This is a genomic window from Pseudomonas sp. NFX15 (assembly GCF_049132105.1).
Taxonomy (GTDB): Bacteria; Pseudomonadota; Gammaproteobacteria; order Pseudomonadales; family Pseudomonadaceae; genus Aquipseudomonas.
In genome coordinates, this window is the sequence record NZ_JAFMPV010000018.1 from 56,627 (window position 1) to 112,235 (window position 55,609).

Genomic DNA, 55,609 nt, shown 5'->3' on the forward strand with positions numbered 1-55,609 from the left:
GTTTTTGCAGACCTCGCAAATCGGGCAGAAATCAGCGCCTGCTGCTTTGGTCGCCGCCATCAGCGCGGCCTGGGTGGGGGCGATGACGGGTTGTTCGGTCAGTGCCTGCGCTTGCAGGGCCTGCAGCGGCGCCAGGCCCATCAGGGGTGCACCGCCCGTTTCGATGGGCACGCTGCTGAAGATCCCGGCCTGGTTCAGCACGATGTGGTGCGCACCGACCTTGATCGTGAAGCTCATGTCAGCTTCGAGCACCACATGGGTGGCCCTGAGATGGGCGTGATTGCCGGCTTTCATGACCCAGGCATTGCCCACGGTGGTGCTGCTGGTGTCGCTGATCGACACCAGGTCGTTACCGCCGATCAGCGTGTCGCGCTGGCCTTCAGTGGTGTGTGATTCGGTGCCCTTGATCAGGCTGCTGCTGTTGTTGGCGACGTGTTCGTAACGGTCGTTGTCGATGGTGGTGTGGCTGTCATTGCGGATCAGTTGTTCGAGGTCGCGCTCGGCCCGCAGGTAGATTTTTTCCTGGCCGGCCCGGTCTTCGAGCATCAGTTCATTGAAGCCACCCGTACGCGGTGTGCTTTGGCTGCGCAGAACGGTTTTGGTCTTGTGCGCCGGCAACGGGTAGGGCCCAGGCAGGCGGGTGTTGGGCACGCACCCGGTGATCATCGGCAGGTCCGGGTTGCCTTCGTAGTAGCTGACGATGACTTCCATGCCGACTCGAGGAACGGTGACGGCGCCAAAATGATCACCCGCCCAACTGCTGGGAACCCTTAGCCAGCAACTGCTCTGTTCGCTGTTGAGCCCGGCCCGGTCCCACATCAGCTCGACCTTCACCCGGCCCAGTTCATCGACGTAGATGTCCTCGCCGGGTGGACCCGTGACGCGGCCGTGTTGATTGACCACGATGCGGGTATACCCTACCAGCGGTGGGCGGTAGGGCACCTCCCAGGGAATCGCCTTGAAAGTGTTGGAATAGCCTTGGGTGAGTCCGTCCTTCGAGTGATGGTGGTTGCCTGTTTCTTCCAGGCTTTGCGGCTGTTGACCGGTGTGGGTCACGCTCACCAGCAGCCACGGATCGTTGCATCGCGCCCGTGGATGTCCTGTCAGTGTGAAGCGATGACCGCTGCGAAATGCCGGTTGATCGCTGCTGCCGGCGACCTGCTCGTAGTCACCGCGGTGACGCTCCAGGGCCTGTTCGGACAGCACCCGGCCGTGACGATCGGCATCGTTCATCAGCATCGGGTAGCGGTAGTCCTCAAGGACGCGGACGAGTTTGACTTCGGCGTGGTTTTGCCGCAGGTGGCTGGGGTGCTTGAGGTTGTAGCAGCGCCCGCTGACTTTGCTCGTGCGGGTGTTGAAACGCTGACTGAACCGGGTGACCACCGGCTGCTCCGCGAGCAGACCGCTGTCTTCGACAAAAGGCGTTTCGCCGAGCAATGGGAAGTGGATCGGGTCGTCGCTGAAGACCAGCCGATGACCGTCCGGCGAATGCTGATGGTGCCAGGCGATGCCGTCCTCGGAACTCAGGCGCTGAATGAAATCGAAATCGCTTTCGCCGTACTGCGTGCAGTATTCGCGCACCTCGCTGCGGCGCAGGCAGAAGTGGTAGGTGTCGCTCGGGATGCCGTGGCCCTTGAGCACCTGGGCGATGATTTCCGGCACGGTCTTGCCCTGGAAAATCCGTCGGTTGTGGCTGAACTGCAGGTAGTGCAATGCCGGCACCAAGGTGAGCCCGTAGTGGGTCAGGCGGTTTTCATGCTGCCCGACGCAGGCGTTTTCGATAAAGCCATGCAGCCCAGCGCCGTCCGCTGCGAACTGCAGGAAAGCGGGCTGGCCCAGCAGGGTTTCCACGGGGAAATCGGGGTATTCGCTGACCAATTCGATATTGATCGCGTAAAGACAGCTGATGGCTTCTTTGCCTTTGAAGCCCAGGACTTTGAAATCGTTGTCGGTGGAGGGGATTTGCAGTTCGAAACGGGCAATGTTTTTAGGCGCAACCATGCACTCATCCTTAAGCAGAAAAGACGACGAGAAAGTGCCGGGACGCACGGTGTTTGTGATCGGGGTGGCCGGCGGGAGAGGACTCTGAAAAAGCCTAGCAACTCAACGCCGGGGGAAATGTAGGACCGTTCCGAAACGGTTGCCGTGGGCGGTATTTCCGAGCTTGCCTTCGGAAATTTCGCTCCTACAGGGGATTCGTGAACGACTCAGGTCAACCGCAGGAGCTGGCTCGCCAGCGAAGGGGCCGGACCCGTCAACCCGTCACCCCCGATACCGCATCGCTTCCAGCAACAACGCAAACGCCGGCGACGCCTGACGACGGCTCGGGTAATACAAATGAAACCCGGCAAACACCGGGCACCAGTCCTCCAGCACCCGCACCAACCGTCCGGCGGCGAGGTGCGGGGCCACCAGGTCTTCGGGCAGGTAACTCAGGCCGACCCCGTCCAGTGCAGCCGTGAGCAAGGGATAAACGCCATTGAACGTCACCTGCCCGGACACTCGCACCTTCAGGTTGTCATCGCCCTTTTTGAACTCCCAGGCATACAGCCCACCGTGCGTCGGCAAGCGCAGGTTGTTGCACGCATGGTCGGTCAGGTCGCGGGGTGTCAGCGGCGCGTTGCGCACGGCAAAGTAAGTGGGGGAGCCGACCACCGCCATGCGCATGTCCGGCCCGATGCGCGTGGCGATCATGCCTTGGGCCACGTCTTCGCCCAGGCGCACGCCGGCATCGAAGCCCTGCGCGGCAATGTCGACAAACCCGTAGTCGCAACACACCTCCACAGAGATGTCCGGGTACTTTGCCAGGAAGGGTTTGAGCACCGGCCACAGGAGAAACGCCAGCGCATGGTCCGTCGCGTTGATACGAATGCTCCCGGCCCGGGTATCGCGCAGATTGCTCAGGGCGGCCAGGCTGATTTCGATTTCTTCAAAATGCGGGCCGATGCTTTCCAGCAGGTGCTGCCCGGCTTCGGTGGGCGATACGCTGCGGGTGGTGCGCGTCAGCAGGCGCAGGCCCAGGCGCGCTTCCAGCCCTCGGATGGTATGGCTCAGCGCGGATTGGGAAACCCCCAGTTTGCCGGCCGCCTTGGTAAAGCTGCGCTCGCGGGCCACGGCGAGGAAAGCAAGCAGGTCGTTGGCGTTTTCACGCAGCATTGATGAACCTTCCTCATGGGTTTGCCCTGATTCTAGCGGCTGAGGGATTAAGAGCTAGTGGATTAGATCATCGGCGGTAACCGGTCGAGCAGTTTGTCAAGGGTGATCGGGTAGTCGCGCACACGAATCCCGGTCGCGTTGTAGACGGCATTGGCAATCGCTGCACTGACCCCGCACAAGCCCAGTTCGCCGACGCCCTTGGCTTTCATCGGCGAGGACACGGGGTCGGTTTCATCGAGGAAAATCACCTCCTGATGGGGAATGTCCGCGTTCACCGGTACTTCATAACCGGCCAGGTCGTGATTGACGAAAAAGCCCTGGCGCTTGTCGACTGCGAGTGCTTCCATCAGCGCCGCACCGACGCCCATGGTCATCGCACCGATCACCTGGCTGCGGGCCGAGACCGGGTTGAGGATGCGCCCGGCGGCGCACACCGCGAGCATGCGCCGCACGCGGGTTTCGCCGGTGGCGCTGTCGACGGCGACTTCGACGAAGTGCGCACCGAAGGTCGATTGTTGGTATTGCTTGCTCAGCCCGGCAAACTCGATGGAATCTTCGGCGACCAGCTCCCCGGCCTTGGCGGCTTCACGCAATGGCGTGCTTTTGTTGCCCACGCGTACCTGTCCATCGACGAACACCGCGTCCACGACCGGCATTTCCAGGCGCTGCGCCACCGCTTCACGCAGCTTGACGCAAGCCGCATAGACCCCCGCTGTCGAACAATTGCCACCGAACTGGCCACCGGAGCCGGACGACACCGGAAAACTCGAATCCCCCAAACGCACCACCACCTCGTCCAGCGTGACGCCGAGCATTTCCGCGGCGGTCTGGGCAATGATGGTGTAGCTGCCGGTGCCGATATCGGTCATGTCGGTTTCGACGGTGACGATGCCCTGGTCGTTGAGCCGCACCCGCGCCCCGGATTTGACCGTCAGGTTGTTGCGAAACGCCACGCCCAGGCCCATGCCGATCAGCCAGCGACCGTCGCGCCGGTTGCCCGGTTGCGGATCGCGCTGGCTCCAGCCGAAATGCTCGCCACCGGTGCGCAGGCACTTGATCAACTGGCGTTGGGAGAAGGGCCGTTGCGGGTTCACCGGATCGACCTGGGTGTCGTTGAGAATGCGAAACTCGACCGGGTCGAGATTGAGTTTGTGCGCCATTTCATCCATGGCGATTTCCAGTGCCATCATCCCCGGCGCTTCACCTGGCGCACGCATGGCGTTGCCTTCGGGCAAGTCGAGGGTCGCCAGGCGCATGGTCACCCGGCGGTTTTCCCCGGCGTACAACAGTTTGCTCGGTTGCGCCGCCAGTTCCAGCTTGCCGCCGGGCAAGTCGCCGGACCAACCTTCGTGGGCGATGGCGGTAATCTTGCCCTCGCGGGTAGTGCCGATGCGAATCCGCTGAATGGTGGCCGGGCGGTGCGTGGTGTTGTTGAAAATCATCGGCCGCGCGAGCGCGACTTTCACCGGCCTGCCGGCCTTGCGCGCACCGAGGGCAGCGAGCAGCGCATCGGTGCGCAGGAACAGTTTGCCGCCAAAACCGCCGCCGATGTACGGCGAGATCAACCGCACGTTTTGCTTGGGCACACCCAGCGTGGTCGCCAGGTCAGTCACGGACCAGTCGATCATCTGGTTTGACGTCCACAGCGTCAGGTGGTCGCCGTTCCACGACGCCATCGAGGCGAACGGCTCCATCATTGCGTGGGCCTGGTCCGGTGTGGTGTAGGTCGCGTCCAGTTGCACCGGCGCGGCGGCGAAGGCGCCTTCGAAATCGCCGTGCACGGTGTCGGGCATCTGCTCTTCGGACTCCACGCCCGATTCATGGACACTCGCCAGGTCAAATGCGCCTTCGGCGTGGGTGTACTGGATGTCGAGCCGTTGCGCAGCGGCGGTTGCCTGCTCGAACGTCTCGGCCACCACCAGCGCGACGGCCTGGTGGTAATGCTGGATGTCCGGCCCGGCGAGCAATTTGGCGGTGTTGTATTTGCCTTTGCCGAGCTTGCCGGCGTTCGCCGCGGTGACGATGGCGAGCACGCCCGGCGCGGCTTTGGCGGCCTTCAGGTCCATCGAGGCGATGCGCCCCTTGGCGATGGCTGAGCCGATCACCACGCCATAGGCCGGGTTCGTCACGGCGTCGTGGCGTTCATAGGCGTAGGGCGCCTGCCCGGTGGTTTTCAGCGGCCCTTCGATGCGCGTCGTGGCTTTGCCGACCACCTTCAGCTGGTCGATGGGATTTTGCCCGGCCGGTGTGTCGAATTTCATGCCTGCGCCCTCGCTTGTGCGATCACCGCCGCGAGCGTGCGCTCGACCAAGGTCACCTTGAATGCGTTTTCATGGGTCGGCGTGGCGCCGGCGAGCAACTGTTCGGTCAGCGCCCTGGCCCCTTGAGGCAGGGCGGACTCGGCGCTTTCGAGCCGCCATGGCTTGGGGGCGACGCCGCCCAGAGCGATATGACCACTGCCGTCCTTCTGCAGGACGGCGGCAACCGACACCAAGGCAAAGGCATAGGAGGAGCGATCGCGGACCTTCTGGTAGAGGTGCGTGCCACCCAATGGCGCCGGCAAAGTCACGGCGGTGATCATTTCGTTGGCCATCAGTGTGGTTTCCAAGTGCGGCGTGGTCCCGGGCAGGCGATGCAGGTCGGCGATGGCGATGCTGCGGGTGGAACCATCGGGCTTGATCGTTTCGATGCGGGCATCGAGGGCGCGCATCGCCACGGCCATGTCGCTAGGGTGGGTGGCGATGCAGGCGTCACTGACGCCGATGATCCCCAATTGCCGGCTGACGCCGCCGATGGCCGCGCAGCCGCTTCCGGGCTGGCGCTTGTTGCAGGCCTGGTTGGGGTCGTAGAAATACGGGCAGCGTGTGCGTTGCAGCAGGTTGCCGGCAGTGCTGGCCATGTTGCGCAATTGGCCGGACGCACCGGCGAGCAGGGCTCGAGCGAGCAAACCGTAGTGTTTGCGGATGCGTGGGTTGGCGGCCAGGTCGGTGTTTCGCACCAGGGCGCCGATGCGCAGGCCGCCCTCCTGTGACGCTTCGATCCGGTCCAGTCCGGTGTCGTTGACGTCGATCAGGTAGGCCGGTGTTTCGATTTCCAGCTTCATCAAATCGAGCAGGTTGGTGCCGCCGGCAATGAACCGCGAACCACTGACTTGCGCCGCCAGCGTGGCAGCCTCGGCGGGGGATTGGGCACGCAGGTAGGTAAACGGTCTCATGCCTTGGCTCCCGCGACTTCGTTGATCGCCTCGATGATGTTGGAGTACGCCCCGCAGCGGCAGAGGTTGCCGCTCATGCGTTCCCGTAGTTCCTGGGCGTTCAGTTGCGGGGCGTCACTGAGGCTGGGGCTGACATGGCTGGGGATGCCTTGGCGGATTTCCCCGAGCACGGCGACGGCGGAGCAAATCTGCCCCGGCGTGCAGTAGCCGCATTGATAGCCGTCGTGCTTGATGAACGCGGCCTGCATCGGGTGGAGATTGTCCGGGGTGCCCAGGCCTTCGATCGTGGTGATTTTCGAGCCCTGGTGCATCACCGCCAGCGTCAGGCAGGCATTGATGCGCTGGCCATTGGCAATCACTGTGCAGGCACCGCACTGACCGTGGTCGCAACCTTTCTTGGTGCCGGTCAGGTGCAGATGTTCGCGCAGCACATCGAGCAGGGTGGTGCGGGTGTCGAGGTCCAGATCGTGTTGCTGGTCGTTCACCCAGATCGACACTTTGGACTGGACTGGCCGCGCCGCCAGGTTGGCCGCCGAGGCCTCGGCGCAGATGAAGGGCGGCAGGATGGCCGTGGCGGCACTCACTACGCCCACAATCAGCACGCTGCGGCGGGACATGCTCATCAGATTGGGTTCGCCCATTGGTTCGATTCCTGTGGAGAGTGAGTGATGTGCCTTGCCTGGCAGCGCTGTTCAGGCCCTTATCAGTGAATGACCTGCAAGGGCGGAGGAATGTTTTTGCGTTTTTTGGCTATAGAGTTATGCATGTGGCTCATGAATAACGGATGGCGGAACATCAGCCTTCGGACCGTCGCTGCCAGGCGCGGTATGATGGCCGGCCCTCGCCCCCGGAGCCTGTCACTGCAATGCCCCTGATCAGCCACTTCAAGACCCCGTGCCCCGAGCACATCAATAGCCAGATCCTGCAGATGGTGGTCGACAACCTGACCGACATCAGTATGGTCGCGATTCCTCAGAGCAACCTGCTGTACAACCTTTATCAGTACGCCATCGGCTTCGAGGTGCACCTGTATCTGCAGGCGCTGGATGGTGAAAAGGGCGTTGCCGTGGAGCTGATCGTCGCCACCGACGAAGACGACCCGCAAAAGGTACTGGGTTTTGTGCTGTATCTGCCGGTGCAGGACGACCCAGAGGCGTGCGGGGTGGCCTACATGGCGGTGCAGGCCGAACACCGGCGCCAGGGGGTGGCCCGGCGGATGCTGCGCGAAGTGGTCGGCCGCTATCCCCATGCCGAGCTGACCTGCGCGGTGGCCAAGGTGCCGTATTTCGAGGCGATGGGCTTTCAAGTGATCGGCGTGCGCGCGACCCAGGTGTTGATGAACACGCGCGATCACGCCACCGATGGCTTGATGGCGTTGCTGGATGTAGCGTCGATCTACAGCTCGCTGGAAGTGCGGCAGATTCATACCTATCTGCTGCAAAAGCATGGCAAACGGGCCATGACCGACGCGGAAAAACAGCGCGACCGGCATCTGGACCAGTTGACGCGCAAGGCCAATGACTTTGTGCGGGGGCGGTTGGGTGACGAAGCCGTTCCGGCGAGTGGCCCTCGGTTGCGCCTGGTCTGACCGCACGCTCCCAAACACCAAAAAACCCCTGTAGGCGCTGGCTTGCCAGCGAAGGCGTCGTATCAGTCGCCATGATTGTTGGCCGACACACCGCGTTCGCTGGCAAGCCAGCTCCTACAGGGTTGAGTTGCCCGCGAGAGCTCGCTCAGCGTTTAGGCCAGCTTCACATTCATGGTAATCCGCGCCGTGAACACCTTCTTGCCCTCGGCATCGTGAATCTCCACCGGCACAATCTTGTCGCCTCCGGTGGTCCAGTCCACTGCATCACCCTTGGCTACCGCCGTCACGTCGCTCTTGGCCTTGGCCAGGTATTCGACGGTCATGCCTTTGGGTATCCAGCGCGCGCCGGCGGGAATGGAAACGTCGGTCATCATCCCGGCGGCCAGCTCGGCGGCGTTGCACATGGCAATCGCATGCACAGTCCCCAAATGATTGGTGATTTCCCGGGCGAACGGCACGTGCACGGTGGCGCAGCCTTTGCGCAAATCCTGGACCAACGGATTGATGGTGGAGAAGTAGGGTGCCACCTGGCAAGCCATTTTGCTGAACGCTTGCGGGCCTGCGCTGTTGAACATGCTGAGGAACTGACTCATTTTGATGCCTCTTGAGGATGACGGTTTGCGGAATAATATTCCGTAACGGAATAATGTTCTGTTGCGGAACAGTATTCTGTCTGTTGGAAATCTGTCAACCTAGCGCCACTTGTTCGTTGGCAATCGCCAGCCTCCACCGATGACTTTTGCGGACTGTTTTTACGCATGGAAACCACCGACCTGCTCGAACGCTGCTACCCCGGACGCCGCGCCGAACTCAAGCGCGACATCTTCAGAAAGGCCCTCGGCCTGTTCAACGAACAGGGGATCGAGGCCACCACCATCGAAATGATCCGCGCCGAATGCGATACCAGTGTCGGCGCGATCTATCACCATTTCGGCAACAAGGAAGGCCTGGTGGCGGCGCTGTTTTTTACCGCCCTTGATGATCAGGCGCGCTTGCGTGCCAGCTACCTGGCTGAGGCAAAAACCACTCAAGCAGGCGTGCATGCGCTGGTGCACAGCTATGTGGATTGGGTCGATAGCCAGCCGGAGTGGGCACGGTTTCAGTACCATGCGCGGTTTGCCGTCACCAAGGGGCCGTTCAAGGACGAACTTGCCACCCGCAACAAGGCGCGCAACAAGCAGTTGCTGGCATGGCTGGGTGCACACGGCGATGAATTGGGTAGTTTTCCAGCGGAGTTGATCCCGTCACTGATCGTCGGCCAGGCAGACAGTTACTGCCGCGCCTGGTTGTCGGGCCGGGTCAAGGGCAGCCCGAAGGCGTACCGGGACATGCTGGCGCAGGCGGCATGGCGGTCGCTGTGCACCGGCGACCCCCAATGAAAATCCTTCCCCTGTAGGAGAGCGAGCCTGCTCGCGATGGCGGCGTCACATTCAACATCAATGCTGGCTGACACACCGCCATCGCGAGCAGGCTCGCTCCTACAGTGAAATGTGTGGTTTTCGAGGTAAAAAAAGAGCCTCAAAGCTCTTGATGGGGAGGAAGTGGAGCCGTGAGGCTCAAGATGCGCATGAAGCAAGCGGTGAGCTTGGTAGGGGTTCAGATCACTCACCACCTGCGCAGCGGCTTGAGCAAACAAGCGACTGCGCAAGTCCATCGTAGAAAGACCGAGTGTTTCACTCAAGTACCACTAGTCGCGTCCCCCGGCCAGCCGGCGCGACGCAATGCCGTGAGTAACGTTTGGCTATCCAGCCCCGGCACCGCATGCCCATTGCCTTCGGCCGTTTCGGCGGCGAGCAGGGCGTTGATGATGGCTTCTTCCACCGCTTCGGTGGCGGCCAGGAACAGTTCGCTGATGTGGTCGTTGTTAACCATGCGCAAATGATCGGTGGTCGTTGCTTTCTTGCTTTCATAGGCCGCCGGCGGCACGTGATCGTTGCCGGTGGCGAAGGCGATGAAGATGTCGCCGCTGTGGTCTTCATTGCCGCCGCCGGTGCGGGCAAGGCCCAGGCTGGCGCGTTGAGCCAGGCGGGTGCACTGGTGCGGTAGCAACGGCGCATCGGTGGCCAGGCAAACCACGATCGAACCCATGCCGGGATGGGGCAGCGAAGCCTTGAGGAACGGCGAATCGACCTGCTCCATGTAGCGCCCGACCGGGTAGCCGTCCACGCGCAGTTCATGACGAATACCATGGTTGGCCTGGACAATCGCGCCCACTGTCCAGCCGCCCTGGGCGCTGTTCAAACGTCGCGATGCAGTGCCGATCCCGCCCTTGAATTCGTGGCAGATCATGCCGCTGCCACCACCGACATTGCCCTCGGTCACCGGGCCGCCCACCGCCGAGCGCACGGCCTGGGCCACGTGTTCCGGCTTCACGTGAAAGCCATTGATGTCGTTGAGCAGGCCGTCGAAGGTTTCCAGTACCACCGGCATGTTCCAGTAGAGGCGCCCATCATCTGGTTGCTGCTCGCGGTCGATCACGATCAGCGCATCGCGCACCACGCCCAGGCTGTGGGTGTTGGTGAAAGCGATGGGGCTGGTCAGCAGGCCTGCCTCGCGAATCCACTCCAGCCCCGTGGCATCGCCGTTGCCGTTGAGCACATGCACGCCGGCGAAACAGGGTTGCTGGCTGGTGGAACCGGCACGCGGTTCGATGACGGTCACACCGGTAAGGATGTCGCGGCCGTTGGCCGTGCGCCCTCGTACATCGCAGTGGCCTACGCGCACGCCGGGGACGTCGGTGATGGCATTGAGCGGGCCGGGTTGCAGTTGGCCGAACGGAATGTTCAGGTCGCGGGCACGTGGTTTCATGGGGGTTCTCATCTTCATAACGTGGCAGGAAAAGGGGTTGCTACCTGTAGGCGCGAGCCTGCTCGCGATAGCAGTGGGTCAGGCGCCATCAATGTTGAACGTGACGGCCCCATCGCGAGCAGGCTCACTCCTACAGGGGTTTGTGGTGTTGGTTATTGACCGTTTTTGACCTTGCTCCAGACCCGCGTGCGCACGCGCTCGGTCGCCGGTGGTAGGGGCTGGAGGGTGAACAGGGTGGCCATGGCCTGCGCCGAGGGATACACCGCCGGGTTGCTGCGGGTCGCTTCGGCCACCAGCGGCGTGGCGCTGCGGTTGCCGTTGGGGTAGTTGAGGTGGTCGCTGACCGGTGCGATCACTTCAGCGCGCATCAGGTAGTCGATGAAGGCCATGCCTTGTTCCGGGTGCGGGGCGTCCTTGAGCAGCACCAGGGTGTCGAACCACACCGGCGCGCCTTCCTTGGGCAAGCTGTAGGCGATCTTCACGCCGTTGCCGGCCTGCTCGGCGGTACTCTTGGCTTCGAGCATTGCTCCGGACCAGCCGACCGCCACGCAAATGTTGCCGTTGGACAGGTCGCTGATGAACTTCGACGAGTTGAAGTAGGCAATGTGCGGACGCAACTTGAGCAGCAACGCTTCGGCTTTCTTGTAGTCCTCGGGGTCGGTGCTGTTGGGCGGCAGGCCGAGGTAGTGCAGGGCGACCGGCAGCATCTCCGATGGCGAGTCGAGCATGGCCACGCCGCATTCGCCGAGCTTGGCCAGGTTCTCTTCCTTGAACACCAGGTCCCAGGAATCCACCGGCGCCTTGTCGCCCAATACTGCACGTACTTTGTCGACGTTGTAGCCGATGCCGTTGGTGCCCCAAAGGTAGGGCACGGCGTACTGGTTGCCCGGGTCGTTGTTGGCCAGTTTCACCAGCAGATCGCTGTCCATGTTCTTGAAGTCCGGCATCTGCGCCCGGGGCAGCGGTGCCAGCGCGCCGGCCTTGATCAACGTCGGCAGGCTGTAGTTGCTTGCCACCACCACGTCGTAGCCGCTGCGGCTGGTGAGCAATTTGCCTTCGAGCACTTCGGCGCTGTCGAAGGTGTCGTAGACCGGGGCGATCCCGGTATCACGCTTGAAATCTTGCAGCGTGGTCGGGCCGATGTAGTCGTACCAGTTGTACACGTGCACCGTCGGGGTTTCGACCGCAAGCGCCGACAACGACACCCCCAGGCAGGCGCCCAACCCCAGATTGAAATACAAGCGGTGACGACTCATGATGCGGCACTCCTGGCCTGTGGCGGCCGGTGGTATTCAGGAGTTTGCAGCGTATCGAGCGGGGTGGCCGTCACCCATTCCCATCATGGGTTACTCAAAAGGGGTAGTGCGTGGACGCGTTGTTCAAAGAGTTGCCGATGCACCAGGGGTTGGCGCGGATGTTCACCACGGTGGGGCGGGATAATTTCTGGCGTGCGCTGGTTGATACTCTGCGCTTGCTGGTGCCGCTGGACAACGCTCTGGTCGCGCAGATGAAGCCGGGCCATGTGCCGCGCCTGCTGATTGATTTCGATGCCAAGGGCAACAGTGACGAGCAGGAAGAACTGGCGGACTACCGCGCCGGGATGTACCTGCTCGACCCGTTCTACCAAGCGGCTTGCGCGGGCATCGCCGACGGTTTGCACAGCCTCGATTCCGTGGCCCCCGACCAGTTCCAGCACAGCGAGTACTACCTGAGTTACTTCAGTACCGTGGTCGGTGGCGATGAGCTGCAGTTCATGATCAACTTCGACGGCGCCGTGCTCGGACTGTCCCTCGGGCGCTCGCAGCGTTTCAGTCTCCAGGAGCAGGGCCGCCTGCTGTGCGTGCGTGACTGGGTGCTGGCCGCGATGCGCCGCCACTTGGAGTTACTGCCGCCGGAGGGACCGGTCGCCGAATCGCCGGCCGGTGACCTCGCGACCTTGCTCGATCGCTTCGACGCCCGCCTGACACTGCGCGAAATCGAAACTGCACGCCTGATTCTTCAGGGCTTTTCCAGCAAGGCCATCGCCCAGCAAATGGGCATTTCGCCTGAGACGGTGAAAGTGCATCGGCGCAACCTCTATCACAAGCTCAACGTCAACGGGCATGGCGAATTGTTTGCGTTGGTGTTGAGTCCGCGCTGAGTCTTTTTGTGGGAGGGTGTTCAGTCTTGTAGTTTGAACACCAACGCCTTCAACCCACACTCAACGTCCGCATCCGGGAACTCCGGTGGATTGTCCAACCGCTGCTCAAACCGCAAGCTAGGTGCCTCACGAGTCACGCCATCAATCAGGAAGTCGGCGCCAAAGGCCGGGTCGTTCATGCATGCCAGCACCGTGCCGTGTTCAGTAAGCAACTCCGGCAGTCGGCGCAGCACGCGCTGGTAATCCTTGGTCAGCAGGAAGCTGCCTTTCTGGAACGACGGCGGGTCGATGATCACCAGGTCGTAGGGCCCTTTGCCGATCACCTTGCCCCAGGACTTGAACAGGTCGTGGCCAAGGAACGTGACCTGACTCAGGTCATGGCCGTTGAGCCGGTGGTTGTCGCGGCCACGGCTCAGGGCCGGGCTCGACATGTCGAGGTTGACTACATGCGTCGCGCCGCCTTCGATGGCCGCCACCGAGAAGCCGCAGGTGTAGGCGAACAGGTTCAACACCCGCTTGTCCTCGGCATTGGCGCGGACCCAGTCGCGGCCGTAGCGCATGTCGAGGAACAGCCCGGTGTTCTGCTTGCGGCCCAGGTCCACGCGGTATTTCAGGCCACCTTCGGTGATGGTCATTTCCTCGATGACCTCGCCGAGCAGCCATTCGGTGGTGCTTTGCAGCAGGTAGCGGTGTTGCAGCAACAGCGTATGGGCGCCGGATTTTGCCCACTGCTGCGACTCGGTGATCGCCATCAGCACCTGTTTCAGGTCTTCCAGTTGCGCCGCTTCCGGCTCCTTGAACAGCGCCACCAGCACCACGCCTTGTAACCAGTCCACGGTCACTTGCTCCAGCCCCGGCCAGCAACGGCCACGACCGTGAAACAGGCGGCGGGTTTCGACGGGGGCGGCCGCCAGGGCGGTCAACAGGTGTTGGTTGAGGGTGGCGAGGGCTTCGGGGTTCATCGGGTCGGGTCGGTGGTTTGTGGGGGGCGGCATTTAACCATAATTGCGTATCTTGCGGTCCACACAAAACCTGTAGGAGCGAGCCTGCTCGCGATGGTGTGTCAGACGACACAACGGTGCCTGATACACCTTCGCGAGCAGGCTCGCTCCTACAGGGGGTGGATTGGCAGTGATCGGCGAGTTATCACGTTTTATTTAACTTTACGTGAGGATTTGGCGATCTTCCCGCTCCCATACTCGGCTCCAACGAACAACAACAAACCGGAGCCGGACATGTCGCAGTCAACGGCCACACCCAAGGCCAGCCACCCACGCTGGCTACGCCTGACCCACTGGCTCAACGCCCTGGCGGTGTTGGTGATGGTCACCAGCGGCTGGCGCATCTACAACGCCTCGCCGATTTTTGACGTCAGTTTTCCCAAGTCGATCACCCTTGGCGGCTGGCTGGGCGGCGCGCTGCAATGGCATTTCGCAGCGATGTGGTTCCTGGCGATCAACGGCCTCGTCTACCTACTGATCAACCTGTTCAGTGGCCGTCTCAAACGCCGGTTCTTCCCGGTTTCGCCTAACGGTGTGCTGCGCGACCTGTGGGCCGCCCTGCGCGGAAAACTCGGCCACGCCGACCTCAGCCATTACAACCAGGTGCAACGGGTCGCTTACCTGTTCGTGATGGTCGACATCACGCTGCTGGTGCTCTCCGGGCTGGTGTTGTGGAAGTCGGTGCAGTTCCCGTTGTTGCGTGAATTGTTGTTCGGCTACGAAGGCGCACGGCGTGTGCACTTCTTCGCCATGGCGCTGTTGGTGGCCTTCGTCGCAGTGCACCTGCTGATGGTGGCGCTGGTTCCGAAAACACTGGTCGCCATGATCGTTGGCCGCAAGGAGCAAGCATGAAAAAGCGCATTCAGATTCCGGGGCTGGACGAGGCGTCGATCCTCACCGACGCCCGCAAGATCCTCGCCCCGCAAATCGAAGACCGCTCACGCCGTTCGTTCCTGCTGCGCGGCCTGACCCTCGGCGGCGTGGCGATGTTGTCCGGTTGCAACATCACCGACAACGAAAGCGTCGACACCGCACTGTCGTCGATGTCGCGCCTCAACGACCGGGTGCAGGGTTGGCTGTTCAACCCCAACGCGATGGCGCCGACTTACCCTGAGTCGATGATCACCCGGCCGTTTCCGTTCAATGCCTTTTACGGCATCGACGAAGCGCCGACGGTCGAGGAGCAGGGCTATCGCCTGGAGGTCACCGGCCTGGTCGCCGATAAACGCAGCTGGCGCCTCGAAGAGTTGCGTGCCATGGCCCAGACCGAGCAGATCACCCGGCACATTTGCGTCGAAGGCTGGAGTGCGATTGGCCGCTGGGGCGGCGTGCGCTTCAGCGATTTCCTCAAGCGCATCGGCGCTGACACCGATGCCAAATACGTCGGTTTCAAATGCGCCGACGATTACTACACCAGCATCGACATGGCCACCGCGCTGCATGCGCAAACCCTGTTGACGCTGACCTACGACGGCGCGGTGCTGCCACGCGAGTACGGCTTCCCGATGAAGCTGCGCATGCCCACCAAGCTGGGCTACAAGAACCCCAAACACATCCAGGCGATTTTCGTCAGCAACACCTACACCGGCGGCTACTGGGAAGACCAGGGCTACAACTGGTTCGGTGGCAGCTGATGAACGCCCGAGACTTTCACCGTCCGCAAACCCACGCTCCAAGGAGTTTCATCATGAAAAAGTTGACCACCGTTGTTCTGTCCATGTGCCTGGCCGTTGGTGCTGCTTGCGTGTTCGCTGCTGACACGATGAGCAACGACAGCATGAGCAAGGATTCGATGTCCAAGGACGCCATGAAGAAAACTGACTCGATGTCCAAGGACACGATGAAGAAAGGCGATTCGATGTCCAAGGACACCATGAAGAAAGGCGACTCGATGTCCAAGGACACCATGAAGAAAGGCGACTCCATGTCCAAGGACGCCATGAGCAAAGATGCGATGAAAAAGAGCGAAATGTCGCAATAAGCCCTGTAGAAACGTGCCCTGTGGCGAGGGGGCTTGCCCCCGTTGGGTCGCGAAGCGGCCCCGGTATTTCCAGCCTTTAACTGGATGTACCGGGTTTACGACTGCTTCGCAGCCGAACGGGGGCAAGCCCCCTCGCCACACATGCCAGCTCCCACAGGTTTTTTATCGCGTTTTAAAAGGGTATGACCTGAAGTCATGCCCCCATGACTTTTAATGGTTACAGCCCCGCCAACCCCCGGTGTTAAAAAATCGCAAACCAGCTCATCAACAACAAAAAAGAGCGTTTGCAACCATGACCCATCTTCACTGCCGCGTCCTCGCAAGCATCCCGCTGCGCTCTTCGAACCCCGACTTCTGCCACGCCAGGTGCATTGCCTGCGTGCGCTGCTGACTGTCCAAAACCTCCCTCTGCGTCCTGACAAGAGTAACGACCATGAAAGAACTCGACCTGTACATCGGTGAAGGCTTCGAAGGCCCGGGCGTGAACGCCGCGCACATCAACATCCTGATCGGCCCGCGCAATGGCCCGGCAGGCCAGGCGTTCGCCAACAGTCTGGCGTCGCCCAGCCAGGGCCATTGCCCGTTCATGGTGATTGCCCAGCCGAACATTCCGGTCAAGCCGATGACCCTGTACGTGAACAAGGCCGCCATCAGCAGCGACCTGCACGGCAACGCCACCTGGGGCGCGTCCCAGGCCGGTATCGCCAAGGCCGTCCTGGAAGCGCTGCTCGACGGCACGTTGCCGCCGGAAGCCGAGGACGAGTGGGCCATCGTCACTGCCAACTGGGTCAACCCGTCCTGCGACGACCTCGACGCCGTGTACCTGAACAACTACAACGCCTGCCGCACCGCCATCCGCGCCGCCCTGACCGGCAAGCCGCAAACCGCGCAGCTCAAAGATGTGGTCAATCACATCAGCAACCCTTTCTACACTCCTAAAGCCTGAGGTTCGCGCCATGCAATACATTCGTTTGGGCAACTCCGGCCTCGAAGTCTCCCGCCTGTGCCTGGGCACCATGAACATGGGCACCCCGGACTGGAAACCGTGGATCTTCGATGAGAAGAAAAGCGAGCCGATCGTCAAGCACGCGCTGGACAACGGCGTGAACTTCATCGACCTGGCGGACTTCTATTCCGCAGGCGTTGGTGAGGAAGTGGTGGGGCGCATCGTCAAGCGTCTGGCCCGTCGTGAAGACCTGGTGATCACGACCAAGGTTGGCTACGGCACCCGCACCGGCGTCAACGCGAGTGGCCATTCGCGCAAGCACATCATGGACAGCATCGACGCCTCGCTGAAGCGCCTGGACATGGATTACGTCGACGTCTTCATGCTGCACTACTTCGACGTCAACACCCCGGTCGAAGAGACCATGAGCGCGATGAACGACATCGTGCGCTCCGGCAAGGCCCGCTACATCGGCGTGTCAACCATGCTCACCGGGCAACTGGCGAAAATCCTCATGGCCTGCGAACGCAACGGTTGGGTCAAGCCGATCAACATGCAGTTGCAACTGAACTGCGCCTATCGCGAAGAAGAGCGCGAGATGATCCCGTTCTGCCGCGACCAGGGCCTCGGTGTCTCGGTGTTCAGCCCATTGGCACGTGGCCTGTTGACCGGCGATGCGAAGTCGACCCGTAACCAGACCGACTTCTTCACCCAGCAGATGTACAGCGACGAGGCCTCGTTCGAAATCGCCCATTCAGTGCAACGCGTGGCCCGTGCCCGTGGCGTGTCCAACGCGCAGATTGCCCAGGCGTGGGTGGCCAACCATCCGGGCGTGGATTGCATGCTGGTTGGCGCCGACACCACCGAGCAGTTCGACAGCGCGTTGGCCGCCCTGGAGACCAGGCTCGATGCCGAAGAGCTGCACGAACTGGAACGCAACTACACGCCGTGCGACGTGATCAACGATTACACCGCCGGCAAGCGCATCCTGCGCTCGGCCCGTCCGGGTTCGAATCGCTTCAACCTGACTGAGGCCGTGGCATGAGCGCGTTGATCCGTCACGGCCACTTCATCGACGGCCAATGGTCCAGCGGCGGTGCCACGTACCCGGTGCTGAACCCGGCCAATGGTGAGTTGATTGCCGAGGTGCAAAAGGCCGGCGCTGAAGAAACCAACCGGGCCATCGACGCCGCCGACCGTGCCTTGCCGGCGTGGCGCAAACTCACCGCCAAGGAACGCAGCCAGCGCCTCAAGCGCTGGAGCGACTTGATGCTGAGCAACCAGAAGGACCTGGCGACGCTGCTCAGTCGCGAGCAGGGCAAGCCATTGGCTGAAGCCATGGGTGAAGTGGTCTACGCGGCGAGCTTCCTCGAGTGGTTCGCCGAGGAAGCCAAGCGCGCCTACGGCGATGTGATTCCGAGCCACAAGGCCGATGCACGGATCATCGTGGTCAAGGAAGCCATCGGCGTGGTCGCGGCGATCACCCCGTGGAACTTCCCGCTGGCCATGGTCACCCGCAAGGTCGGCCCGGCACTGGCGGCCGGTTGCACGATGATCCTCAAACCTTCGGAAGAAACCCCGCTGTCGGCCTTTGCGTTGGCGGTGCTGGCGGAACAGGCCGGGATTCCAGCCGGCGTGTTCAACGTGGTGTCCGGTGATGCCGTGGCCATCGGTGGCGCGTTGCAAGCGTCCAGCGTGGTGCGCAAGTTGTCGTTCACGGGCTCGACCCGCACCGGCAAACTGCTGATGCGCCAGGCCGCCGACACCCTGAAAAAGGTCTCGTTGGAGCTGGGCGGCAACGCGCCGTTCATTGTGTTCGACGACGCCGATCTGGATGCGGCCGTCAAAGGCGCGATGGCCTCGAAATTCCGCAACACCGGGCAGACGTGCGTGTGCGTCAACCGCTTCTTCATTCAGGACGGCGTGTACGAAGCCTTCACCGGCAAGCTCGCCGAAGCCGTGGCCGCGATGCGCGTTGGCAGTGCCCTGGAAGGCGAAACCGAGCAAGGGCCGTTGATCAATAGCGCGGCGCTGGCCAAGGTCGAGCTGCATGTGAGTGACGCCGTGGAGAAGGGCGCCAAGGTGCTTTGCGGCGGGCGTCGTCATGCCCTGGGCGGCACCTTCTACGAGCCGACGATTCTGGCCGAAGCCAGCAGCGAGATGCTGATTGCCCAGGATGAAACCTTCGGCCCGGTGGCGGCCTGCTTGCGCTTCAAGGACGAAGCCGAGGTGTTGCAGAAGGCCAACGACACGCCATTCGGCTTGTCGGCCTACTTCTACAGCCGCGACATCGGCCGCGTCTGGCGCATGGCCGAAGGCTTGGAAGCCGGCATGGTCGGGATCAACGAAGGGATCATTTCCACGGAAGTGGCGCCGTTCGGCGGTGTCAAGGAATCGGGCCTGGGTCGCGAGGGTTCGAAGTACGGTCTGGATGACTACCTGGAAATCAAATACCTGTTGATGGGTGGTTTGTAAGCCCACAACAGGCGCTTGTGGGAACTGACCCTGTGGCGAGGGGGCTTGCCCCCTCGCCACAAAAGGCTCGCGCCTACAGAAAAAAACGATCGGTTTCATTTCTCCGTCAATAACAACAATTGGAGATTTACATGTCCGTACAACCGGTAAAAATCGATGACCTGCCCATCGGCCGCTTTCACATCAAAATCGCCGGCCTGACCTTCGGCGCACACTTCACCGACGGCTATATCCTCGGCCTGATTGGTATCGCGTTCACCCTGCTGAGCCCGCAGATGCACCTCGATGCATTCTGGCAAGGCTTGATCGGCGCTTCGGCCCTGATTGGCCTGTTCCTCGGCAGCCTGTTCTTCGGCTGGATCTCCGACAAGGTCGGCCGGCAGAAAATCTTCCTGGTCAGCTTTGTGCTGATCACCCTCGCTTCGGTGATGCAGTTCTACGTTGAGTCGGCGATGGCGCTGTTCCTCTGCCGAGTGCTGATCGGCATTGGCCTGGGCGGTGATTTCAGCGTCGGCCACGCCATGCTCGCCGAGTTCGCCCCGAGAAAGCATCGCGGCGTGTTGCTCGGCTCATTCAGCGTGATCTGGACCTTCGGCTACGTCGCCGCGACCTTCGTTGGCACCGCCATGCTCAGCCTCGGCGACGACGCCTGGCGCTGGATGCTCGCTTCGTCGGCGATCCCCGCGGCACTGATTCTGATCGCCCGTATCGGTACCCCGGAATCGCCGCGCTGGCTGGTCAATCAGGGTCGCATCGCCGAGGCGCGGGCTATCGTCAAGAAGCATCTCGGCGAGCACGTCGAACTCGACGAAACCCGTTCCACCGAAACCCGTTCCGGCTACGCGGTGTTGTTTAGCCGTGAATACCGCAAGCGTACGGCGTTCAACTGCCTGTTCTTTGTGTGCATCGTCATGCCGTACTTCGCCATCTACACCTTCCTGCCGTCGATCCTGCAGAAGATGGGCCTGGCCGAAGGCTTCGGCACCGAACTGATGTTGAACATGCTGCTGATCCTCGGCGCATTGATCGGCATCTGGTGCACCATCAAGTTCACCCGACGCGGGTTCCTGATCAACTCGTTCATCATCCTCGCCGTGGCGTTGTTTTTGCTGGCGGTGTTGCCGGGCAGTGCGGCGTGGCTGATGGTGCTGGTGTTCGGCCTGTTCACCCTGGTGCTGTCGGCGGTGAGTAACCTGGTGGGTGTGTTCCCGGCCGAGAGCTTCCCGACCGAAGTGCGCGCCAGCGGGATTGGCTTGGCAACGGCGGTGAGTCGCCTGGGTTCGGCGATCAGTACCTTCCTGTTGCCGGTCAGCGTAGCGGGGATTGGCCTGAGCCCGACCATGGGCATTCTCGCGACGATCCTGGCGATTGGCGCGCTGCTGTCGTGGGCCTGGGCACCGGAGACCAAGTCGCTGACCTTGAGCCAGGCGTGCAAGGCGCAGAGTCCGGGGGAGGGTGGCACTGTGTCGGCGAAAGTCGCGGCTCCGGTCTGACCGACAACCACCGATCCAATTGTAGGAGCTGGCTTGCCAGCGAAGGCGTCAGCACATTCAACATCTGTGTTGACTGACACGCTGTCTTCGCTGGCAAGCCAGCTCCTACAAGGGGATGTGGGTGGGTCAGGGGTTGCTGACCAGGCTCAGCCACTCGGTAAACAGGCGCACCTTCGACAAGCCTTGCTTGTCGTTCGCTACATCCAGCCAATAGCCATACGGCCCGAGCACTTCCACCGGGGTAATCGGCAACAGGCTGCCATTGGCCAATTCCTTTTCGATCATCTGCCGGTCGATTACCGCCAGCCCGCCGCCCGCCAGTGCGGTGTGGATCACTTGGTCCAGGGTGCTGAATTCCAGCCCTTGCCCGGCGTCGACATCGTCCCGGCCCATGGCCGCCAGCCAGTTCTCCCAGACCTTCAGGCGCTTGCCATCGTGCAGGATGTGCAGCAATGGAAATTGACGCAGGTCCGGTGGCTCGCCGTCGCTGAACAGTTCCGGGCTGGCCACGGCGATGTGCCGTTCCATCACCAGCAAGCGGCTGTTGCAATGGCTGGCGGCTTCGAGGCCGAAGCGGATGTGGCAGTCGATTTCTGCGAGGCTTTCGTGGCCCAGCGAGTTGGTCACGCTCAGGCTGATGTCGGGATAGCGTTGCACGAACGCGCGCAGGTGCGCCGACAGCCAACGCGTGGCCCAGGTCGGTGGCGCCACGATGCGCAAGCGCTGGCGCAGATTGGGCACGCGCACCGCTTGCAGAGCGCGTTCAATGTGGTCGAAGGCCTCGGCCAGGTGCGGCGAGAGGGCGGCGCCGCTTTCGGTCAGTGACAGGCCCTGGGGCGTGCGAATGAACAGCGCCACGCCCAGATAATCTTCAAGTTGTTTGATCTGCCGGCTGACGGCGCCCTGGGTCACGTTCAACCCCAGGGCGGCCTGGCTGAAACTGCGATGCCGCGCGACTTCTTCGAAAACGCGCAGCATGTTGAGCGAGGGCAGTTGACGCATGAAAGAAGGGCTCCGCACCGGCCGCCGGTGGTGCGCGGGGCAAGGTGTATGGACGAGATTTGCGAAGGCCCTATCTGACTATTAGTGATGAATCGATGCAAGTGTTGTTTGGGCGGACGTCTTCGCGGGCAAGCCCGCTCCTACAGGTTGACGGAGCGCCACTGATTCCCGATCGTTCATCTGGCTGTATCAAAAATGAATTTCCGCCGAGTCCGCTGCTCATACCTGTAGGTAGCGGATTAGAGACCGCGAAATCATTGAGGAATCAGGGAGTGGCACGGTCATGAGTCATATACCGACGGCGGGCGGATATCTTCCTGGTGGATTGATTCTGGTGGTAGAGGACGATCCGCTGATCCTGGAGTTTCTCTGCGAAATTCTCCAGGAAGAAGGTTTTGTGGTCGAGCCGCAAATCAGTGCCGATGCGGCCGTGATCTATCTGGAACAGCATGCGCCGCAGGTCGGCATGCTGCTGACGGACATCACCATGCCCGGCACGCTTAATGGCGCAGACCTGGCCAATCAGTTCGGCGACCGCTGGCCGGACAAGCCGATCATGATCATGTCCGGTTTCGAAACCCCGGCCAGTTCCGGCGTACGCCACGCCGTTTCATTCATCAAGAAACCCTGGGCCATTGGCTCATTGCTTGATTGCGTCGATGGCGCCTTCAAGTCCAAGCGACTCAACTGACTCGCCCGCAGGACCATCATCCCCAGGTAGCCCACCTTCGCCGCCGAACGTCCATACATCGATGCGGTCGGTGTTGGCCGGCAAAAAACCGCTCAGCAAGCCGATCACCCCGAAGATCGGGAGCACCCAACGATTGGCCCGGTCCTCACGCTCGCCCGAGTTCAAGTTGACTTCGGTAAACAGCGAAGCGACCGCCATGACCAATGTCGCAAGCGCCACGACCACCAGCGCACCATGGCTGAAGTAAGCCGCAAAACCACCCAGCCCCCAGATCGCCAGCGCGAGGTAGGCGAGGGTGGAGACAACCGCAAAAAACGCCAGTGTGGGTGAGATGTTCATAGCGACTCCTCAGAATTAGTAGCCTCGACATTCATTGTAGGAGCTGGCTTGCCAGCGAAAGCGTTTCTCAGTTCGTAAGCGCCACTTATTCGCGGGTGAAACCAGGTGAACTAAACTTGCAAGAGAGGACCGTTCACCGCGGGGCTCGTCGACCTGTTTGGCGAGCCGGCGGCGCGTAACAGGAACTGCCATGCTTCACATCAGAACGCCTTTGATCCTGTATCCCGGCCTGTCGACGCCGACCCGGCGCATCTGGCTGAAACTGGAAAACCTGCAACCCAGTGGCTCGTTCAAGCTGCGTGGCATGGGCTTGCTGTGCAGTCGCGCCAAGGAGCAAGGCAAGCGCAAAGTGGTCTGTCCATCAGGCGGGAACGCGGGACTGGCCACCGCCATGGCCGCCGCCCAACTGGGGCTGCAAGCTTGCATCGTGGTGCCGAACACCACCCCGCAAAGCACCCGGGCCCGGATCGCCAGCGCCGGTGCCGAGGTGATCGTCCAGGGCAAAGTCTGGGACGAAGCCAATCAACGGGCCAAGGCGCTTGCCGACAATGCCGACAGCGAATTCGTGCCGGCTTTCGACCACCCGGTGTTGTGGGAGGGGCACTCGACCCTGATCGACGAAATCCTTGAAGACTGCCCACAAGTCGATGCAGTGGTGACGTCAGTGGGCGGCGGTGGATTGCTGGCGGGGTTGCTCACCGGACTAATCCGGCATGGGCGCACTGATTGCCGCATCGTTGCCTGCGAGACCGAGGGCGCGGCGTCGTTTGCCGCCGCCATCGTGGCTGGGCATCCGGTCAAGTTGCCGAAAATCGATACCGTCGCCACCTCCCTGGGTGCCGCGCAAGTGGCGGCCTGGCCCGTCGCGCATATTATTGAATTCCCCCACGACTGCGTGGTGCTCAGTGATGACGATGCCATTCTGGGTGTGGTGCACTATGCCAATGATTTGCGCCAACTGGTCGAACCGGCATGCGGGGTCTCACTGGCGATTGCCTACCTCGACCACCCGGCAATTGCCGAGGCGCACGATGTGGTGATCGTGGTGTGCGGTGGGGTTAGCATCAACGCACAACGGGTGGCCGGGTGGGCCCGACTGTCCACCGGCACGCACGCCAGGCAGGGCTGGAAACGCACTCCAGGTGTCACAAGCCCCACCGTTGGCGCGGGTGATCATCACTGATCGGCGGCCACACCCTCCTGCACGAGGATGGCGCGAGCCAGGTCTTCGTCGCTTGCGTTGTTGAGGGCGGGGTTGTCCTGGCGGAGCTTTTTCAGCACCGACTCCAGGTAGGCACCACGGATCGCACCGCCGCTGGCGACGAAGCTGGAGGCGTCATCCCGGGCGGGAATCATCATTTTGTGATCTTTGAACGTCGAATACAGCGAGGCGGAAACCCCGGCGGACGTGGCGACATCGCCGGCATCCACTTTGGCCAGGGCGGAACCTGCGGGCAAACAAAGGAGCAGGGAAGAGATGATAAATAGACGGCGCATGACGGTGTCCTCCGACAGCTTGAAGCATAAGGGAAGTACCACATCATTTAGGATGCGCGGCGATCGCCGAGAGTTCCCTGGTGCCCGTGGTTCGATGTGAGAATCGCAGGCGGTTGGCCCGCAGACGACCGATGATCAGCGTTGGCGATGCCCGGCGGCCATCGGGTCTATGCTAGGGAGTGCGCTTACCGCCATCGGAGAACTCTGATGATCACCGTACGCACGGCCTGCCTGCTGGCCGATTACAAGCGCTGGGCCAACCAGCGTCTTTTTGACAGCCTCGCGGCATTGCCGCCCGGGGAAGTCAGTAAGGATCGGGTGTCGGTATTCAACAACATGCTCGGTACCCTCAATCACGTCTACGTCGTGGACTGCATCTGGAAGGCCCACCTCGAAGGTCACGGCCATGGCTTCAAGACCTCTCATGACCTGCTGTGTGCCGACCTGGATGATTTGCGCAGGGCACAAAAAGACCTTGATCACTGGTACTGCGACTGGAGCGCCCGGCAAACCGATGCGTCGCTGGACAAGCCCGTGGAGTTCACCTTCGTCTCGGGCGAAAGCGGCACCATGAGCGCCGGCGCGATGCTGATGCACGTGGTCAACCACGCCAGCTATCACCGTGGCTGGGTGGTGCAGATGTACTTCGAGATTCCGGCGATGCCACCGGTGACCGACATGCCGGTGTATCTGCGCGAGTCTGAGCCGATGCGTTTGCGGTCGGTCGATGTGGCGATCGTGGAACCATCCAGTGCCGTGCAATATTCCAGTGCCACCAGCATTTTGCCTGATCGCTATCGCTGACCCGCTTTGTTGTGCCCCCACAAATCCGGAGCTGGCTTGCCAGCGAACGCGGCATGTTGGAAGGTATCCTTTTCGGATGTGCCGGCCCCTTCGCTGGCAAGCCAGCTCCTACAGGATTTTGAGTCGACCCACCGTTCATGCTGCCAGGGACGCCGGCGTGCGTTATTTCGATACCGCGCCATTCTATGGCTCGGGTCTGTCGGAAATTCGCCTTGGCGCCGCGCTGTCGCGCTATAACCGTGGCGACTACGTGCTCGGCAGCAAGTCGGCCGGGTGATCCTCGATGAAGTCGAAGACACCGGCGCCCGGGACCTTAAAAAGCGGCGTGTTCGAACACGGTCGCCCAAACAGGATCATCAATGATTACAGCGCCGACGCTGGGGCCTGGGCGTGAACAAGGTCGAGCCCTGCGAATTGACCCTTGATCTGAGCGAAGCACCACCGGACGGCTTTCTGTTGGCGGGCCGCTACACTCTTCTCGACCATGACCGCGCCTTGCAACGTTTGATGGACGCGGCCCTGGCACAGAACGTCGATATCGTGGTCGGTGGGCTTGGCAGGCAATGCGTGAGGCGAAGCTGGTTTCCGAGCGCGCACCTTTACCCATTATTGGAGCTTGAGCATGAAGATTGATTTGAGCGGAAAATTGGCCATCGTCAGCGGCAGCACCGCCGGCATTGGCCTGGGTATCAGCAAGGCACTGGCCGAGGCGGGCGCCACGGTGGTGGTGATAGGCCGCGACACGGCCAAGGTCGAGCAGGCGCTGGCGAGCATTCGCCAACAGTTGCCCGATGCGCAATTGCGCGGCGTGACCGCTGACCTCGGCACCGCCGAAGGCGCGGAAAAACTGTTCGCCGCCGAACCACAAGCGGACATCCTGGTGAACAACCTCGGAATCTTCAATACCGTGGATTTCTATGACGCCCCGGACAGTGAGTGGACGCGCTTCTATGAGGTCAACGTGATCTCTGGTGTGCGCCTGTCTCGGCACTACACGCCGCAGATGGTCGAGCAGGGTTGGGGGCGGGTGATCTTCCTGTCCTCGGAATCCGGCGTGGCGACACCGGCGGACATGATCAACTACGGCGTAACCAAAAGTGCCAACCTCGCGGTGTCCCATGGTTTGGCCAAGCGCCTGGCCGGGACTGGCGTGACCGTGAATGCGATCCTGCCCGGGCCGACGTTTACCGATGGCCTGGAAGACATGCTCAAGGACGCCACCGCCGAATCCGGACGCAGTGCCCGCGACGAAGCCGATGCGTTTGTGCGCAAGGCCCGGCCGACCTCGATCATCCAGCGTGTGGCGGATGTCGCGGAAGTCGCCAACCTGGTGGCCTACATTGCTTCGCCGCTGTCCTCGGCCACCACCGGCGCCGCCTTGCGGGTTGACGGCGGTGTCGTTGACAGCCTGGCTATTTGAATCCTTTTGACGAGAGCGCATTCATGGCAACTGCATCAGCCTTCATCGACATCCCGGCTTCGGCCGAACAGGTCTGGCAATTGATTGGTGGTTTCAATTCGCTGCCGGACTGGCTGCCGTTCATTCCCAAGAGTGAACTCAGCGACGGCGGCCGCGTGCGCAGCCTGCAAACGGCGGATGGCGCGGTCGTGATCGAACGGCTGCAGGCGTTCGACAACGCGGGGCAAACCTACAGCTATTCGATCGTGGAGGCACCGTTTCCAGCGACGGATTACCTGGCCACGATCAAGGTTCAAGCCCAAGGGCAGGGTGCGCGAGTGACCTGGTCTGGGCGGTTCGAACCGGTGGGTGTGAGCAACGAAGAAGTGGAAGCGTTATTTACCGGCATCTATCAGGGCGGGCTTCAAGCATTGCGGGCCAACTACCCAGCCTGACCGTCAAAACACCCATCCTCTGTGGGAGCGAGCCTGCTCGCGAAGGCGGCGTGTCAGCCAACGTGTTTGTTGAATGAGCAGTCGCCTTCGCTGGCAAGCCAGCTCCTACAGTGGATTTGTGCCGTACCGCCATCTGTGGTCACCCAAAACCCTGTAGGAGCTGGCTTGCCAGCGAAGGGGTCATCAGCTCCAACACTGTTCAAGCCTGTGGAATCAAACTCTCTCGACAATCGAGCACCAATCGCGCGCCACCCAGTTCGCTGCTGCCAACCTCCAGCGTAAACCCGTGCAGGCTGACGATCGCCGCGACGATGGACAGCCCCAGCCCAAAGCCGCTTTTCTGGTTGCCCGCCTCGGCGCGATAGAAACGCTGGAACACCGCTTCACGTTCCACCTCGGGAATGCCTGGCCCGGAGTCGAGGACTTCGATCCGCGTGTGCCCGCCATCATTGACCCCACGCAAAATCACCGCGCCACCGGACGGTGTGAACTTGATCGAGTTGCTTAACAGGTTCGCCACCGCTTCGAACAGCAGCGCCCGGTCGCCATTGAGCAGCGGCAAGTTCGCCGGCACATGCAGCTGGAACACCAGGTCGTCGTCCTCCGCCAGCGGCAGAAAAAACTCATGCAGTTCTTGCAGCAACGCCACCGGGTCCACTTGCACGAAACCGGAGCGACGCCGGCGGTCTTCCAGTTCGGAAATTCGCAGCAGGCCACGAAAGCGGGCCATCAGGGTGTCGGCTTCAGCCAGCACCAGGTCCAGTTGCAGCGCTTGCGGTGAGCCTTCGCCGGCCTGTTGCTGCATGCGGTAAAGCTGCGCCCGCAGGCGGGTCAACGGCGTGCGCAGGTCATGGGCAATGTTGTCGCACACGCCCTTGACCTCATGCATCAGGCGCTCGATGCGTTCGAGCATGGCGTTGACGATCGCCGCGAGCATGTCCAGTTCGTCACGCCGATTGGACAAGGGCAATCGTTGACTCAGGTCACCCGCGACGATGGCTTCGGCACTGACCTGGATCCCGCGAATGCGGCGCAATGGCCGACGCCGCAACAAGTACCAACCGATGATGCCGGGCACGATGGTCAGGGTCACACCCCAGAGCAAGGCGTGCAGGATGATCCGGGTCACCGCAAACAACGAGCCGTTGTCACGCACCAACACCAGCCAGCGGCCATCGAGAGTGCGGGTCGCTACGGCGTCGCAACTGTCGGCGGGCAGTGTCTGGTCTTCATTGTCGTCGGAGGCGTCGCAGTCGCTGAGCATGTGGATCCGGCCATCGAGTGGCAAGCCGTCCGGTATGTAGCGCAGGGCACCGCTGAGGTAGCGATGTTGCGCATCGAACAGGCCATAGGCGTCGATGCCGCGGATGTCGAAGGTCATGCTGACGGCGAGGGCGTCGACCAGCTGCTCACCGGAGAACCGCGAAAACAGGTGCTGGCGTTGCATCAGCGAATGCTTGGCCAGGTTGTCCAGGTAGGCGGAAACCTCGTAGTACATGACCCCCATGAGGATCCCGCTCCAGATCACGAACAACGAACTGTAGAGCGCCAGCAAACGGCTGCTGGAAGAACGCCAACCTTTAGACGGGTTCGGCAATGACATAACCGGAGCCTCGCACGGTCCGAATCAATGGGACATTGCCAGGCGGGTCGATCTTCTTGCGCAGACGGCCAATGTGTACGTCGATCAGGTTGGTGCCGGGGTCGAAGTGGTAACCCCAGACCTCTTCGAAAATCATCATCCGCGACAGGATCTGCCCGGTGTTGCGCATGAGGAATTCCAGCAATTTGTATTCGGTCGGCAACAGCGTCAGCAACTCGCCATTGCGGCTGGCCTCGTGGCTGATCAGGTTCAGCTCCAGATCTGCCACCCGCAGGGTGGTGGCCTGGGCGGTCACGGTGTTCTGCCGGCGCAGCAACACTTCAACCCGCGCGGCCATCTCATCGGTAGCAAAGGGTTTGGTCAGGTAGTCGTCGCCGCCGGCGCGTAAACCGCGCACGCGCTCATCGACGTCGGACAGCGCGCTGATCATCAGGATCGGCGTCGCCACGCCCATGGTCCGCAGCGTGGTGACAATCGCCAGGCCATCGAGCTCGGGCAGCATGCGGTCGAGGGTGATCAGGTCATAGTTGCCGCTGACCGCACGTTCCAGTCCTTCGCGGCCATTGTCGACCCAGTCGACTTCGAGGCCGTGGTTGCTCAGTTCAGCGACTATTTCCCGGGCGGTCACGGCGTCGTCTTCGATGGTCAAGATGCGGGTCATAAAGCGGGCCTGATGAGTTGTTCACAACGTTGTGCGGCATTTTGCCAAGAAACGAGGGCGTTCTTACTAAATAAAAGTTCATGGATATTCCAGGCTTGGGTCAATGCATAAAACCCGCTGGGTCTAACGGTTCGTTGCATATTGCATGGTCTGTAAAAGTTCAAAGTTAGTAACCCATTGAAGTGGAACGAATTATTTGAAGTAAGCGAATGGCACGGTGACTGCAATGAAGTGTAGGTGAGTTGTAACACCATCTTTCTGCCTGGAGCGACATAACAATGAATAGATCCTCTGATGGTTTCTACCCCTCCGTGGATGAGTCGACCACGCTCTCGGGCGTGTCCTGGGGAGCGATATTCGCCGGTGCCGCTGCGGCGGCGGCGTTGTCGCTGATCCTGGTATTGCTCGGCTTCGGCCTGGGCTTTTCCGCCGTCTCGCCTTGGGCCAATGAAGGCGTGAGCGCCAAGGGCCTGGGAATCTCGACCATTGTCTGGCTGGCCTTCACGCAAATTGTCGCTTCGGGCGCCGGCGGCTACCTCGCCGGGCGGCTGCGGGTGAAGTGGGCGTACATGCACGGTGATGAAGTCTATTTTCGTGACACGGCCCATGGTTTCCTTGCCTGGTGCGTGGCGACGCTGGTGACGGCGACGCTGGTGGCCGGTTCGGTCAGCAGTCTGGTCAGTGGGGGTGTGCAGGCCGGGGCGAACATGGTCGGTGGTGCCGCCAGTGCCGCGACCCAGGCGGCAGGCACTGCCGCGGCCAATACCAACAGCGACCAGTACGGTTATTTCGTCGACAGCCTGTTCCGTGATGATCGTCCCGCTGCCGTCAGCGACGATGCGGCCCGAGGCACTGTCACGCGCATTTTTGTGCGTTCGTTGAGCGTGGGTGGCTTGACGCCTGAGGATCGCACCTATCTGGCGCAAATGGTCGCACAACGGACCAACCTGACCCAGGCCGACGCCGAACGCCGTGTCGATGACGTGTATGCCCGGACCCAGAAAGCCCTGGCCGATGCCAAGACCGCCGCGCAACAGGCCGCTGATACCGCTGCGAAAGTAGCGGCGTGGACCACGCTGTGGATGTTCGTTGCGTTGCTGGCCGGTGCGTTTTTCGCCAGCCTTGCCGCGACCTTCGGTGGTCGTCGTCGGGACACCGTGGTGTATCTGGAAACCGACACCTACGTCACCACTGCACCGATCCGTTAATCCAGGAGAACTACCATGCGCTCACTACTGCTGTTTTTTCTCGGCGTGCCAATCCCGATCATTATCCTGATAGCGTTGTTTATGCACTGAATCGACTGAAGTTTGCAAAAAGCTTCGCGGGCAAACCCGCTCCCCCAGGTTCAGCATGATCCTTGTGGGAGCGGGCTTGCCCGCGAAGACGGCCCATCAGGCAAAACAAATCAGTCAGTCAATCGGCGTACCGACAAACACCTCAAGCCCCTTCCTTTATATGGCCATTTCGGGAGGGACAACCTTAGCTGAGGTTCAGCGCCCTGCAAATGAAGGTGAAATATGCCGCGTGCAGCCGTTTGTCTTCTATATACAGCCGCTCGATTGAATTTCTTGCTATAAACGCACTCCGATTACCGTTCCAAAGCCTGCCGTAGAGCATTTTCCGGGCTTTGTCGGACAGATTCGCAGTCTTTTCGGTTGCTGAGGCCTCAAGTCGGCCGTAGACTGCCGCCCCTCGTAAATTGAGTGCCGGGTGGCGCTTGGAACACACGGCGCCTTTCCGAAGGCCAGACCAGGTCTGCCGGAACGCTCCCCTTATTCGCCTTAATGCACGTTTTTTTATAGAGATATCAATGACAAAGGACAAGTTGCTGGCCATGCCGGCGGATGACTACATGAATGCCGAGCAACATGCTTTTTTCTCCGAGCTGTTGCAGAACATGAAAGTCGAAACCCATGAGCGCATCGAACAGAACCGCATCGCCATCGAAAGCCTGGACACCCCGGCCGATCCGGCAGACGCGGCGTCGGTCGAAGAAGAGCGCACCTGGCTGGTGAACGCGATCGATCGCGACCAGCGCATGCTGCCTCAGTTGGAACAAGCCCTTGAGCGCATCAAGGAAGACAGCTTCGGCTGGTGCGACGACAGCGGCGAGGCGATTGGCCTCAAGCGCCTGCTGATCAGCCCGACCACCAAGTACTGCATCGAAGCTCAGGAACGCCACGAGCAAATCGACAAGCACCAGCGTCAGGCCTGATTTTGCAAGACAGCCCGGGTAATGCGGGCTGTCTTGAAAAGATCGCAGCCTCCGGCAGCGCCTACCTCGTTAACGTAGGCTGTTGCAGGAGGCTGCGATTTTGCGTTCTGTTGTCTGCGATTTTTCGCCAGATTGTTACCAGCCCTGCAACGAACCTGTGCAGGCGGTGTGCTGTTTCCTCGTTGAAAAACTAATTAACATACCTACTAATTAGGTTGCTAATTAAATTCGAGAGGTCAGCATGCAAAGCAAAGTTGATGTCGCGGTCATGATCGGCAGCGGTGTTCCCGCCAATTTGCGTTCCATGGGGCGCAGGGTCTGTTGGGTGGTATTGCTCAATGGCGAACGTCGGGGGACGGCGTATTCCAGCCGCGATGAAGCGCAAGAGTGCAAGGCTGCCTGGTTGGCGCAGTTGAACGTCGAAAGAGCCGGCAGCCTGCGTTGAACCTCGCGGTCAGTATGACTGGTGCATGCGCAGGTTCAGGTCATCGACCACCCGCGCCCAGTCGGCATCCTCGCGCAATTGTTCCTTGAGGAAACCGGCCTGTTGCGGTGACCAGAACTCGGCATCGATGAGTTTCTTGTCGTCGGGCAGGGAGTGGCTGGCAATGAAGTCGTCTATGGCTTTTTGGCTGGAGTCCAGGCCGAGTTGGTCGAACAGGCCTTTGAGGTCGTGGGTCGGTGATTCCATCTTCATCTCCTTGCAGGTCATCAGTCGGGTCGAGAAGCAAAGCGCGGTGTCCTGACTTCGAGGGCGCCGCACGGACAGAGTTCGATCACGATGTTCCATTGCAACGGTGAGCATAGACCGTCAACCCGGCGATCAGGCCTTGAGTGCTCCTGCATCGACCGCAGCCTTCAGTTCCCGCGCCGATTCCTGGGCCGCTACGGCGGCGATATCGGAGGATTTGAACCAGCGATCTTTTTCGACCTGATGATACGTCACGGTTTTCAGTGGTGGTTTGGCGCGCATGACAATCACGGCCTGGAACTCGCCACCGACTTCTCTGGCTTCGCCCCGGATAAAAAACTCGCCGATATCAAATTCCGTCACGTTGCAGACTTCCCCTGGAAATATATTGTTGTTGTCTACGCAGCCCGATTTCTACGGAAGCGTTTTATTAGGCGGGCAGTATGGCAGTAGTTGCCCGTCGATAGCTGAGATAAGTCGGCGGGCAGACGAAGCGTCGTGGAAAATGAATGCGGCGGGCCTGTCAACAACGTGATTCGAGAAAGCGGGCGAGGGCGCAGGCTTCGTTATGGTTGGTGCGGAAACCTCTGACACTGCCCGTAGAAATATCCTTGATATGAAAGAAGGCATGGCCGGCCATCACCACCCGGAATCGCGGGCGCGCCGGGGCATCGTTCAGCAGTGCAGCGGTGTGGGACGCCGGCGGGTGCGAGAGCGGGGCCGCCAGGGTGTCTGGCATCAGGGGATAAGCAAAGTGTGTCAATGTGCACATATGAAGTCCTTTTCATTGTTTTACCGACGTATGTACGTCGTTTTGGCTAGTCTGCAAGCGCGTCGCTGCTCTAGAATCACCCTCACTGGTGGGGGGGGAATGGTGTTTATCTAAAGCAATTTTTTGCGGACGATATGTAGGAAAAGTGTTTTTCTTTATGAGATTTTTCCCCGAAGTTTATAGTCCATAATTTTCTGGCAGCAGGAAGGGTGTTTTCCTTCAACCTGTGACGAATACCAGGCAGGACGATGCGAGTGAGGTTCCAGTAGTCTTCTCAAGCTTCGTGATGAATGAGTGCACTGCTCATTCAGGACTTCAATGCGGGTTCTTTGCGACACCTTCGGCATTGCCGCTTTTTTTGGCTGTGGGTTTTTTTCGCGCACGGCACCAATTTTCAGATGTGGGGATGTTTCCTTGGCAGTAAGTAATCTCGATATGCATGCTTTGTTCGTGCTGGGTGATTTGCGCGCAAAGCTGGTCAAGCAGTTTCAGTCACGTTTCGTCTACATCACCGAACAGAATGCCGAAGGCATTTACATTGCCGAAATCGACACCGAAGAAGCGTTGGTGGTGGATGACAAGCCCGGTCTCAAACTCAAGGTGGGCGATCACTTCAGCGCCTCGGTACTGCCCAGTCGCGAAGGCGGCAAACTGGACATCAGGTTCCGCGACATCAAGCTGACGGTATACGGCATCGGCGATTACGCCTTCGTCACTTCGGCGGACGGGCAAGGGGTTGTCTTCAAGGAAGGTCACAGCGTGGTGATGGTGTTTGCCGCCCATCAACAATTGCAGGAAAACCTGACCAAGACCCTCAAGGCCGTGACCGCCAAAGCGGCCAAGTGGCGCAAGGGCGAACTGGTGACCTTCAAGGCCAGCGAGTGATGACCCTGGCCCGCGCCGATTTCCACGAACAGAACCTGGCCAGTGCTCAAGACGAAGCGCGGCGGCTGTTCGGGCAGAAGTCCATTCTGCAAGGGGCCTGGCTGAACTGGGTGGCGTCACAGCTTTACCAACTGCAACCGGCGGAATACGCCAGCATGGTCAGACGAGAGCTGGCGCGCTTGCAGGAAATTTCCGAAAACTGATCCATGCCCCTCAAAAGCAGGAACCTCTACTACAGTCAGTGGACTGAGTATTCAGAGGCTTCGCGGTCCACTGCCAGGCCATCCTGCTATTGCTGAGAACAGCACGAGGTGCAAAAGCATGAACGGATTTCGACGGTTGCTGGCCGTTGCCCTGGCCACTTTCGCAATGCTGGTGACGCCCGTCCCGGCATTTGCCGCCCAGGCACCCATCCACTTCGCCGACCTGAACTGGGAAAGCGGCAGCCTGATTACCGACGTCCTGCGCATCATTGTCGAGAAGGGCTACGGACTACCGACCGATACTTTACCGGGCACCACCATCACCCTGGAAACCGCACTGGCCAACAATGACATCCAGGTCATCGGCGAAGAGTGGGCTGGGCGCAGCCCGGTGTGGGTCAAGGCGGAAGCCGAGGGCAAGGTCGTCAGTCTTGGCGACACGGTCAAGGGGGCTACCGAGGGCTGGTGGGTACCGGAATTCGTGATCAAGGGCGACCCGGCCAAGGGTATCAAGCCGCTGGCACCGGACCTGCGCAGCGTCAGCGACCTGCCGAAATACAAAGACGTGTTCAAGGATCCGGAAGCGCCGACCAAAGGCCGCTTCCTTAACAGTCCCATCGGCTGGACCTCGGAAGTGGTCAACAAGCAGAAGCTCAAGGCCTACGGGTTGGACGACAGCTACGTGAATTTCCGCAGTGGTTCGGGTGCGGCACTGGATGCGGAGATCACGTCGTCGATCCGTCGCGGTAAACCGGTATTGTTTTACTACTGGTCGCCTACACCGTTGCTCGGCCGCTTCAAGCTGATTCAACTGGAAGAGCCGCCTTTCAATGCCGAAGCCTGGAAGACCCTCACCGACGCCGACAACCCCAACCCGCAACCGACCCGCTCGCTGGCCTCGAAACTGTCCATAGGTGTGTCCACGCCTTTCCAGAAACAGTACCCGCAGATTGCCGAGTTTTTCACCAAGGTCGATTTCCCTATCGACCCGCTGAACAAGGCGCTGGCCGAGATGAGCGAGAAACACACGCCACCGCGTCAGGCGGCAGAGGCCTTCATGAAGGCCCACCCGGACGTCTGGCAGGCCTGGGTGCCCAAGGACGTCGCGGATAAAGTCTCCGCCGGAATGTGAGCGGGCGCGGGTATGAGCTTTTGGTCTTGCACTCGCCCGCGCACTTGTGAAAAAGCCGACTAGCCTGTTCTGTTCATATCCCTTTCAAGGATCTCTGAACCATGACCTTGCTGTTGGCTCAATGGCTGGTGACGATCTTCGCAGTGATCAGTCTGGTCCATGTGTATTGGGCGTTGGGTGGTGAGTGGGCGGCAGTGGCAGCGGTGCCGCAAGTGCCGCAGGAGGGCAGTGCGCAGCTCAAGCCAGCGTTCAAGCCGCGCGGCTGGATCACGCTGGTGGTGGCGGCGGCTTTGTTGTTGATTGCGGTGTTGGTGTGCTGGCGGGTGGGGTGGTGGCTGCCACCGTTGCATCACTGGTCGTTGCAGTGGGTGATCAGCGCCATTGCGATTTTGCTGTTTGCCCGAGCCATTGGCGATTCGGAGCTGGTGGGTTTTTTCAAAGAGGTCAAGGGCTCGAAATTTGCCCGGCTCGATACCTGGGTGTATTCGCCGTTGTGTGTGGTGTTGGGGGCAGGGCTGTTGGCGGTGGCCTGGGCTTGAAGCCAGCGGGTCTACCGCTATCGCGAGCAGGCTCGCTCCTACAGAGGGCGGCGTACTACTTGTGGGAGCGAGCCTGCTCGCGAAGAGGCCCGCCCATACACTGAAAATCCCTGATCTAACGACCACTCTCAGTCCGCCGGCTACTCACCTCGGCCGGCACATCATCCCCGGCCATGCGCTTGCGAAACAGCGCCGCCCGAGCCAGCAGCAACGTGGTCACCGGAACGGTCACCGCCAGCAGGATCGGGATCAGCCAGGCGTGCAAAATCGGCGCGGACTTGAGCGCCGAAAAGTAAATGATCGACGCCAGTGCCACGCACCATGCGCCCAGCGTCGAGGCCAGGGCTGGCGGGTGCATGCGCTGGAAGTAGTCTTTCATGCGCAACAGACCGGTGGCGCCGATCAGGGCAAACAGGCTGCCGAGCACCAGCAGGATCGCCACCGGGATCTCCACCCACAACGACAATGCCGTATTCATTCGATCACCTCACCACGCAGCAGGAATTTCGCCAGGGCGAACGAACCGACAAAACCAAACAGCGCAATCAGCAGCGCCGCCTCGAAGTAGGTATCACTGGCATAGCGAATGCCCAGCGCCAGCATCATCAGCATTGCGACGATGTACAGGTAGTCCAGCGCCAGGACCCGGTCCTGGGCCGACGGTCCCTTGAACAGGCGGATCAGGGTCAGGATCATCGCCAGCGAAAAGAGGAACAGGCTCAGCAGGATCGCGTTCGACAGCAGCGGGCTCATTCGAAGATCTCCATCAGCGGGCGTTCGTAGGTCGCCTTGAAGTGCTGGATGAACAGCGCCTCGTCGTCCAGATCGAAGATGTGCAACAGCAGAATGCTGCGGTCCAGCGCCAGCTCCGACCACACCGTGCCGGGCACCACCGTGGTGATCATCGACAAAGCAGCCAGGCCGTTGGCGTCACGCAGGTCCAGCGGGACCTTGATGAACCGCGAACGAGGCGGGCGGCGACCCGCATTCAGCACCTGCCACGCCACGGCAACGTTGGACACCAGCACATCGCGTCCCACCCGCAACACCAGGCGCACAATCACCCACGGCCTGCGGATGCGCACTGGCAGCGGGCGCAGCCTGCGCATCATCAATGGCGCAAAGAAGCCCAGCCCCGCACCCAGCAGCAGGTTGCCGGGGCTGATCGACAGGTTCAACAGCATCCACAGCAGCCACAACGCCAGCGACAGCAACGGAGCCGGAAACAGACGCTTCATGGTTGCACCTGCGGCGTGCTTGCGTGGGGCGGCGGGTTGGGCACGACTTGGGTGTTGAGCACCGCCGTGATGTATTGCTGCGGGTTGTACAAGGCATCGGCCGCCGCCTGGGTGTAGCGCAACAGCGCATCGGCCTTGAAGGTCAGCAGAATGCTCAAGCCCAGCAGCGCGAAGATCGGCACGAACTCGAAGCGTCGCAGCACCGGCGAAGGGCGCTCCGCTGGCGTCCAGAAACGCTGGATGCCCAGGCGCGAGAACGCGATCAGCGAGGCCAGCCCCGACACGATCAACAACACCAGCAGCCCCCATGCCGCATTGGAAATCGGTGCGTCGCCACTGTTGCCCAGGCCGAGCGGATTGAGCAGGGCGCCAATCAACCCGAGCTTGCCGATAAACCCGGACAGCGGTGGCATGCCAATGATCAGTAAGGCACAGGCAATAAAGCTCAGGCCAAGAAACGCCATGGTCCAGGGAATCACTTGGCCGACCACGGCTTTGCGGTCGTCGTCGAGGTTGATGCCCTTGGGCGGGTGCAGCGACTCCAGCGGCCGGGGCAGCAGTTCGGCTTCATCCTCGAGCAGCACTTCGTTGGCCGAGCGCGAGCGCTCGATCAGTTCGGCCAGCAGGAACAGCGTGCTCAACGCCAGGGTCGAGCTGAACAGATAGAACAGCGCCGCACCGACCAGGTTCGGCTGGGCGAAACCGATGGTCGACAACAGAATGCCCGCCGACACCAGGATGCTCAGGCTGGCCATGCGTTCCAGGCGTTGCGCGGCGAGGATCGCAAGGGCGGCGCAGACGATGGTGGCCATGCCGCCGTAGATCAGCCAGTCACCACCATAGAAGGCCGATGCCCCAGCGTCGGTGGAAAACAGCAACGTCCACAAACGCAGCAAGGTGTACACGCCAACCTTGGTCATGATCGCGAACATCGCCGCCACCGGTGCGCTGGCCGAAGAGTAGGCCGGCACCAGCCAGAAATTCAGCGGCCACATCCCGGCCTTGGCCAGGAACGCGACCGCAAGAATTCCCGCGCCGGCGTGCAGCAAGCCGCGATCCGCCGCGGACACCAGCGGGATTTTTACCGCCAGGTCAGCCATGTTCAGAGTGCCGGTGACGCCATAGATCAGCGCCGCGCCAATCAGGAACAGCGACGAGGCCAGCAGGTTGATCGAGATGTAATGCAGCCCCGACGACACCCGCGCCCGCCCCGAACCGTGGAGCATCAAGCCGTAGGACGCGGCCAGCAGCACTTCGAAGAACACGAACAGGTTGAACAGGTCGGCGGTGAGGAATGCGCCGTACAGGCCCATCAACTGGATCTGGAACAGCGCGTGAAAACTCGAACCGGCGCTGTCCCAGCGCGCCATGGCAAACAGCAGGGCGCAGACGCCGATGATGCCGGTCAACACCAGCATCAACGCCGACAAACGATCGACCACCAGCACCAGGCCGAAGGGCACTTGCCAGTTGCTCGGCAGGTACACGCCGATGGAGCCGGGCACGCCGGTGGTCTGGGTCCATTGCAGCAACGCCACGGCAATGCCCAGCCCGAGCAGGCTGGAGAACAGATTGATCTTCGCCTTGAGCGGCCGGTGCTTCTCGCCGAGCATCAGCATGATCGCGGCGGTCAGCAGCGGCAGCAGGATCGGCGCGACGATCAGGTGCGACATCGCCATCATTCCTTGGGCTCCCGGCCGTCCACATGGTCAGTGCCGGTCAGGCCCCGGGAGGCCAGCAACACCACCAGGAACAACGCGGTCATGGCGAAGCTGATGACGATGGCGGTCAGGACCAGCGCCTGTGGCAAGGGGTCGGTGTAGTGCAACAGGTCCTGCGGCACGCCATCCTTGATGATCGGTTCCTTGCCGATGAACAGGCTGCCCATGCTGAAGATGAACAGGTTGACGCCATAGGACAACAGGCACAGGCCCATGACCACCTGGAACGTCCGTGGGCGCAGGATCAGCCAGACGCCGGACGCGGCCAGTACGCCGATGGCGATTGCGATGACTTCTTCCATCAGACGGCTCCCTTGTCGGCAACGGATTTGGGTTGGGCAGCGGTTTTGTGGCCGCGCACTGATTGGTGGGCGAGGGCGGTGAGGATCAACAGGGTTGAACCGACCACCACGCCGTACACGCCGATGTCGAAGAACAGCGCGCTGGCCAGGTGGATGTCACCCAGCAACGGCAACGAGAAATGCCAGGTGTGGGTGGTCAGGAACGGATAGCCGACCACCATCGCCCCCAGCCCCGTGGCCGTGGCGAACAATAGCCCGGTGCCCATCCAGCGCAACGGCCGCAGGCTCATTTGCGCCTCGACCCACTGCGTGCCGGCGACCATGTATTGCAGGATGAACGCCACCGACATCACCAGCCCGGCGACAAAGCCGCCGCCCGGCTGATTGTGCCCGCGCATGAACAGGTAGAACGACACCACCAGCGCCACCGGCAACAGCAGGCGCACCAGCACCGCCGGCACCATCATGAAGCCCAGTGCGGTGTCGCTGGCGTGGCGCGGGTTGACCAGGTCGGTGACCACGTCCGGTGCGAGCAAGCGTTGCTGGGCCGGCAGTTGCAGGCTTTCTTTCGGAGGGCGGAAGCGACGCAGCAGGGCGTAGACCGTCAGGGCCACCGCCACCAGCACGGTGATTTCGCCGAGGGTATCGAAGCCGCGGAAGTCCACCAGCATCACGTTGACCACATTGCTGCCGCCGCCCTCGGGCAAGGCGCGACTGAGGTAGAACGAGGAAATGTCGTTGGGGGTCTGGCGTGTCAGCATGGCGTAGGCCAGCAACGCCATGCCGATACCGACCGTGGTCGACAGCAGCAAGTCGCGGATACGCCGCACGCGCGCCCGACGCAGGCTGCTCGGCAAGGGCGAGACTTCTTCGATTCGCCGTGGCAGCCAGCGCAGGCCCAGCAGGATCAGCACCGTGGTCACCACTTCGACCGCCAGTTGCGTCAGGGCCAGGTCCGGCGCCGAGAACCAGACGAAGGTCACGCAGGTCATCAGCCCGCAAACGCTGACCATGGTCAGGGCCGCGAGACGGTGATACTTGGCTTGATAGGCCGCGCCCAAGGCGCAGGCGATGGCCAGCAACCACAGGGTGACGAACACGATCGAGCCCGGGATTTTCGGCCGGTCACCCCAGTGCAGGCTGCTGTGCAACATGGGGATCAACCCCGCCAGCACGGCGGCGAGCACCACCAGGAACAATTGCATTTGCAGGCGCTTGGTGCCAATCCGCGGTTCCAGGCGACGGGCCAGGCGCACGATGGCGACCAAGGCATATTCGAACAGGTGCTTGCCGTCCAGGCGACCAATGATGGGCGGTCGCTTGAAGCGCCCGCGCTTGAATTGATTGCGCAGTAGCAGGTAGACCACGGTGCCGCAGGACAAGGCGATCAGGCTCATGATCATCGGTGCGTTGAGGCCGTGCCAGATCGCCAGGCTGTATTCGGGCAACGTGCCGCCGACCACCGGTTGCGCTGCCGCCGCCAACAGCGGGCCAACGATCTGGGCCGGGAAGATCCCCACCAGCAGGCACGTGAACACCAGCAATTCGACCGGCGCGCGCATCCAGCGTGGCGGCTCGTGGGGCGTGTGCGGCAAGTCGGTCGCGGGCGGGCCGAAGAACACATCCACGGTGAAGCGCAGGGAGTATGCCACGCTGAAGGTGCCGGCAATGGTCGCCACGATCGGCAGGCTCAACTCGACCCAGCGCGTGGCATTGATGAACACGGTTTCGGCGAAGAACATTTCTTTGGACAGGAAACCATTGAGCAACGGCACGCCCGCCATCGACGCGCTGGCGACCATCGCCAGGGTCGCGGTAAACGGCATCAGCTTGTACAGGCCGCTGAGCTTGCGGATGTCACGGGTCCCGCTTTCGTGGTCGATGATGCCCGCGGCCATGAACAGCGAAGCCTTGAACGTCGCGTGGTTGAGAATGTGAAACACCGCGGCGACGGCGGCCAGCGGGCTGTTTAAACCGAGCAACAGGGTGATCAGGCCCAGGTGGCTGATGGTCGAATAGGCCAGCAAACCCTTGAGGTCGTTCTGGAACATCGCGCAATACGCGCCGAGCAACAGGGTGCAGGCCCCGGCCCCGCTGACGATGTAGAACCATTCTTCACTGCCCGAGAGCGAAGGCCATAACCGTGCAAGCAGAAACACCCCGGCCTTGACCATGGTCGCCGAGTGCAGATAGGCCGATACGGGCGTCGGCGCCGCCATCGCATGGGGCAGCCAGAAGTGGAAGGGAAATTGTGCGCTTTTGCTCAGGGCGCCGATCAGGATCAGCGGCAACAGAATTGGGTAGAGGGCATGGGCACGAATCAGGTCGCCGGCGGCCAGTACCTTGTCCAGGTCATAGCTGCCGACCACATGGCCGAGCAGCATGACCCCCGCCAGCAAACACAATCCACCGGCACCGGTGACCATCAGGGCCATGTAGGCACCGCGTCGCGCGTCGGACCGATGGTGCCAGTAGCCGATCAACAGGAACGAGAAGAGGCTGGTCAGCTCCCAGAAAAACACGATCTGGATCAAGTTGCCGGAAACCACCAGCCCGAGCATGGCGCCCATGAACGCCAGGAAGAACGCGAAAAAACGCGGCACCGGATCGTCCGGCGACATGTAGTAACGGGCGTACAGCGAGACCAGGGTACCAATGCCGAGTACCAGCATGGAGAACAGCCAGGCAAAGCCGTCCATGCGCAGGACGAAATTCAGGCCCAGGCTGGGCAGCCAGAAAAATTCTTCGCGAATCACGCCGCCGTGGGCGATCTGCGGGTACAGGAATGCGACCTGGACGGTGCCGATCAGGGCGACCAGGCCAGCCAACAGGGATTCGGCGTTACGTGCGTTGTGCGGCAACACGGCCGCCAAACAGCTGCCTATGAAAGGCAGAAGCAGTAGAACTATCAGGGACATAGGCTTCTAATCTGCGGAAGTTTGTGAAGCATCATACGTGCCAGCTCCCGGATCGCCAAACGCCAAGCTGTCGCAGAATCCTACACGGTAGACGGAAAAGCCCTGGTTCACATTGTTTCAGTGAGGTGGGGTGCCAGTACTGGCCCCTTCGCGAGCAGGTTCGCTCCTACAAGGGGACGCGCTCCGATGTAGGAGTGAGCCTTCTCGCGATGGCGATTGGTCCGGCGATGCAAAACCCGGGGATCAGCGCTGAGTGTCTTCCTCCAACGCTTCCTCAGCCGCCGTTGCCTTACCCTTGGTCTTCAACTCACTGACAATCACCGCCGTGACAATCAACCCCGCCCCGAGCAGGGCAATCGCCGGCAAGCGTTCCCCGGCGATGCGCCCGACGATTCCGGCCCAGACCGGTTCGCCGGCATAGATCAGGGTAGCGCGGGTCGGCGAGACGCTTTTCTGCGCCCAGTTCATCGCTACCTGAATCGCCGCACTTGCTGCGCCAAGGCCGAGGGCGCTGCACAGCAGCAGCCACGAAAAGTCCGGAATCGCCTCATTGGTCGGCACCACCATCAGGAATGACAGCACCGACGTCACCGCCAGTTGCACCGCCGTCACCCGGCGCACATCGACCTGGCCGGCAAAGGCACTGATCATGATGATCTCGGCGGCAATGGCCACGGCACTGATCAAGGTGGCGATCTCGCCTGGGCTGAAGTTGAGCGAGGCGCCGGACGGCCCGGACACGAACATCAAACCGGTAAAGGCCAGCATGATGCCGATGCTCTGCATCAACCCCGGGCGCCGGCCCAGCACCAGCCATTGCAGCAAGGGCACGAACGGTACGTACAGCGCAGTAATAAAGGCCGATTGGCTGCTGGGGATGCTTTGCAACCCGACGGTTTGCAAGCCGTAGCCGAGCATGATTGCCGCACCGATGAACGAGCCGGCCTTCAGTTCGAACAAGGTCAGGTCGCGCAGGTGCCGCCAGGAGAACAGGGCGACGATGCTCGCGGCGGCGGCAAAGCGCAGGCCGACAAAAAACATTGGGCCGCTGACAGTCATTGCGTGCTGTACCAGCAAGAAGGTGCCGCCCCAGATCATGGTGATCAGCACCAGCACGCACTCGGCCTTGCTGAGCTTTTTAAAACGGGAGGATGCCTTTGGGGAGTTCACCGACGTCATGATCTTGCACGCTACTGGAGGGCGACGCACAATGCGCCGAATGTTGCGCAGTATACTGCCCAACCCCACTCAGTGAGCAATATAGTGCACAAAGATTCTACCCCGAGGACATCGGTCCTCCAGCACGTCAGTCAAAACGTTCGTCGCTTGCGCCATGCCGCCGACCTGAGCCAGACCGCGCTGGCGGAAAAGTCCGGTGTCAGCCGGCGCATGCTGGTGGCGATCGAAGCGGGGGAGAAGAATGTCAGCCTGACCACCCTCGACCGCGTGGCCGAAGCCCTCGACGTCGCCTTCAGTGATCTGATCCAGGCGCCCGACGCCCGCGATCCCAGCCGTATCAACGAACTGGCCTGGACCGGCATCATCCCCGGCAGTCGTGCGGTGTTGCTGTCCAAGGCCCATGCCAGCCGTGAAGTCGAGCAGTGGGAATGGTGCCTGCAACCGGGCGAGGTGTATCCGTCGGAGCCCGACGCCGATGGCTGGAGCGAGCAGATTTATGTCTTCGAAGGCTGCCTGACCGTGATGCTCGGCGACCGGGCGCAGAACATCGCGGCGGGTGAGTTCTTTATGTTCGCCAGCAACCAGCCGCATTGCTATCGCAATGACGGGGCGGTGGCGGCGCGGTTTGTACGTAATGTGGTGATCTGAACAGGAAGTACACGATGGACCAGACCTTGACCCATGACGCCGACATCCTGATTGTCGGCGGCGGCCTCAGCGGAACGATGCTGGCGGCGCAACTGATGCGCCAGTCGAGCCGGCGCCGGGTGCTGGTGATTGAGCCACGGGCCGAATTGGGGCGAGGCGAGGCCTATAGCGCGGTGGAACTGGGCCATACGCTCAACGGCAACGCGGCGCGGATGAGTGTCGACCCGGACAACCCCGATGACCTGACCCAATGGCTGACCGAGTACATCGCAGCTGGCGGCTGGCCGGAGGCGGATCAGCAACCTGTGCCGATCAGCGAACTGTTTCCACCACGGGGGATGTTCGGCCTTTACGCCCGGCAACGTCTGACTGAGGCGCAAGCGATCGGCGCCTTGAACGATTCGACGGTCGAGCATGTGCAGGCCGAGGTGGTCGACTTGCAAGCCGATGCCGATGCCGTGCAACTGACCTTGAACGATGGCCGGCGCCTGCAAGGTGCGTTCGCCGTGTTGGCGACCGGGATGTTCCCCGCTGCGCGCACGCCACAAACCCAGTCCAGCGGCTTGAATGCGGCGGCCCTTGATCCGTGGGACGTGGCGACCATGCGGCAGCTCGATCCGCAATCGACGGTGCTGATCATCGGCTCGGGCCTGACCATGGTCGATGCCGTGGTATCTCTGGAGCAGGCCGGGCATCGCGGGCCGATCGAGGTGTTTTCCCGGCACGGCCTGCTGCCCCACGTCCGCCGCCAGCCGCCGGCCTGGGTGGATTTTCTCGCCGAGGATCCAGGCATCCGCACCCCGCGCCAATTGCTGCGCGAACTGCGTCGGCATTGCCAGGACGCGATCGCCCAGGGCATCGACTGGCAGGCGCCACTGGACACGGTACGTGCGCACATCGGTCGCTTGTGGCATCAGGCGACGGATGTGCAGCGCCGGCAATTCGTGCGGCATGTGCGGCCATGGTGGGAAAGCCATCACCATCGTTCGCCACCCTTGAGTGCCGAGTTGGTGGCGCGTCTATATAAAGAGGGGCGATTGCGCATTCATGCGGCTTCTTTCAAAGGGCTTGAGCCGACCACAGGCGATGGCGTTTGTATTCGCTTGAGGCGGCGCGGTGAGGGACAGACCTGTGTGGTCAGCGGTGCCGCCCTGATCAACTCCAGTGGCATCGAATACGACTGGCGCCGGGTCGCGCGGCCGTTGCCGCAGCAACTGCTCGCCCGTGGCCTGGTCAAGCCTGGACCGTTGGCTTTGGGCATTGCGGCTCAGGTCGATGGCAGAGTCCTGGACGCTGAAGGTCAACCCGTCAGCCGACTGTTTGCCATGGGGCCGCCGTTGCGCGGCATGTGGTGGGAAAGCACGGCCGTCACCGACGTGGCGAGCCAGGCCAAGGCGTTGGCCGAGCGACTGGTGCGCTGAAACGCACCTTTCTGACTGCACCGGCCCCTTCGCTGGCAAGCCAGCTCCCACAGGGTTCTCGGGTGTTCGCGGCATTAGTGTCCGGCACAGTCCCTGTGGGAGCTGGCTTGCCAGCGAAAGCGTCCTTCAGCCAACACCGATGTCGACTCAGCCACCCCTTCAAAAGGGTGGACACCCAACCACCGCGAAAACGCAAAAAACCGCGACCTCTCACCCAGAGGCCGCGGTTTTTTTGCCGCGCGATTATTGCTGCAACACGGTTGCCTGGTTAGCCGCACCATATTGCTGCACGGTCGCCGTCTGGGTCATGCCGCTCTGGTCGACGTTGGCGATGTTGCCAGTGCCGCCCTGGGTCACGTAGGCCACGTTCATGGTGTCAGCCTGTTTGACGGTGATCATGTTGTCGCTGCCATACACCTGGTCGGTGTAGGCCCGGTTGCCGCTGCCGGACTGGTCGAACTGGGTGATGTTGCCTGTGCCGGAGGTGCTGCCCATGGCCAGGTTGGTCTCGCCGCGCTGGTCGGAAATCAGAATGTTGTCGCTGCCGTTCTGGTCGAAGTACAGCTCGTTGTAGGAGTCGTCCTGATGGATCGTGGTTTTGTTGCCAGTACCGGTCTGGTTGGTACTGACGATATGGCCCGCGCCGTTCTGGGTGAAGTTGGCGACGTTGTCCGAACCGTTCTGGTTGATGGTCGCACGCTGATTGGTGCCGAACTGGCCACCCTTTTGCGGGCCTTTCCAGTTGCTGGCATAGACCTTGTTGCCATTGCCCACGGAGGTGGCGTTGAGCACGTGGCTGTCACCGCTCTGATAGGTGAAATGCACGTTGCTGTTGCCTTGCTGGTACAGCGCCAGGGTCGAGCCGATGGATTCGAACTGGTCGGCATAAATGGCGTTGAGGTCACCGACCTGCAGCACCGTCGCCACGTTGCTTTCGCCGAAGCTCTGGTCGACCACGGTTTCGTTGGTGTCGCCGATCTGGGTCACGGTCGCCTTGCTGGCGATCTGGGTGTCTTGCCAGACCTCGGTGCCGTTGAGGTTGCCGAACTGGTTGATGGTCAAGGTGCCGCCCTGGCCATTGCGCTGGTCGCCATAGGCATAGTTGCCATCGCCAGACTGGTTGATGTCCATCTGCGCGCCGTTGTGGAACACCTGCTCGGCGGTGCCGTAGTTGCCGTTGCCCTGCTGGGTGATGGTCGCCTTGTTGCCGACGCTCAGGTCCATCTGTTCGATATTGGCTTCGTTGTTGTCACCGAACTGGAAGGTCTTGGCCGAGGTGCCGTCCTGGCTGTCCTGATAGATGAACGTGAAGTTGCCGTTGCCTTGCTGTTGTTGCAGGGCTTCGCTGCCACCCACACCGATTGACTGGCTGGCATGGGCCGTGTTGGTCTCGCCGTTTTGCAGCTGGGTGATGGTGCTGCCGTCCTCGAACAGTTGCTCGGCGTAACCGGCGTTGAAATTGCCGACCTGGTTCTGGTCGATGGTGCTGGAGGCGGTGTCCTGCACGGCCGCCGCATCGTTGCCTTCACCCAATTGCTGCTGGTTGGTGGTGCTGGCCGGGGCCAGGTTCTGTTTCACATCGGCGATGTTGGCGGTGCCGTTTTGCAATTGATTGGACACGCTGTCATCGGCCATCGCCTGGGCACTGACGATGACCAGGATGGCGGCGGTGAGGGGACTGAATTTGAACATGATGGAACCTCCAAGTGGTGCAGTGCTTAGCGATATTGTTTGACCGAAACGCTCATGCCGTTGCCGGACTGGCTCACGGCGCTTTGCAGCCCCGTGCCGGCCTGGTCGATGCTGGCGCTGTTGTTATTGCCGTTCTGGGAGATCTGAGCGCGGTTATGGCTGCCGGTCTGGGTAATCGAGGCCTCGTTGCCGGAACCTTGCTGGTTGATCATCGCCATCAGGTCGCTGCCTTGCTGCAGGATGTAGGCTTCCTGATTGCTGCCCGACTGCACGATGGTCCCCAGCAACGACTGGCCGTTCTGTTGCAACAACGCAACGTTGGCCTGGCCGTTCTGGTCGATCAGCGCGTGCTGACCGATCGGTGGCGGCATCTCGCCGAGGTCGCCACCGGGGCCCAGGTCGTCGTTTTCCATCAAGTCGTCGGCGCGCACACCGGCACTGCTGCAAAGCAGGAGCAGGCAGAGCAGGGCGGCGGTCGACGTTTTCATGGCGAACTCCCTGATTGTTCGGTTGGCCCCACCGGCTGGACCGGCCGGTGGGGCGAGCGGTTACTGCACGGTGACGGCGACGTTGCGCACCGAACCCGGTGTGGATCGGATGGTGGCCGTCGGGTTGAGCGCCGGGGCGACCGTGGTGTTGGTCACCGTCAGCGTCCACCGGCCGGTGATCGCTACGGTTGCCGTGCCCAGGGTGACCAGGCCGGCTGGCGTGGTGACCTGGACGGTGACCGTGTTGCCGAGGATCGTCGACGAGGTACCGGTAAAGGCCCAGGTGAAGCGGTTGCCGGCACGGGCAGTGACGGTGGCTCCGGTGACGTTGAAGGCTTCCAGCACCAGCGGTGGCGACACCTGCACCGTGACGGTGGCCGGTGCCGACAAGGCGCCGAAACTGTCTCGGGCGATGTAGGTGAAGGTTGTGGTGAACGGCGCCAGGACCACGGCCGGAGGCGTGTAGGTGACCGACGTGCCGTTGATGGCCACCGTGCCGCGACCGGCTGCGGGCTGGGTGACACTGGCGATGGCCAGCGGCAGGTTGCCTTCCGGATCGGTGTCGTTGGCCAGCACGTTGATCGACACCGGCACGCCCTGGGTTGCAACGCTGTCGTTGACGGCCACCGGTGGCTGGTTAGGCGCAACGGTGATGGTCACGGTGGCAGGATCGGTCGAGGCCAGGCCTTTGGCGTCTTGCGCCTTGTAGGTGAAGGTCGTGGTCAACGGTGCATTGACGACGGCGGGCGGGGTGTAGACCACGTTGTTCACTGCCATGGCCACCGTGCCCTGGCCCGCGGCCGGTTGGGTCAGCGCGGTGACGCTCAGTGGCACGTTGCCGTCCGGGTCGCTGTCGTTGGCCAGCACGTTGAGCGTGACCGGCACCCCGAAAGTGGTGCTGCCCACGTCATTGACCGCCAGTGGCCGCTGGTTCTGGCCACTGTCCGGTGCCGTACCGACCACGACGACCGGTTCGGTGTCGTTGCCGCCAGCGGCCGATTTGACGGTCACCGTTGCCGGTGGCTGGGTCATGTCAGACACAGACAGGGTTTGCAGCAGGCCGTTTTTCGACAGGCGCCCGTAACCCTGGGCGACCATGTCCGGCACCACGACTTCGTCGGTGGATGTGGCTTCGATCAGCAGTTTGTGATTGCTCCAGTCGTAGCGAGCGGTCTGGATTTTCACCACGTCCGAAAGCTTGCTCGACACCGCGGTCGGGCGAGTGGTGCCGGCAGGGTTGGTGGCGGTGACCACCACGACCGGCGGCACGGTGCCATTGGTCAGCAGGTGATGGGCGAAGAACATGCCGTTGTTGTCGCTGACCATCGTGGTCTGGCAAGGCGACACCGGCGGGCCGGGCACCAGCGCAATGCTTTCGCGAAAGCACAGGGTCGAGCCGTTGGGGGCCTTGGCAAATACTTCGACCCGGGTGTTGCTGCCGCCCGCGGCTGTACGGCGGTAGGTGGCGCGGTTCATGTCCACGGCGGTTTGTGCGCGGGTGTCGAGCACCTTGCCGGCCACGGTGAACAGGTTGGTCTGGAGGGTTCCGGCGGGACCCTGTATGCGCACGAAGTTGGTGTTGTTGGGGCTGCCGGTGATTTGTTCGGTGAGGTTCGGGTCGCCAATGAAGGTCTCGACCGACCCCGTATCGGGGTTCACCTCGGTGTAGGGCGCATTGACGCTGCGCACGAAAGGCCCGATCGCGCCGGCCAGTACCCCGGTGAAAACCCCAGGTGCTCCGATGCCGACGTCCTTGGTGATGTTGATCGCACGACGGCCGGGGGTGGTGACATTGACGGTTTCCACGCCATAGGGGTGGGTGATGGTGTAGGTCCCGGCGACGGGGATGTTCACCCGCATGCGAATCCGCGCGAAGCTGATCTGGTCGCCGTCGAGCGGGTTGCCACCGGCAAACGCTGCCTCGATCCCGGCGACGTAGGCGTCCATGCCGTAGCCAGCGGCGTTGTTGGGGATGTTGGTTTCGGCGAGGAACCAGAAGGCTTCGTCCGGCCAGTTATCCGGGAACACCATCGGCAGGGTGTCATCGAAGATGCCGGGCGTCGGCAACAGGGTGCACATGTAGGCCGGTGGCGTAGTGGCGCCGACCCGCGAGCTGACGGCGCGTGACTGGCACAGTTCCATCGACAGTTGATTGGTGTCCTGGTACCAGATCGGGAATTTCCCGGTGGCAAAGGTGTAAGGGCCTGGATCGACCGCGGCAAGTTGCGCAAAAGCGCTGCCGGATAGCGACAGAGTCAGTCCCAGGGCGTTGACCGCCGAGCGTGGCCATTTGTTCATGATGCCTCCTGATGAGGATCTGGGCATGTGAGCGTTCATTGCACGATGACCACTTCTTCGGTGTCGCTGCCGCCATTGGCTGACGTCACGCGAACCTGGGCTGGCGGGATCGGCGAGATGCCGGTAGCCAGGGTTTTCACGGCGCCGTCGCCGCTCAGGGCGCCGATGGCGAGCCCCGTGCCGGTGGTGGCCGTGAGAGCCGGAGGCGAAGTCTCATCGCTGGTCGAGGCCACGATGGTGATTTGCCCGCTGCTCAGGCTGTATTCGGCACGGGTGATGGTCACCAGGTCAGTCAGTGGCATGGGCAAGGTGGTCGGCGTGCTGCTGGCGATGGCCAAGTGGTTGTCGGCGGTCACTTGCAACGTGCTGGGTATCGACGGGTTGGTCGGCGACTGGGCGTACCAGTGGCCGGTGGTGTTCGCTTCGGTGAAGTTCAGCACCGGGTTGTTGCTGTCCAGGGTCGCGGTGCCTGGCGGTGGCGGGGCCAGCACGAATACGTCTTGCTGGGCCACCGGTGCACTGGCGCCGGCATGCCGCGAATAGGTGCCGCGTTCGGCGATGACCGGGGTTGGCCGCACCACCGCAGAAATCTTCCCGGAAACGGCAAAGAGGTTGGTCCGCAAGTCCAGGCCATTGGGGCCTTCGATGCGCACGAAGTTAGTGTTGAACGGGCTACCGGTAACGGGCTCGGTGAGGTTCGGGTCGCCAACGAATGTTTCGGCCTGGCCGGTAATCGGGTTGGTCTCGATGTAGGGCCCATTGACGCTGCGCAGGAACGGCCCGACGTCGCCCTTGAGCGCACCGTTGTAGGTGGCCGGGGCCCCGATGCCGATGTCCCGGGTCATGTTGATCGCCCGGCGCCCAGGGGTGTCGACAGTGAATATCTCAACGCCGTAGGGGTGGGTGATGGTGTAGGTGCCGGCGGTGGGCACGTCGATGCGTATACGGATACGGGCAAAGCTGATCTGGTCGCCCTCTGCTGGATCGCCGCCACTGAAGGCGGCTTCCAGTGCCGAGACGTAGGTCAGGTCGATGCCGCGAGTGGCATCGACGAGGGTGGTTTCACCGGTGGCCCAGAACGCTTCGTCGGGGAAATTGGTCGGGAAGACCATCGGCTTGGTGTCGTCGAAAACACCGGGTGCCGGAATCAAAGAGCACATGTAAGTCGGGGCGCCGGGGGCACTGGGAACCCTGGAACTGACAGCCTTTGACAGGCACAGGTCAAGGGTTCGGCCGTGGGTGTCTTGATACCACGCGGCGAAATTACCATTGGCGGGCAGGTAGGGTCCTTGGTCGACGGCAAACAACGCTGCCTGGGCAATGCCTTGGGCTAGAGCGGTCACGACCAGGGCGGTCGCGGTTTTGCACAGTAAAGGGTGCATGAGTATTCCCTCTATCGAAGTACCTGCCCCTTGGGGATGGGTCAGTTGACAGGTCTTCGGCAACTTCCGTACCAATCAGTAAAAACGCCGGTGAGAGGCCCGGCCTACAGGCGTTGGCGGGGTGCCGGAGGAAAAACCACGACCATGCGCAACGGGCACCTGTCCCCAGGTTTGGGGGTAGATGGGGCGGGCGGGGAGGGTGGGGAATCGGGGAACCCAGGTTCGGGCAAATGGCCCTGAGTAGGCTATAAAGCAATTGGGGTTTACCGGGAACCGCGTCCATGAACACGATCGCCAAAGCGCTTGCGACTGACAGCGAAATTTACCTGAGCGCGCGCAAGCAGCCCTTCAACCTGCTGCGCTGGTTTTCGCTGATCAGCATGGCGGTGATCGGCACCGTGGCGGTGGCGCTGGGGGCGGTGTCCACACGGTTTGTCATCACCGAAAGCGTACAGCGCGATGCGCTTCTGACCTCGCAATTCATCCAGGCGATTGCCTCGGCCGAACGGCGTCACGTGTCGATTCCCAACATCCGGACCATGGGCGAGTTGCTCGACCCACGCAAAGACAAGAACTTTCCCGACGTCGATCCGCTGGCCCGCGCCAGCGCCCGTGGTGAATTCCTCGACCATATCGAGCATTTGCCGGACGTGATCCTGGCCAATATCTATGCCCCCGACCGAATGGTGATCTGGTCGACCAACCCGGCCTTGATGGGCACCACGATCCATTCCGATGAAGACCTCGACCACGCTTTCGAATCGAAGATTCCCGTGTCGGCCAGCTACCACGACGTCGACAAGTCGCGCATGGAACAGAAGTTCGTGGTGCCACCCGAATACATCTTCATCGAAAACTACATCCCCTTGTTCGATGCGGACGGCACCACCGTCACAGCCATGGTCGAGATCTACAAGGAACCCCAGGACCTGATCAACCGCATGGAGCGCGGGCTGGTCTTGATCTGGCTGGCGACGGCCCTGGGCGGTGGCCTGATTTACCTGGGCCTGTACTGGATCGTGCGGCGCGCCGCGACCCTGCTGGCGGCGCAGCAGAAGCAACTGATCACCAACGAAACCTTCGTCGCCTTGGGTGAGATGTCCTCGGCCGTAGCCCACAGCTTGCGCAATCCGCTGGCCACCATCCGTTCCAGTGCCGAGCTGGCGCTGGAGTTCGACAACGGCCCGGCGCACAAGAACATCAACGACATCATCGGCCAGGTCGATCGCATGTCGAAATGGGTACGCGAGTTGCTCCAGTCGCTGCGACCGCTTAACGACGAGGCTGAACCGGTGAATCTGGTGGCGGCGCTGCATGACAGCCTGATGGCCTATGAGCATCAAATCGCCAGAGCCAAGGTCGACGTGGTGTTCGAACCGGCCCAGACGCCGATGGTCCTGAGCCAGCAGGTGCAGCTGAACCAGATTCTCAACAGCCTGTTGTCCAACGCGGTGGAAGCGATGGAGGGCGGCGGCACGCTGACCCTGCAGATCGAGCCGCGCGATGAGCAAAGCGTGGCGCTGGTGGTCAGCGACACCGGCAAAGGCATGACCGAAGAACAGCGCACCATGGCCTTCCGACCCTTCTTCACCACCAAGCAGGGCGGTTTGGGTGTCGGACTGGTGCTGGTCAAGCGGATCATGGAGCGTTTCGGCGGTGCCGTGGCCCTGGAAAGCCGTGAAGGCGAGGGCACTTCAGTCCGTCTGTCGTTTAAGTTGATCCCCTGATATCGGGGATGAACTATCCCCGTTAGCGGGTGTCAATCCCCAGTCGTTTGCCCGGTCATGGCACATTGATGTTGATAAGCCATTGTTTTGATGGGTGTTAATACTTTTGTATAAGACAGTTACAAAATTGGCGAGGTCCTTGCAAAACCACCAGTACCCCCTTCACGACTTCGAGGCGGCTGGTGATGGACACAAAAGCGCGGTACTCCTTCAAACGGTTAGGACTGATAACGCCATTGGGCGTCCTGCTGACGATGACGCTGGGAACAGCGACACTGCGCGCCAGCCCCATCGATGACGAACGACAGCCAGAACCTTCCGATCCTTCGGCTTACTACGACGAACCCACCGACGAACCGGCGGCACTGAATGCCATTTTGAGCATGCCGGAGGCCAACCAGGATTCCTTCGATTTGCCTGACGGCGTCAAAGGCACACGCGATACCACCCGGTCGGAAAACATTCTTCCGCCTGCCCAGCAAACCAGTTTCAACTACCCCACTAACGGCAAGCCCAGCCCGTTGTTTGGGGCCCAGCCCTTCACCCAGCAGATGCTGCTGTTCGAAGAATTCGGCCCGGAAAAACTCGACCCCACCACGCCGGCGGCGCAACTGCCGTTTCCACCGCCGGGGATTGGCCCGTTGCCGCAACAAGACCCCACCAGTGTTGCCCGCAGCGCGCCACCCAGCGCCGCGCTGGATGCCTTCATGCGCCAGCCGGGGCTGACGCCGTTCCCCAGCCAGTATGCCAACGAGGTGGATCGCAACCCATGGCAGGCGCAGATCGAGGTCTTCCTCAACCGCCATATCGGCTCGTCCGCCGAAGGTCGTCCGCCAGGAAAGGGCTGGTCGCACCAGCGCTGGAACGAGTTCTACCCGCAGAACGCCTACAAGACCGTGCAGACTGGCATCCGCACCAACGGCGGCTTGCGTGACACTGTGCAAATGCACCACTACGCCGTGGGTGAGTTCGGCCCCGGCGGGCTGTATCACAACGTCGCCGGCATCGCGGCAACGGACGGGACCTCCAAGGGCGTCGAGCCGCGCCTGCACCCGCTCATGCCAGCGCAGAACCACAACTCGGTGTGGACCTTCGACGGCACCCTGCCGCCGAAACTGTTGATGGTGCGCTACGGTCAGCCTGTGCTGATGCGCCATTACAACGGCTTGCCGATCGACCCGGCGGCCAACATGGGCTTTGGTCTGCACACCATCACCACCCACGAGCACAACGGTCACGCCCCGGCGGAAAGTGACGGCTATGCCAACGCGTTCTTCTTCCCCGGGCAGTATTACGACTATCGCTGGCCGATCCAGCTCGCCGGTTACGACACCATCAACACCACCGCGACAGACCCACGCGCCGCGTTCCCCTGCGCGCCGGGCGAAACCCTGTGGACCAACGACACAAGCCCGGGCAAGAAAACCTGCGACCACGGCACCATCAAGATCCGGGGTGACTGGCGCGAGACCATGAGCACCCACTGGTTCCACGACCACATGCTCGATTTCACCGCGCAGAACGTCTACAAGGGCAACGCGGCGATGATGAACTACTACAGCGCCCTGGACCGTGGCAACGAATCGGTCAACGACGGTGTCAACCTGCGTTTCCCCAGCGGCAACGCCTTGCCATGGGGTAACCGCGACTACGACGTCAACCTGGTGTTCGCCGACAAGGCCTGGGATCAGAACGGTCAGCTGTGGTTCAACCCGTTCAACACCGACGGCTTCCTCGGTGACCAGGTGATCGTCAACTGGGGCTGGAAACCGACCCTGGACGTGCGTGCCCGCAGCTACCGCTTTCGCATGCTCAACGGCTCGGTGTCGCGCTACTACAAATGGGCACTGGTGCGTGAAATCAAAGGCACCAGTGGCGAGTTCCAGGGCCCTAAAGGCTCCGGTTTGTCCTATGCCCGGGTGCCGTTCCACATGATCGCCAACGACGGCAACATCATGGAACACGCCGTTCCTTTCGACGGCACCATGGACCTGGACGCTGACGGCGACAAACAGAACCACAACGCGATCCTGCCGACCCAGGGCATCGCCGAGCGCTTCGACATCGTCGTCAACTTTGCCAAGAACGGTATCAAGCCAGGGGACAAGATCTTTTTTGTCAACTTGCTGGCTCACGACGACGGCAAGGGTCCGAAGGAACCGATCCCGCTGGGCGACGTGCTGTCGGAGAAATACCTGGCCGTGATCAAGCAAACGAGCAAAGGGCCGCAGTGGGACAAGGGCGACCCGGCAGTGGGCAAGGTGTTGCAACTCAACGTCAAGGCCTACACCGGGCAGGACCTGTCCATGGACCCGTCGCTGTACGAACCGGCTAAACCGGGCAAGGCGGAAGGCCTGGTGATGATCCCACTGAAGATTCACCGCGACAACGCGGCCGACAAGGCACTGCTGGCCAATGCCCGTCACCGCAGTTTCATTTTCGGTCGTTCCGACGGCACCGACGAAGCACCGTGGACGGTCAAGACCGATGGCGGCTTCGGCTTCCACATGGACCCTCGGCGCCTGAACGCGGCCACCCAACTGAAAAACGGTCCGACCGACGCCGGCTCCACTGGCTTCGGCACCCTGGAGGTGTGGAACATCAAGCTGGGCGGCTCAGGCTGGAGCCATCCGGTGCATGTGCACTTCGAGGAGGGGATCATCCTCAGCCGTGGCGGCAAGGCACCACCGGAATGGGAAAAATGGGCGCGTAAGGACGTGTATCGCATCGGCTCGGAAAAGGATGGCCTGGACAACGTAGAGATGGCGATCAACTTCCGTGAATTCGCCGGGACCTACATGGAGCACTGTCACAACACCCAGCACGAGGACAACTCCATGCTGCTGCGTTGGGACATTGAGAAGCCCGGTCAATTCCAGTTGATGCCAACACCGCTGCCCAG

At 61.6% G+C, this 55,609-nt stretch carries 53 protein-coding genes and 2 pseudogenes (2 of these 55 cut by a window edge); 27 read left to right on the top strand and 28 right to left on the bottom strand.

Annotated elements, in window-relative coordinates:
* The 5 genes from tssI to paoA all read right to left on the bottom strand — a co-directional run.
* On the bottom strand, positions 1 to 2,001 hold the 5' portion of the coding sequence (gene tssI, locus J1D76_RS18815; protein WP_421139784.1) for a type VI secretion system tip protein TssI/VgrG. The gene continues 33 nt to the left of window position 1, outside the view; 2,001 of the gene's 2,034 nt are visible here — the first part of the coding sequence; its start codon is at positions 1,999 to 2,001; its stop codon lies off the left edge, out of view.
* Between the two features lie 261 nt (positions 2,002 to 2,262).
* Positions 2,263 to 3,156 carry a LysR family transcriptional regulator gene (locus tag J1D76_RS18820; protein WP_421139785.1) on the bottom strand — a complete coding sequence of 298 codons (894 nt, stop codon included), beginning with the start codon at positions 3,154 to 3,156 and terminating at the stop codon, positions 2,263 to 2,265.
* A gap of 62 nt (positions 3,157 to 3,218) precedes the next feature.
* On the bottom strand, positions 3,219 to 5,417 hold the full coding sequence (gene paoC / locus J1D76_RS18825; protein ID WP_421139787.1) for an aldehyde oxidoreductase molybdenum-binding subunit PaoC: 2,199 nt from the start codon (positions 5,415 to 5,417) through the stop codon (positions 3,219 to 3,221).
* Complete coding sequence (locus J1D76_RS18830; protein ID WP_421139788.1) at positions 5,414 to 6,370, bottom strand: FAD binding domain-containing protein; 957 nt, start codon at positions 6,368 to 6,370, stop codon at positions 5,414 to 5,416. Before J1D76_RS18830 ends, paoC begins: the two co-directional genes overlap by 4 nt.
* Positions 6,367 to 6,993: an aldehyde dehydrogenase iron-sulfur subunit PaoA gene (paoA, locus tag J1D76_RS18835; protein ID WP_421139860.1), complete on the bottom strand. Its 627-nt coding sequence runs from the start codon at positions 6,991 to 6,993 to the stop codon at positions 6,367 to 6,369. Before paoA ends, J1D76_RS18830 begins: the two co-directional genes overlap by 4 nt.
* Before the next feature lie 242 nt (positions 6,994 to 7,235).
* On the opposite strand from paoA, the gene J1D76_RS18840 reads away from it, so the two are divergent.
* Positions 7,236 to 7,958, top strand: a complete 723-nt coding sequence (locus J1D76_RS18840) for a GNAT family N-acetyltransferase (RefSeq protein WP_421139789.1) — start codon at positions 7,236 to 7,238, stop codon at positions 7,956 to 7,958.
* 152 nt (positions 7,959 to 8,110) lie between these two features.
* Here the strand turns inward: J1D76_RS18840 and J1D76_RS18845 are convergent, their stop codons facing one another.
* Positions 8,111 to 8,551, bottom strand: a complete 441-nt coding sequence (locus tag J1D76_RS18845; RefSeq protein WP_421139791.1) for a hotdog fold domain-containing protein — start codon at positions 8,549 to 8,551, stop codon at positions 8,111 to 8,113.
* 165 nt (positions 8,552 to 8,716) lie between these two features.
* Here J1D76_RS18845 and J1D76_RS18850 point away from each other — a divergent pair, with 165 nt between their 5' ends.
* A complete protein-coding gene (locus tag J1D76_RS18850) occupies positions 8,717 to 9,337 on the top strand; it encodes a TetR/AcrR family transcriptional regulator (protein ID WP_421139792.1) in 621 nt (206 codons plus the stop codon).
* A 298-nt stretch (positions 9,338 to 9,635) separates the two neighbouring features.
* Here J1D76_RS18850 and J1D76_RS18855 read toward each other — a convergent pair whose 3' ends face one another.
* Both J1D76_RS18855 and J1D76_RS18860 read right to left on the bottom strand, forming a co-directional pair.
* Entirely contained in the window at positions 9,636 to 10,766 is a 1,131-nt protein-coding gene (locus J1D76_RS18855; protein ID WP_421139793.1) for a P1 family peptidase, read from the bottom strand.
* Between the two features lie 152 nt (positions 10,767 to 10,918).
* Entirely contained in the window at positions 10,919 to 12,022 is a 1,104-nt protein-coding gene (locus tag J1D76_RS18860) for an extracellular solute-binding protein (RefSeq protein ID WP_421139794.1), read from the bottom strand.
* Between the two features lie 110 nt (positions 12,023 to 12,132).
* Between J1D76_RS18860 and J1D76_RS18865 the strand changes: the two genes are divergently transcribed.
* Positions 12,133 to 12,906 carry a helix-turn-helix transcriptional regulator gene (locus tag J1D76_RS18865; protein ID WP_421139795.1) on the top strand — a complete coding sequence of 258 codons (774 nt, stop codon included), beginning with the start codon at positions 12,133 to 12,135 and terminating at the stop codon, positions 12,904 to 12,906.
* Positions 12,907 to 12,926: 20 nt separating this feature from the next.
* On the opposite strand, the gene J1D76_RS18870 is transcribed toward J1D76_RS18865, so the two are convergent.
* Complete coding sequence (locus tag J1D76_RS18870; RefSeq protein ID WP_421139797.1) at positions 12,927 to 13,868, bottom strand: class I SAM-dependent methyltransferase; 942 nt, start codon at positions 13,866 to 13,868, stop codon at positions 12,927 to 12,929.
* Positions 13,869 to 14,141: 273 nt separating this feature from the next.
* Between J1D76_RS18870 and J1D76_RS18875 the strand changes: the two genes are divergently transcribed.
* The 7 genes from J1D76_RS18875 to J1D76_RS18905 all read left to right on the top strand — a co-directional run bounded on the left by J1D76_RS18875 (position 14,142) and on the right by J1D76_RS18905 (position 20,802).
* Entirely contained in the window at positions 14,142 to 14,759 is a 618-nt protein-coding gene (locus J1D76_RS18875; RefSeq protein ID WP_421139799.1) for a cytochrome b/b6 domain-containing protein, read from the top strand.
* Positions 14,756 to 15,541 (top strand): molybdopterin-dependent oxidoreductase, encoded by a 786-nt coding sequence (locus J1D76_RS18880; RefSeq protein ID WP_421139800.1) that lies wholly within the window; start codon positions 14,756 to 14,758, stop codon positions 15,539 to 15,541. Before J1D76_RS18875 ends, J1D76_RS18880 begins: the two co-directional genes overlap by 4 nt.
* 53 nt (positions 15,542 to 15,594) lie before the next feature.
* Entirely contained in the window at positions 15,595 to 15,888 is a 294-nt protein-coding gene (locus J1D76_RS18885; protein ID WP_421139801.1) for a pentapeptide MXKDX repeat protein, read from the top strand.
* A gap of 433 nt (positions 15,889 to 16,321) precedes the next feature.
* On the top strand, positions 16,322 to 16,834 hold the full coding sequence (gene fae, locus J1D76_RS18890; protein WP_421139802.1) for a formaldehyde-activating enzyme: 513 nt from the start codon (positions 16,322 to 16,324) through the stop codon (positions 16,832 to 16,834).
* Between the two features lie 10 nt (positions 16,835 to 16,844).
* Positions 16,845 to 17,879 carry an aldo/keto reductase gene (locus J1D76_RS18895; RefSeq protein ID WP_421139803.1) on the top strand — a complete coding sequence of 345 codons (1,035 nt, stop codon included), beginning with the start codon at positions 16,845 to 16,847 and terminating at the stop codon, positions 17,877 to 17,879.
* Entirely contained in the window at positions 17,876 to 19,309 is a 1,434-nt protein-coding gene (locus tag J1D76_RS18900; RefSeq protein WP_421139805.1) for an NAD-dependent succinate-semialdehyde dehydrogenase, read from the top strand. The genes J1D76_RS18895 and J1D76_RS18900 overlap by 4 nt, the downstream gene beginning before the upstream one ends.
* A 131-nt stretch (positions 19,310 to 19,440) precedes the next feature.
* Positions 19,441 to 20,802: an MFS transporter gene (locus J1D76_RS18905; protein WP_421139806.1), complete on the top strand. Its 1,362-nt coding sequence runs from the start codon at positions 19,441 to 19,443 to the stop codon at positions 20,800 to 20,802.
* A 126-nt stretch (positions 20,803 to 20,928) separates the two neighbouring features.
* Here the strand turns inward: J1D76_RS18905 and J1D76_RS18910 are convergent, their stop codons facing one another.
* Positions 20,929 to 21,804, bottom strand: coding sequence for a LysR substrate-binding domain-containing protein (locus J1D76_RS18910; RefSeq protein ID WP_421139808.1), 876 nt, complete (start codon positions 21,802 to 21,804; stop codon positions 20,929 to 20,931).
* Between the two features lie 283 nt (positions 21,805 to 22,087).
* Between J1D76_RS18910 and J1D76_RS18915 the strand changes: the two genes are divergently transcribed.
* Complete coding sequence (locus tag J1D76_RS18915; protein WP_421139809.1) at positions 22,088 to 22,495, top strand: response regulator; 408 nt, start codon at positions 22,088 to 22,090, stop codon at positions 22,493 to 22,495.
* A gap of 33 nt (positions 22,496 to 22,528) precedes the next feature.
* Here the strand turns inward: J1D76_RS18915 and J1D76_RS18920 are convergent.
* Positions 22,529 to 22,834, bottom strand: a pseudogene (locus J1D76_RS18920) (isoprenylcysteine carboxylmethyltransferase family protein); the annotation flags it as partial.
* A gap of 190 nt (positions 22,835 to 23,024) precedes the next feature.
* Here J1D76_RS18920 and J1D76_RS18925 point away from each other — a divergent pair.
* The gene (locus J1D76_RS18925) at positions 23,025 to 24,017 is read left to right on the top strand and encodes a pyridoxal-phosphate dependent enzyme (RefSeq protein WP_421139811.1); all 993 of its coding nucleotides are present in this window, start codon (positions 23,025 to 23,027) and stop codon (positions 24,015 to 24,017) included.
* On the opposite strand, the gene J1D76_RS18930 is transcribed toward J1D76_RS18925, so the two are convergent.
* A complete protein-coding gene (locus tag J1D76_RS18930; protein WP_421139812.1) occupies positions 24,011 to 24,331 on the bottom strand; it encodes a DUF2388 domain-containing protein in 321 nt (106 codons plus the stop codon). The genes J1D76_RS18925 and J1D76_RS18930 overlap by 7 nt on opposite strands.
* Before the next feature lie 207 nt (positions 24,332 to 24,538).
* On the opposite strand from J1D76_RS18930, the gene J1D76_RS18935 reads away from it, so the two are divergent.
* The 4 genes and pseudogenes from J1D76_RS18935 (at position 24,539) to J1D76_RS18950 (ending at position 26,989) form a co-directional block, all read left to right on the top strand.
* On the top strand, positions 24,539 to 25,135 hold the full coding sequence (locus J1D76_RS18935; RefSeq protein WP_421139813.1) for a DinB family protein: 597 nt from the start codon (positions 24,539 to 24,541) through the stop codon (positions 25,133 to 25,135).
* 121 nt (positions 25,136 to 25,256) lie between these two features.
* Positions 25,257 to 25,687 (top strand): annotated as a pseudogene (locus tag J1D76_RS18940) (aldo/keto reductase); the annotation flags it as partial.
* A gap of 70 nt (positions 25,688 to 25,757) precedes the next feature.
* A complete protein-coding gene (locus tag J1D76_RS18945) occupies positions 25,758 to 26,555 on the top strand; it encodes an SDR family NAD(P)-dependent oxidoreductase (protein ID WP_421139814.1) in 798 nt (265 codons plus the stop codon).
* A 23-nt stretch (positions 26,556 to 26,578) separates the two neighbouring features.
* A complete protein-coding gene (locus J1D76_RS18950; RefSeq protein WP_421139815.1) occupies positions 26,579 to 26,989 on the top strand; it encodes an SRPBCC family protein in 411 nt (136 codons plus the stop codon).
* A gap of 199 nt (positions 26,990 to 27,188) precedes the next feature.
* Here J1D76_RS18950 and J1D76_RS18955 read toward each other — a convergent pair whose 3' ends face one another.
* Both J1D76_RS18955 and J1D76_RS18960 read right to left on the bottom strand, forming a co-directional pair.
* Positions 27,189 to 28,592 carry a sensor histidine kinase gene (locus J1D76_RS18955; protein ID WP_421139817.1) on the bottom strand — a complete coding sequence of 468 codons (1,404 nt, stop codon included), beginning with the start codon at positions 28,590 to 28,592 and terminating at the stop codon, positions 27,189 to 27,191.
* On the bottom strand, positions 28,570 to 29,253 hold the full coding sequence (locus tag J1D76_RS18960; RefSeq protein ID WP_421139818.1) for a response regulator transcription factor: 684 nt from the start codon (positions 29,251 to 29,253) through the stop codon (positions 28,570 to 28,572). Before J1D76_RS18960 ends, J1D76_RS18955 begins: the two co-directional genes overlap by 23 nt.
* Before the next feature lie 278 nt (positions 29,254 to 29,531).
* Here J1D76_RS18960 and J1D76_RS18965 point away from each other — a divergent pair, with 278 nt between their 5' ends.
* The 3 genes from J1D76_RS18965 to J1D76_RS18975 all read left to right on the top strand — a co-directional run bounded on the left by J1D76_RS18965 (position 29,532) and on the right by J1D76_RS18975 (position 31,916).
* Positions 29,532 to 30,461, top strand: coding sequence for a hypothetical protein (locus J1D76_RS18965; protein ID WP_421139819.1), 930 nt, complete (start codon positions 29,532 to 29,534; stop codon positions 30,459 to 30,461).
* A 605-nt stretch (positions 30,462 to 31,066) separates the two neighbouring features.
* Positions 31,067 to 31,471, top strand: a complete 405-nt coding sequence (locus J1D76_RS18970; RefSeq protein WP_007907888.1) for a TraR/DksA family transcriptional regulator — start codon at positions 31,067 to 31,069, stop codon at positions 31,469 to 31,471.
* A 241-nt stretch (positions 31,472 to 31,712) separates the two neighbouring features.
* On the top strand, positions 31,713 to 31,916 hold the full coding sequence (locus J1D76_RS18975) for a hypothetical protein (protein ID WP_421139820.1): 204 nt from the start codon (positions 31,713 to 31,715) through the stop codon (positions 31,914 to 31,916).
* A gap of 9 nt (positions 31,917 to 31,925) precedes the next feature.
* Here J1D76_RS18975 and J1D76_RS18980 read toward each other — a convergent pair whose 3' ends face one another.
* The 3 genes from J1D76_RS18980 to J1D76_RS18990 all read right to left on the bottom strand — a co-directional run bounded on the left by J1D76_RS18980 (position 31,926) and on the right by J1D76_RS18990 (position 32,934).
* The gene (locus J1D76_RS18980; protein WP_421139821.1) at positions 31,926 to 32,162 is read right to left on the bottom strand and encodes a DUF2789 domain-containing protein; all 237 of its coding nucleotides are present in this window, start codon (positions 32,160 to 32,162) and stop codon (positions 31,926 to 31,928) included.
* Between the two features lie 132 nt (positions 32,163 to 32,294).
* The gene (locus J1D76_RS18985; protein WP_421139823.1) at positions 32,295 to 32,525 is read right to left on the bottom strand and encodes a hypothetical protein; all 231 of its coding nucleotides are present in this window, start codon (positions 32,523 to 32,525) and stop codon (positions 32,295 to 32,297) included.
* Positions 32,526 to 32,685: 160 nt separating this feature from the next.
* The gene (locus tag J1D76_RS18990) at positions 32,686 to 32,934 is read right to left on the bottom strand and encodes a hypothetical protein (protein WP_421139824.1); all 249 of its coding nucleotides are present in this window, start codon (positions 32,932 to 32,934) and stop codon (positions 32,686 to 32,688) included.
* 435 nt (positions 32,935 to 33,369) lie between these two features.
* Here J1D76_RS18990 and J1D76_RS18995 point away from each other — a divergent pair, with 435 nt between their 5' ends.
* The 4 genes from J1D76_RS18995 (at position 33,370) to J1D76_RS19010 (ending at position 35,693) form a co-directional block, all read left to right on the top strand.
* Complete coding sequence (locus J1D76_RS18995) at positions 33,370 to 33,819, top strand: hypothetical protein (protein ID WP_421139826.1); 450 nt, start codon at positions 33,370 to 33,372, stop codon at positions 33,817 to 33,819.
* Positions 33,819 to 34,022, top strand: coding sequence for a hypothetical protein (locus J1D76_RS19000; protein WP_421139827.1), 204 nt, complete (start codon positions 33,819 to 33,821; stop codon positions 34,020 to 34,022). Before J1D76_RS18995 ends, J1D76_RS19000 begins: the two co-directional genes overlap by 1 nt.
* A 118-nt stretch (positions 34,023 to 34,140) precedes the next feature.
* Positions 34,141 to 35,154, top strand: a complete 1,014-nt coding sequence (locus J1D76_RS19005) for an ABC transporter substrate-binding protein (RefSeq protein WP_421139829.1) — start codon at positions 34,141 to 34,143, stop codon at positions 35,152 to 35,154.
* A 101-nt stretch (positions 35,155 to 35,255) separates the two neighbouring features.
* Positions 35,256 to 35,693 (top strand): DUF3995 domain-containing protein, encoded by a 438-nt coding sequence (locus J1D76_RS19010; RefSeq protein WP_421139830.1) that lies wholly within the window; start codon positions 35,256 to 35,258, stop codon positions 35,691 to 35,693.
* A gap of 115 nt (positions 35,694 to 35,808) precedes the next feature.
* Here J1D76_RS19010 and J1D76_RS19015 read toward each other — a convergent pair whose 3' ends face one another.
* The 7 genes from J1D76_RS19015 to J1D76_RS19045 all read right to left on the bottom strand — a co-directional run bounded on the left by J1D76_RS19015 (position 35,809) and on the right by J1D76_RS19045 (position 43,051).
* Positions 35,809 to 36,171, bottom strand: a complete 363-nt coding sequence (locus J1D76_RS19015; RefSeq protein ID WP_421139831.1) for a Na+/H+ antiporter subunit G — start codon at positions 36,169 to 36,171, stop codon at positions 35,809 to 35,811.
* Positions 36,168 to 36,446: a K+/H+ antiporter subunit F gene (locus J1D76_RS19020; RefSeq protein ID WP_421139832.1), complete on the bottom strand. Its 279-nt coding sequence runs from the start codon at positions 36,444 to 36,446 to the stop codon at positions 36,168 to 36,170. Before J1D76_RS19020 ends, J1D76_RS19015 begins: the two co-directional genes overlap by 4 nt.
* Complete coding sequence (locus tag J1D76_RS19025) at positions 36,443 to 36,931, bottom strand: Na+/H+ antiporter subunit E (protein WP_421139833.1); 489 nt, start codon at positions 36,929 to 36,931, stop codon at positions 36,443 to 36,445. Before J1D76_RS19025 ends, J1D76_RS19020 begins: the two co-directional genes overlap by 4 nt.
* Positions 36,928 to 38,613: a monovalent cation/H+ antiporter subunit D gene (locus J1D76_RS19030; protein ID WP_421139834.1), complete on the bottom strand. Its 1,686-nt coding sequence runs from the start codon at positions 38,611 to 38,613 to the stop codon at positions 36,928 to 36,930. The genes J1D76_RS19025 and J1D76_RS19030 overlap by 4 nt, the downstream gene beginning before the upstream one ends.
* Positions 38,610 to 38,954, bottom strand: a complete 345-nt coding sequence (locus tag J1D76_RS19035; RefSeq protein ID WP_007986256.1) for a Na+/H+ antiporter subunit C — start codon at positions 38,952 to 38,954, stop codon at positions 38,610 to 38,612. The genes J1D76_RS19030 and J1D76_RS19035 overlap by 4 nt, the downstream gene beginning before the upstream one ends.
* Entirely contained in the window at positions 38,954 to 41,872 is a 2,919-nt protein-coding gene (locus J1D76_RS19040) for a monovalent cation/H+ antiporter subunit A (protein ID WP_421139835.1), read from the bottom strand. The genes J1D76_RS19035 and J1D76_RS19040 overlap by 1 nt, the downstream gene beginning before the upstream one ends.
* Positions 41,873 to 42,115: 243 nt before the next feature.
* Positions 42,116 to 43,051: a DMT family transporter gene (locus tag J1D76_RS19045; protein ID WP_421139836.1), complete on the bottom strand. Its 936-nt coding sequence runs from the start codon at positions 43,049 to 43,051 to the stop codon at positions 42,116 to 42,118.
* Positions 43,052 to 43,135: 84 nt separating this feature from the next.
* Here J1D76_RS19045 and J1D76_RS19050 point away from each other — a divergent pair, with 84 nt between their 5' ends.
* On the top strand, positions 43,136 to 43,699 hold the full coding sequence (locus J1D76_RS19050) for a helix-turn-helix domain-containing protein (RefSeq protein WP_421139837.1): 564 nt from the start codon (positions 43,136 to 43,138) through the stop codon (positions 43,697 to 43,699).
* Between the two features lie 14 nt (positions 43,700 to 43,713).
* Entirely contained in the window at positions 43,714 to 45,120 is a 1,407-nt protein-coding gene (locus J1D76_RS19055; protein WP_421139839.1) for an FAD/NAD(P)-binding protein, read from the top strand.
* A gap of 243 nt (positions 45,121 to 45,363) precedes the next feature.
* Here J1D76_RS19055 and J1D76_RS19060 read toward each other — a convergent pair whose 3' ends face one another.
* The 4 genes from J1D76_RS19060 to J1D76_RS19075 are packed head-to-tail and all read right to left on the bottom strand — an operon-like array spanning position 45,364 to position 50,980.
* A complete protein-coding gene (locus J1D76_RS19060; protein WP_421139840.1) occupies positions 45,364 to 46,812 on the bottom strand; it encodes a curlin in 1,449 nt (482 codons plus the stop codon).
* Positions 46,813 to 46,838: 26 nt separating this feature from the next.
* Positions 46,839 to 47,300, bottom strand: coding sequence for a curlin (locus tag J1D76_RS19065; protein ID WP_421139841.1), 462 nt, complete (start codon positions 47,298 to 47,300; stop codon positions 46,839 to 46,841).
* Between the two features lie 60 nt (positions 47,301 to 47,360).
* Positions 47,361 to 49,598 carry an Ig-like domain-containing protein gene (locus J1D76_RS19070; protein ID WP_421139842.1) on the bottom strand — a complete coding sequence of 746 codons (2,238 nt, stop codon included), beginning with the start codon at positions 49,596 to 49,598 and terminating at the stop codon, positions 47,361 to 47,363.
* A 35-nt stretch (positions 49,599 to 49,633) separates the two neighbouring features.
* Positions 49,634 to 50,980, bottom strand: coding sequence for a hypothetical protein (locus tag J1D76_RS19075; RefSeq protein ID WP_421139843.1), 1,347 nt, complete (start codon positions 50,978 to 50,980; stop codon positions 49,634 to 49,636).
* Positions 50,981 to 51,261: 281 nt separating this feature from the next.
* Between J1D76_RS19075 and J1D76_RS19080 the strand changes: the two genes are divergently transcribed.
* A complete protein-coding gene (locus tag J1D76_RS19080) occupies positions 51,262 to 52,707 on the top strand; it encodes a sensor histidine kinase (RefSeq protein WP_421139845.1) in 1,446 nt (481 codons plus the stop codon).
* Positions 52,708 to 52,892: 185 nt separating this feature from the next.
* Positions 52,893 to 55,609 carry the 5' portion of a multicopper oxidase domain-containing protein gene (locus J1D76_RS19085; protein WP_421139846.1) on the top strand. It continues 91 nt past the right edge of the window, so 2,717 of the gene's 2,808 nt are visible here — the first part of the coding sequence; the start codon lies at positions 52,893 to 52,895; the stop codon falls past the right edge of the window.

Bases quoted from the DNA above. Each gene is read 5' to 3' on its own strand.
- J1D76_RS18930 (WP_421139812.1), bottom strand. From the start codon at position 24,331: ATGCGCCGTCTATTTATCATCTCTTCCCTGCTCCTTTGTTTGCCCGCA.
- J1D76_RS18995 (WP_421139826.1), top strand. From the start codon at position 33,370: ATGCATGCTTTGTTCGTGCTGGGTGATTTGCGCGCAAAGCTGGTCAAG.
- J1D76_RS18990 (WP_421139824.1), bottom strand. From the start codon at position 32,934: ATGTGCACATTGACACACTTTGCTTATCCCCTGATGCCAGACACCCTG.
- fae (WP_421139802.1), top strand. From the start codon at position 16,322: ATGAAAGAACTCGACCTGTACATCGGTGAAGGCTTCGAAGGCCCGGGC.
- J1D76_RS18870 (WP_421139797.1), bottom strand. From the start codon at position 13,868: ATGAACCCCGAAGCCCTCGCCACCCTCAACCAACACCTGTTGACCGCC.
- J1D76_RS18845 (WP_421139791.1), bottom strand. From the start codon at position 8,551: ATGAGTCAGTTCCTCAGCATGTTCAACAGCGCAGGCCCGCAAGCGTTC.
- J1D76_RS18855 (WP_421139793.1), bottom strand. From the start codon at position 10,766: ATGAAACCACGTGCCCGCGACCTGAACATTCCGTTCGGCCAACTGCAA.
- J1D76_RS18945 (WP_421139814.1), top strand. From the start codon at position 25,758: ATGAAGATTGATTTGAGCGGAAAATTGGCCATCGTCAGCGGCAGCACC.
- J1D76_RS19065 (WP_421139841.1), bottom strand. From the start codon at position 47,300: ATGAAAACGTCGACCGCCGCCCTGCTCTGCCTGCTCCTGCTTTGCAGC.
- J1D76_RS19080 (WP_421139845.1), top strand. From the start codon at position 51,262: ATGAACACGATCGCCAAAGCGCTTGCGACTGACAGCGAAATTTACCTG.
- J1D76_RS19040 (WP_421139835.1), bottom strand. From the start codon at position 41,872: ATGTCCCTGATAGTTCTACTGCTTCTGCCTTTCATAGGCAGCTGTTTG.
- J1D76_RS18965 (WP_421139819.1), top strand. From the start codon at position 29,532: ATGAATAGATCCTCTGATGGTTTCTACCCCTCCGTGGATGAGTCGACC.
- J1D76_RS19010 (WP_421139830.1), top strand. From the start codon at position 35,256: ATGACCTTGCTGTTGGCTCAATGGCTGGTGACGATCTTCGCAGTGATC.
- J1D76_RS19060 (WP_421139840.1), bottom strand. From the start codon at position 46,812: ATGTTCAAATTCAGTCCCCTCACCGCCGCCATCCTGGTCATCGTCAGT.
- J1D76_RS19035 (WP_007986256.1), bottom strand. From the start codon at position 38,954: ATGGAAGAAGTCATCGCAATCGCCATCGGCGTACTGGCCGCGTCCGGC.
- J1D76_RS18980 (WP_421139821.1), bottom strand. From the start codon at position 32,162: ATGGAATCACCGACCCACGACCTCAAAGGCCTGTTCGACCAACTCGGC.
- J1D76_RS18885 (WP_421139801.1), top strand. From the start codon at position 15,595: ATGAAAAAGTTGACCACCGTTGTTCTGTCCATGTGCCTGGCCGTTGGT.
- J1D76_RS18830 (WP_421139788.1), bottom strand. From the start codon at position 6,370: ATGAGACCGTTTACCTACCTGCGTGCCCAATCCCCCGCCGAGGCTGCC.
- J1D76_RS19055 (WP_421139839.1), top strand. From the start codon at position 43,714: ATGGACCAGACCTTGACCCATGACGCCGACATCCTGATTGTCGGCGGC.
- J1D76_RS18925 (WP_421139811.1), top strand. From the start codon at position 23,025: ATGCTTCACATCAGAACGCCTTTGATCCTGTATCCCGGCCTGTCGACG.
- J1D76_RS19015 (WP_421139831.1), bottom strand. From the start codon at position 36,171: ATGAATACGGCATTGTCGTTGTGGGTGGAGATCCCGGTGGCGATCCTG.
- J1D76_RS18820 (WP_421139785.1), bottom strand. From the start codon at position 3,156: ATGCTGCGTGAAAACGCCAACGACCTGCTTGCTTTCCTCGCCGTGGCC.
- J1D76_RS19025 (WP_421139833.1), bottom strand. From the start codon at position 36,931: ATGAAGCGTCTGTTTCCGGCTCCGTTGCTGTCGCTGGCGTTGTGGCTG.
- J1D76_RS18895 (WP_421139803.1), top strand. From the start codon at position 16,845: ATGCAATACATTCGTTTGGGCAACTCCGGCCTCGAAGTCTCCCGCCTG.
- J1D76_RS18975 (WP_421139820.1), top strand. From the start codon at position 31,713: ATGCAAAGCAAAGTTGATGTCGCGGTCATGATCGGCAGCGGTGTTCCC.
- J1D76_RS18935 (WP_421139813.1), top strand. From the start codon at position 24,539: ATGATCACCGTACGCACGGCCTGCCTGCTGGCCGATTACAAGCGCTGG.
- J1D76_RS19000 (WP_421139827.1), top strand. From the start codon at position 33,819: ATGACCCTGGCCCGCGCCGATTTCCACGAACAGAACCTGGCCAGTGCT.
- J1D76_RS18840 (WP_421139789.1), top strand. From the start codon at position 7,236: ATGCCCCTGATCAGCCACTTCAAGACCCCGTGCCCCGAGCACATCAAT.
- J1D76_RS18970 (WP_007907888.1), top strand. From the start codon at position 31,067: ATGACAAAGGACAAGTTGCTGGCCATGCCGGCGGATGACTACATGAAT.
- J1D76_RS18915 (WP_421139809.1), top strand. From the start codon at position 22,088: ATGAGTCATATACCGACGGCGGGCGGATATCTTCCTGGTGGATTGATT.
- J1D76_RS18910 (WP_421139808.1), bottom strand. From the start codon at position 21,804: ATGCGTCAACTGCCCTCGCTCAACATGCTGCGCGTTTTCGAAGAAGTC.
- paoC (WP_421139787.1), bottom strand. From the start codon at position 5,417: ATGAAATTCGACACACCGGCCGGGCAAAATCCCATCGACCAGCTGAAG.
- paoA (WP_421139860.1), bottom strand. From the start codon at position 6,993: ATGAGCATGTCCCGCCGCAGCGTGCTGATTGTGGGCGTAGTGAGTGCC.
- J1D76_RS19030 (WP_421139834.1), bottom strand. From the start codon at position 38,613: ATGATGGCGATGTCGCACCTGATCGTCGCGCCGATCCTGCTGCCGCTG.
- J1D76_RS18955 (WP_421139817.1), bottom strand. From the start codon at position 28,592: ATGTCATTGCCGAACCCGTCTAAAGGTTGGCGTTCTTCCAGCAGCCGT.
- J1D76_RS19045 (WP_421139836.1), bottom strand. From the start codon at position 43,051: ATGACGTCGGTGAACTCCCCAAAGGCATCCTCCCGTTTTAAAAAGCTC.
- J1D76_RS18850 (WP_421139792.1), top strand. From the start codon at position 8,717: ATGGAAACCACCGACCTGCTCGAACGCTGCTACCCCGGACGCCGCGCC.
- J1D76_RS19075 (WP_421139843.1), bottom strand. From the start codon at position 50,980: ATGCACCCTTTACTGTGCAAAACCGCGACCGCCCTGGTCGTGACCGCT.
- J1D76_RS18950 (WP_421139815.1), top strand. From the start codon at position 26,579: ATGGCAACTGCATCAGCCTTCATCGACATCCCGGCTTCGGCCGAACAG.
- J1D76_RS19070 (WP_421139842.1), bottom strand. From the start codon at position 49,598: ATGAACAAATGGCCACGCTCGGCGGTCAACGCCCTGGGACTGACTCTG.
- J1D76_RS18900 (WP_421139805.1), top strand. From the start codon at position 17,876: ATGAGCGCGTTGATCCGTCACGGCCACTTCATCGACGGCCAATGGTCC.
- J1D76_RS18960 (WP_421139818.1), bottom strand. From the start codon at position 29,253: ATGACCCGCATCTTGACCATCGAAGACGACGCCGTGACCGCCCGGGAA.
- J1D76_RS18860 (WP_421139794.1), bottom strand. From the start codon at position 12,022: ATGAGTCGTCACCGCTTGTATTTCAATCTGGGGTTGGGCGCCTGCCTG.
- J1D76_RS18880 (WP_421139800.1), top strand. From the start codon at position 14,756: ATGAAAAAGCGCATTCAGATTCCGGGGCTGGACGAGGCGTCGATCCTC.
- J1D76_RS19005 (WP_421139829.1), top strand. From the start codon at position 34,141: ATGAACGGATTTCGACGGTTGCTGGCCGTTGCCCTGGCCACTTTCGCA.
- J1D76_RS19020 (WP_421139832.1), bottom strand. From the start codon at position 36,446: ATGAGCCCGCTGCTGTCGAACGCGATCCTGCTGAGCCTGTTCCTCTTT.
- J1D76_RS18905 (WP_421139806.1), top strand. From the start codon at position 19,441: ATGTCCGTACAACCGGTAAAAATCGATGACCTGCCCATCGGCCGCTTT.
- J1D76_RS18875 (WP_421139799.1), top strand. From the start codon at position 14,142: ATGTCGCAGTCAACGGCCACACCCAAGGCCAGCCACCCACGCTGGCTA.